This window comes from Pseudomonas sp. GXZC (assembly GCF_026967615.1).
Classification (GTDB): Bacteria; Pseudomonadota; Gammaproteobacteria; order Pseudomonadales; family Pseudomonadaceae; genus Aquipseudomonas; species Aquipseudomonas azotoformans_A.
This window is the reverse complement of record NZ_CP114115.1, coordinates 5,632,106-5,687,926: the sequence shown is the minus strand read 5'-3', so window position 1 is coordinate 5,687,926 and position 55,821 is coordinate 5,632,106. Positions and strand designations below refer to the sequence as shown.

Sequence of the window (55,821 nt, the reverse complement as noted above, 5' to 3'; positions counted from 1 at the left end):
ACCATCTCCACCGCATCCAGGTTGAGATTGCGCCCACCGAGCAGGGCCAGGACTTCCTGGGTAATGCCGACGCGGTCGATGAAGCTGACGTGGATACGCATGGGGCGCTAACAATTCTGGGGAGCGAGAGGCGGCAAGTATGCCTGACAGGCGATGCAGATCAAAAAATGTGGGAGCTGGCTTGCCTGCGATAGCGTACTTTCAGTCAATACATCGGGTGACTGAACCACCGCTATCGCAGGCAAGCCAGCTCCCACAGGGGGAGTTGCGGTGTTCCTACTCCAAGTGTTCGGGCTTGACCGGATCACCCGGCTTCACATCCAACTGATGCCGCACATCCTCGAACATCAAGTCGTACTGCTTGTGCATCGCGCCGTTCAACACGGCGATCTTCGGCATGCCGTACTTCTGCGCAATGTTCATCGCGTGCCGCGCAAAGTCGAACGCCTGGTCCTTGGGCAGGAAGAACTCTTCCTTGAGGTCCTTGCCCTGCACCGAGCCATGCAGCTTGAACAGCATGCCCTTGCCTTCCTTTGGATCCTGGCTGACTTCGTAGTCGATACACAGGTTGTAGCTGTAGTCCTGCGCATTCAGCGCGTGGCGTTCAACGTGCAAGTGACCCGGTTCAAAGGTGGCCATAGGCGTCTCTCCTCTACTTCACAGATAGGTGATGCCAGGTTTTGCCGTGCTGATGCGCGTACCGGCGCTGCCCTGGACGATGGCTTCGATGTCCGAGAGTGAACCGATGACGGCGGTTTTGCCAGTCTGGCGGGCGAACTCGCAGGCAGCTTGTACCTTGGGCCCCATGGAACCGGCAGCGAAGCCGAGTTTTTCCATTTCGTCGGGGTGGGCCTGGCCGATGGCCTTCTGGGTCGGTTTGCCGAAGTCGATAAAAGCCGCGTTGACGTCGGTGGCGATCACCAGCAAATCGGCGTCCAACTGCGACGCCAGCAGCGACGAACACAGGTCCTTGTCGATCACCGCTTCGATGCCTTTGAGCTTGCCGTCCTCGCCATACATGGTCGGGATGCCGCCGCCCCCCGCGCAGATCACGATGCTGCTTTTTTCCAGCAGCCACTTGATCGGGCGGATTTCAAAGATACGTTTAGGGCGCGGGCTGGCGACCACACGACGGTACTTGTCGCCGTCCGGCGCAATGGCCCAGCCTTTTTCGGCGGCGAGTTTCTCCGCTTCGGCCTTGGAGTACACCGGACCGATGGGCTTGGTCGGGTTCTTGAAAGCCGGGTCCTTGGCGTCCACTTCGACCTGGGTGAGCAGGGTGGCGAAGGGCACTTCGAAGTCCAGCAGGTTGCCCAGTTCCTGTTCGATGATGTAGCCGATCATGCCTTCGGTCTCGGCGCCGAGCACGTCCAGCGGGTACGGCGAGACCTGGGTGTAGGCCGCCGCCTGCAACGACAGCAGGCCGACTTGCGGGCCATTGCCGTGAGCGATCACCAGCTCGTTGCCGGGGTGGATCTTGGCGATCTGTTCGGTGGCGATTCGGATATTGGCGCGTTGGTTGTCCGCAGTCATGGGTTCACCACGGCGGAGCAGGGCGTTACCGCCCAGTGCAACGACGATACGCATAGCGTCTGTCCTTCTGAAAATTCAAATGAAGGAACACAGTCAATGTGGGAGCTGGCTTGCCTGCGATGGCATCACCCTGGTCTGCCTGACAGACCGAGGTGTCTGCATCGCGGGCAAGCCCGGCTCCCACATTGACTGTGTTGTGCCTTAGAGGTCAGCCAGGGTCGACACCAGGATCGCCTTGATGGTGTGCATGCGGTTTTCCGCCTGCTCGAAGGCGATGCAGGCCGGCGACTCGAACACGTCGTCTGTCACTTCAATGCCATTGGCCAGGTGCGGATACTGCTCGGCAATCTGCTTGCCGACCTTGGTATCGCTGTTGTGAAACGCCGGCAGGCAGTGCATGAACTTGGTGCGTGGGTTGCCGGTGGCTTTCATCAGATCGGCGTTCACTTGGTAGGGCAGCAGTTGTTCGATGCGCTCGGCCCAGGCTTCCACGGGCTCACCCATCGATACCCACACGTCGGTGTGGATGAAGTCCACGCCTTTGACCGCGGCTTTCGGGTCTTCGGTGAGGGTGATGCGCGCGCCGCTTTCTTCTGCGTATTGCTTGCAGCGGCCGACCAGGTCATCGTGGGGCCACAGGGCTTTAGGCGCGCAGATACGCACGTCCATGCCGAGCTTGGCGCCCACCAGCAGCAGCGAGTTGCCCATGTTGTTGCGGGCATCGCCAAGGTACGCGTAGCTGATCTCGTGGATCGGCTTATCGGCGTGTTCGCGCATGGTCAGCACGTCGGCGATCATCTGGGTCGGGTGATATTCATCAGTCAGGCCGTTGAACACCGGCACGCCGGCAAACTTGGCCAGCTCTTCGACGATCTCCTGCTTGAAGCCTCGGTATTCGATGGCGTCATACATGCGCCCGAGTACGCGGGCGGTGTCCTTCATGCTTTCCTTGTGGCCGATCTGCGAGGAGCCCGGGTCGATGTAGGTGACGTTGGCGCCCTGGTCATAGGCGGCTACTTCGAAGGCGCAGCGGGTGCGGGTGGAGGTTTTTTCGAAGATCAGCGCGATGTTGTTGCCTTTGAGGTGTTGCTGTTCGGTGCCGGTGTACTTGGCGCGCTTGAGGTCGCGGGACAGGTCCAGCAGGTAGCGCAGCTCGCGCGGAGTGTGGTGTTCCAGGCTGAGCAGGCTGCGGTTGTGAATGTTGAACGCCATGATGATTCTCCTTGGATTCGGTGATCTGCCTGGCCAGCGTCTGATGGACGCCGGCCAGGGGATGGTCGCTTAGTAGTCGATAGGGTCGCGGATGATCGGGCAGGTCATGCAGTGGCCGCCGCCACGGCCACGGCCCAGTTCACCGGCACTGATGGTGATGACTTCCACACCGGCCTTGCGCAGCAGGGTGTTGGTGTAGGTGTTGCGGTCGTAACCGATCACCACGCCTGGCTCCACGGCCACCACGTTGTTGCCGTCATCCCATTGTTCGCGTTCGGCGGCGAAGCTGTTGCCGCCGGTTTCCACCACGCGCAGGGCCTTGAGGCCGAGGGCCGCGGCAACGGTGTCGAGGAAGTTGGTTTTCTCGCGTTGGATATCGATGCCGTGAGGCTTGCTCTCGTCTGGGCGCAGGGTGAACGGCACGATCTGGTTGACCACTTCGGGGAAAATGGTGACCAGGTCGCGGTCGCAGAAGCTGAACACGGTGTCCAGGTGCATCGCGGCGCGGGATTTGGGCAGGCCGGCCACGATGACTTTTTCCACCGCCTTGTTCTTGAACAGGTTACGCGCCAGTTGGCCGATGGCCTGGTGCGACGAACGCTCGCCCATGCCAATCAGGACTACGCCGTTGCCGATGGGCATCACGTCGCCGCCTTCCAGGGTGGACGCGCCGTGTTCTTGATCCGGGTCGCCGTACCAGATCTGGAAGTCCGCGTTGGTGAACTCCGGGTGGAACTTGTAGATGGCGGTGGTCAGCAGGGTCTCCTGGCGTCGCGCCGGCCAGTACATCGGGTTCAGCGTCACGCCGCCGTAGATCCAGCAGGTGGTGTCACGGGTGAACTGGGTGTTGGGCAGCGGCGGCAGGATAAAGCTGGAATGCCCGAGGAAATCGCGGAACATCTCGATGGTCTTGCCACCGAAGCTGCTCGGCAGGTCATCGGCGGACACGCCACCAATCAGGAACTCACTGATTTTGCGTGGCTCCAGGCTGCGCAGCCAGGAGCTGACTTCATCCACCAGCCCCAGGCCGACGGTGTTGGCGGTGATCTTGCGTTCCAGGATCCAGTCCAGCGCGTCGGGGATGGCGACGATGTCGGTGAGCAGGTTGTGCATTTCCAGCACATCAATATCCCGCTCGCGCATCTTGGTCACAAAGTCGAAATGGTCGCGCTTGGCCTGGGCCACCCACAGCACATCATCGAACAGCAGTTCATCGCAGTTGTTGGGGGTCAGCCGCTGGTGGGCCAAGCCTGGGGAGCACACCATGACTTTGCGCAGTTTGCCGGCTTCGGAATGTACGCCGTACTTCACTTTTTCCGTGGTCATTTCAGATCCTCCAGTGAACAAAAGATTCAGGTGTTACAGGGTCAGGAAGCCGTCGTAGAGCCCATAGGCCGCCACCAGGGCGCCAATGACCACTGCGGCGAAAATCAGCTTCTCGACGTTGGTGAAAATCGGTTTGCCCAGTTCACGCTTGGCCTTGGCGAACAGGATCGCGCCGGGGGCGTACAGCAGGGCGGAGAGCAGCAGGTATTTGGTGCCGCCGGCATACAGCAGCCAGATCGCGTAGATCAGGGCGATGGCGCCGATGAACAGGTCTTTCTTGCGCTCTTTCAGGGCGTTCTCGTAGGTCTCGCCGCGCACCGCCAGCAACAGCGCGTAGGCCGCCGACCATAGGTAAGGCACCAGAATCATCGAGGTGGCGAGGTAGATCAGCGACAGGTAAGTGCTGGCGGAAAACAGCGTGATCACCAGGAACAACTGCACCATGGCGTTGGTCAGCCACAGAGCGTTGACCGGCACATGGTTGGCGTTCTCCTTGCGCAGGAACTCCGGCATGGTGTGGTCCTTGGCGGCGGCGAACATGATCTCCGCACACAGCAGCACCCACGACAGTAGCGCCCCGAGCAGCGAGATGATCAGGCCGACGCTGATCAGCACCGCGCCCCAGTGGCCTACCACATGCTCCAGCACGGCGGCCATCGACGGGTTTTGCAGCTTGGCCAGTTCCGGTTGGGTCATGATGCCCAGGGACAGCACGTTCACCAGCATCAGGAACAGCAGCACGGTGATAAAACCGATCACGGTGGCCTTGCCCACGTCGGAGCGTTTTTCCGCACGGGACGAGAAGATGCTCGCGCCTTCGATGCCGATGAACACCCAGACGGTGACCAGCATCATGTTGCGCACTTGGTTCATCACACTGCCCAGGTCCGGGTTTTTCACGCCCCAGATGTCAGCGGTGAAGATCTCCAGCTTGAACGCAAACAGCGCGATCAACACGAACAGCACCAGCGGTACGACCTTGGCGACGGTGGTCACCAGGTTGATGAACGCCGCTTCCTTGATGCCGCGCAGGACCAGGAAATGCACGGCCCACAGCAGCGCCGAGGCACCGATCACCGCAGCAGGGGTATTTCCCTCTCCAAATAGCGGGAAGAAGTAACCGAGGGTGCTGAACAGCAGCACGAAGTAACCGACGTTGCCCAGCCAGGCACTGATCCAGTAGCCCCAGGCAGACGAGAAACCCATGTAGTCGCCGAAGCCGGCCTTGGCGTAGGCATACACGCCGCCGTCGAGGTCGGGCTTGCGGTTGGCGAGGGTCTGGAACACGAAAGCGAGGGTCAACATGCCGATGGCGGTAATCACCCAACCAATCAACACCGCGCCGACGTCGGCGCTGGCGGCCATGTTCTGCGGCAGTGAGAAGATCCCGCCGCCAATCATCGAGCCCACGACAAGTGCAACCAGTGCGCCGAGTCGAAGTTTTCCGGGAGATTCAGACATTGCATAACTCCAATGCAGGAGAAGAGAGACCACAGAATAATTCCGTGCGCTATTCAAACAGCTGACTCAGATCACTTCATTGGCACATTCCATTGTGAATTAATGACTTAGGCTGGAAACTCGTGGGCGATATAAATCCTCGGAGAGGTGCTTTGCAGAGCGCTTCTCTCGCTTTATGGTTAATCTATTAGTCAGGTCCGTGGACGTTTGAAGCTAGACCGTATTTCCAGATGTGCAAACTTTTTGAACGAAGTTTCACCAAAGCGCTATAAGCGCAATGCGTGGGCAGTATTTAAATTCTAAATAAGCCTAATCTTGTATAACCGACATGCCATTACGTTATGAACGTGTCAGTTTTATCGCCTTCTCTAATAAACGCTACACTCGCTGAGTTAATTAGTTGAGTGCACGGTTGTCGGCTCAAACAGTTATTGACCAGGAGTATGTATGTCCCAACCGGCCCAGAAACTTCGACTCAGCGCCTTGATCGCCCTGGTGGTGGGCTCGATGATCGGCGGTGGGATTTTTTCCTTGCCGCAGAACATGGCTGCCCGCGCCGAGGTGGGGGCCGTGCTGATCGGTTGGGCAATCACCGCCGTCGGCATGTTGACCCTGGCATTCGTGTTCCAGACCTTGGCCAACCGCAAGCCCGAGCTGGATTCGGGGGTGTACGCCTACGCCAAGGCGGGTTTCGGCGACTACATGGGTTTTTCATCGGCTTGGGGCTACTGGATCAGCGCCTGGATGGGCAACGTGGGTTATTTCGTGTTGCTATTTAGTACCCTCGGCTACTTTTTTCCGGTGTTCGGCCAGGGCAACACACCGGTGGCCATCGGCTGTGCGTCGCTGCTGCTGTGGGCCGTGCATTTCCTGGTGATGCGCGGAATCAAGGAGGCGGCGTTCATCAACCAGATCACCACCGTGGCCAAGATCGTGCCGTTGCTGATGTTCATCGTGATCGCCGCCGTGGCGTTCAAGGCGGATATCTTCACCCGCGATATCTGGGGCCTGGGCAACCCGAAGATCGGCAGCGTGGTGGACCAGGTGCGCAACATGATGCTGGTCACCGTGTTTGTGTTTATTGGCATCGAAGGCGCCAGTGTCTACTCGGCGCGGGCTGAGAAACGCTCGGATGTGGGCCGCGCCACGGTGATCGGCTTCCTGGGTGTGCTGGCGTTGCTGGTGCTGGTGAACGTGCTGTCTTTGGGGATCATGAGCCAGCCGGAACTGGCGCAATTACAAAACCCGTCCCTGGCGGGTGTGCTGGAACATATCGTCGGCCCCTGGGGCGCGATGGCGATCAGCATCGGCCTCGCGGTGTCGTTGCTCGGCGCTTTGTTGTCGTGGGCGCTGCTCTGCGCGGAAATCCTCTACGCCACCGCCCATGACAAGACCATGCCGGCCTTCCTGAAAAAGGAAAACGTCAATCAGGTGCCGGTCAATGCGCTGTGGCTGACCAATGTGATGATCCAGCTGTTCCTGGTGATCACGCTGTTTTCCCACAGCACCTACACCACCCTGATTTATCTGGCCTCGTCGATGATCCTGGTGCCCTACCTGTGGTCGGCCGCCTATGCGGTGCTGCTGAGCGGGCGCGGCGAGACCTATGAAGGCGCCCACGGCCAGCGCATGAAGGACCTGCTGGTCGGCCTGATTGCCCTCGGCTACGCGGTGTGGCTGCTCTACGCCGGGGGCTTGAAATACCTGCTGCTGTCGGCGTTGTTGTATGCGCCGGGCGTGATCCTGTTCGCCCTCGCCAAGCGTGAACAGGGCCAGCCCTTGTTTACCCACATGGAAAAAGGCATTTTCAGCTGCGTGATCGCAGGCGCAGGGCTGGCGGCGTATGGGTTGTACAGCGGGGTGTTGTCGTTGTGAGACTGGCGTATCAGCCACCCTACGATTGGGCGGCAATGGTGGGGTTTCTGTCGGCGCGGGCGATCGGCGGGATGGAGACGGTCGAAGCGAACGTGTACCGGCGCAGTATCCGCCTCGGCGGGCAGCAGGGCTGGATCAGTGTGGCAAGGGGGGATGGCGATTGGCTCGACGTGGAGGTGGATTTTCCAGAAGCGGCGGCTTTGCCTGAGATCGAGCGTCGCCTGCGCGCTATGTTTGATCTGGACGCCCACCCCCAGTTGATCAACCTGCAACTGGCGACGGACCCCTTGATGGCGCAACTGGTTGCGGCGCGTCCGGGCCTGCGTGTGCCGGGCACCTGGGATGGCCTGGAACTGGCGATTCGCGCGGTGCTGGGCCAGCAAATCACTGTGGTGGCCGCGATTCGTCTGGCGGGCAAGTTGGTGACGCAATACGGCCAGCCACTGGAAACCCCGCACGCCGGTATCACCCATGTGTTTCCCACCGCCGAGGTGTTGGCGGCGGCTGACCTGGCGACGCTGGGCATGCCCAAGGCGCGTGGGCGGACCTTGTCGGGTGTGGCCCAGGCGTTGCTGGATGATCCTCACTTGTTCGAACCCCAGGCCAACCTCAAGGCCGGCGTGGCGCGCTTGGTGGCGTTGCCGGGCATTGGCGACTGGACCGCGCAGTACATCGCCATGCGTCAGATGCGCGAGGCGGATGCGTTTGCCTCGGGGGATATCGGGTTGATCAATGCGCTGGTGGCGTTGGAAGGTGGGCCGGTGAGCCCACGCCAGTTGCTGGCGCGGGCTGAGGCTTGGCGACCGCTCAGGGCGTATGCGGCGCAGCACTTGTGGACGTCGTTGCAACGGGTGGACTGATCACCACTGGGGTCGGTGTGATCCCAATTCCCCAGCCGGCAAATCCCACTGTAACGGCGTGCCGCTGATGGTCACCGGCGGTAATAATCGATGTGCCTGACCCCAGGCTGTCTGTTCCACCAATACGCCTTGATCCGTTGGCGCTTCGGCGCGTAACGCGGGTTGCTCCGGCACTTGTCCAGCCTCCACCAACAAGCTCGCCGTTCGCGCCAATGACAACCGCGCCGCGCCACCACGCCCGGACGTCAACCGTTCGCTCAATGCTTGAATCGCACTGGCCGCCATCAAATACCCGGTGGCGTGATCCAGCGCCTGCAACGGCAGCGGCACTGGTTTGTTCGACTGTTTCCAGGCCATGCCGGCGGCGGCGATTCCGCTGCTCATCTGCACCAGGCTGTCGAAACCCCGACGGTTGCGCCACGGGCCGCTCCAGCCGTAGGCGTTGAGGCTCACGTCGATCAGGCCGGGGGCGAGGGTTTGCAGTCCATCGGCGGTGTAACCCAACTGTTCCAGGGCATCGGCGCGGTAACCATGGAACAGGATGTCAGCTTCCTTGAGCAGGCCTTCGAAAACCTGGCGGCCTTCCGGGCTTTTCAGATCCAGACGGGCGCAGCGTTTGCCCAGGGTCATTTCCGGTACTACGCCGGGTTCGTTCCAGGTGGGCGAGTCGATGCGCAGCACATCAGCGCCCAGGCCTGCGAGAAAGCGGCTGGCGACGGGGCCGGCCAACACGCGAGTCAGGTCCAATACCTTGAGGCCCGCCAGTGGCCGTGCAACCGAGCCCAGCCAGGGCTTGTCGGTGGTGGTTGCAAAGGTCTGGCGCTGCACCAGTTCTTCGGCATTCACCGCCAACCCTTGGGGGTGGGCCTGCCAGGCTTGCCAGTCGCGCATCTGCGCGGCGCAACCGCCCTCATCGACAATCGCCTGTTCCAGTTCGGCGGCATTCCATTTGGCAACCTTGGCGGCCATTTCGGCCCGGTCGGTCACCTTGCCCAGCACACGCTCGGCCGCCGCGCGGTGATGAGGCGCGTTGGTGTGCAGGCGAATCCAGCCATCGGTGCTGGCATAGTCGCCGGCCACCGGGTCCCACAGCGGCGGTGTTTCCCAGCCTACCGGGCGGATAGAAGACGAAAACCAGAACGAGGCGAGGCGCCGGTCCACGCTGACGCTGGGAAGGCGCCCGGTCTGTTGCTGGATCAGTTGGGCCACGGCCTGGCCAGCGGCACCGATGCTGGCGCTGGCCAGCTCAGTCACGGCGAAAGTCGAGGGCAGGGCGCCGGCTTCGGTAAAGGTCAGTGGTGTTTGTGGTAGAGCGAGTGCGGCTTGGATGGGAGTCAGCAGGTCAGTCATCAAAGGCCCTCCGTAAGAGAAGGGCCACTATAGAAGATCATCAGGCCGGTGTGACAACCCCTGGTTCCAACGGCAGGTCGATGCTGGCAACAAAACCGCCGTCGGGATGGTTGGCTAGGATCAAGCTGCCGCCATGGCGCTCGGCGGCGCGACGCGCAATCGCCAGGCCGAGGCCATGGCCTTGTGCGGTCTGGCCGGGGGCGCGGTAGAAGGGTTCGCCCAGCTGGCTCAAGTGTTCGGCGTCAACTCCGGGACCGTGGTCGCGCACGCTGATCAGGATCCGGTCACCCTGACGCTGGGCGTGCAGTTCGATCGGCTGGCCCTGCGGATTGAAGCGCTGGGCATTGCGCAGCAGGTTATCCACCGCACGTTCGATCATGGTCGGCCAGCCCTTCAGGTGCAGGTCGGTGTCGGCGTTCAGTTGCACCACCTGGTCCGGCGCGCCGAGCTGGGCGTCTTTTTGCAAGGTTTTGAGCAAGACGGTGAGGTCGACTTCTTCGGCGCTGGCGTTGTCGGCATCAACGCGGGCCAGTACCAGAATTTCACTGATCAAGGCTTCCAGACGGTCGCACTCGCGGGTCAGGCGCGGCCAGAGTTTTTCCCGCTCTTCGGGGCTGGCGCGTTCGGCCAACGCCAGGGCGATACGCAAGCGTGCCAACGGTGAGCGCAGTTCGTGGGACACGTCGCGCAGCAACTGGCGCTGGCTGCCGATCAGGCTTTGCAGGCGGGCGCCCATGCGGTTGAAATCGGTGGCCAGCACGCCGAATTCATCGCGACGGTTGGCCAGGCGCGCCAGGCTGTTTTGCTGATAGGTGGCTTGGCCAAGGTCGTGTACCGCGCCGCGTAAACGGCTGAGGGGGCGGGTGATGGACAGCGTCACCAGCAGGCTGAACAGGGTCAGCACTACCAGCGCAATCGCCAGCGCGCTCAACGGCCACAAAAGGCTGCTGCGGTGCCAGGCGTCGAGTTCCGGGTGGGGAATGCGGTAGATCAGCAGGTAGGTGTCGCCGGTCTTGTCGCTGGTGTACTCGGCGGTCAGGCGACGCCACGGCAGGTGACCGTCCTGGCTGTCATTCTGGCGCGCTTCGAAGGCGGCGGCGCGGCGCGGGAAGGTGCCGCGCACCACCGGCTCGCCGCTTTCATTCAGCACTTGTACGTCGATGTGGTACTGGCGTTTGCGCTGTTGCAGCAAGTCCTGGGCTGCGTCCTCGCCCTGGGCTTCGTAGAGCTGGGTCCACTCTTCGGCCAGGTTACTGAGGCCGGGGTGACGGCTGAGAATCCAGGCATCTTGATTGAGCATGTGCCCAAGCAGGATCGACAACCCGGCAACCAAGGCGATGGCCAGCCAGAAACTGGCCAGGATGCGCCAGAACAATGAACGCACAGGAAACCCTCAAACAGGAAAAGCCCAGTGGCGGTGGCCACTGGGCTGGGAGCGTTAACGCGGGTGCATTATTGCGCTTTTTGCGGCTGTTGCGCTTTCCAGGCCTGGAATTCCTTCCATTCGGCGCGACGCTGTTCCTGCTGCTTGACGATCTCGTCGAATTTCTTCTGCTGGTCAGGCTTGAGCACTGCACGAATGTCCGCCTGGGTTTTCTGCTTGCCGGCGGCGATTTCATCCTGCATGGCTTTCTGGTCAGCGGCTGGCAATTTGTCCAAGTACTTCTTGGTCAGGTCTTTGCGAGCGTGCCATTGGTCGCCCATCAACTTGCCGATCTGCTGGCGCTGTTCCTTGCTCAGGTCCAGTTGGCTGAAAGGGCCGCCTTTGCCACGCGGACCGTGTTCACCGCCGTGGCCCGGGCCACCCATCATGTGGCCTTCCGGGCCGCCCATCGGGCCTGGGCCTTCAGGCATTGCCGCCATGGCAACGGTGGGCAGGGCAGCGGCGAACATCAAAGCGATAAGGGTCTTGCGCATGGTGATTCTCCTGTCTCTATTCCGGTGAGTCCGGATGTGAGTAGATTACGGAGATCAAGGTCAGCGGCGGTCAGGTGTGGGTAAAGCTTGGGTAAAGACGATTTGGGGGGGAGCTGACAAAACCAGGAGCCCAGGGCTCCCGATTTCAAAGGCTGTAATAGTAGCCCCGGCTACGCAACGCCACGATCCGTGGCCGGCCATCCGGGTGTGGGCCGATTTTTTTGCGCAGGTTGCTGACGTGCATGTCCAGGCTGCGATCGTAAAGGGTCAGCTTGCGGCCCAGGGCGATCTGCGCCAGTTCCTGTTTGTCCAGCGGTTCGCCGGGCTGACGCAGCAGCGCTTCCAGCAGGCGGCTTTCGGAAACGGTGAGGGCGAACTCCTGCTCGTCGATGCTGACCACGCCGCGCACCGGGCTGAAGCACAGGTCGCCCAATTCCAGCTGGGTCGACACGGCGGCCGGATGGCTGCGGCGCAATACGGCACGCAGGCGGGCGGTCAGCTCGCGTGGGTCGCAGGGCTTGGCCAGGTAATCGTCGGCGCCCAGTTCGAGGCCGAGGATGCGGTCCAGCGGTTCGCCGCGGGCCGAGAGCATCAGCACCGGCAGTTCCGGGTGGTCGTTGCGCAACTGCTTGAGCAGCTCAAGGCCACTGCCGTCGGGCAGCATCACGTCGAGCACCACCGCAGCCGGGGCGCTGTCGGCCAAGGCTTTGCGCGCACTCAAGCCGTCATGGCAGGCGCGCACCTGAAAGCCTTCCTGGCTCAACCAACTGGTCAGCAGCTCACAGAGCTCCTGGTCATCATCTATCAGTAACAGCTCGCTCATGACTCACTCAATTTAGCCATTGTCGACGGCGACGGTGCCCCCCGCTGGCGAAGATCCCGCACAGCAGGGCGATCAGTGCGACGGCCCCACCGGTGACGAACCACTGTTGTTGCTCGGTCAGCCAGCGTGTCAAGGCGCCGCCCTGTGTATCTTTGAGTTGCTGGGCCAGGCGTTGGTTCTCTTGGCGAAGGCGACTCAATTGGGCGCTTTCGCGGGTAGCATCTGCGTTTTGCAGTTGCTTGCTCAGTTCTTCACGCTGGCGTTCGCTTTCTTTCAAACGTTGCTGCAACTCGGAGATCTGGGCGCCGGCACTCAAGGACAGGGGCGTGGAACTGCCGGTGTTCGAGGTTTCTTCAGCGTGGGCCGTAGCCCCGATCATTACCACTGCCAACAGACACAACTGACGTAAGCGCATCGGAACTCCTGATTCCACACGAATATTCAGAACGTTGTCGGCAGGGTACCGAGAATAATGAGCAATTAGGCATACGCCGAACCGATTAGGTCCGGCGCGGCCGTTATCAAGGCAAGACTTGCTTGAACGGCTTGATCACGACGTCAGCGTAAACGCCGGCCGCCACGTAAGGATCAGCCTTGGCCCAGGCCTGGGCGTCGGCCAGGGAGGCGAACTCAGCGACGATCAGGCTACCGGTGAAACCGGCATCGCCTGGGTCGTTGCTGTCTACCGCAGGGTGCGGGCCGGCCAGCACGATACGGCCTTCGGCCTGCAGCTGCTTGAGGCGCTCGACATGGGCCGGACGTACGCTCAGGCGTTTTTCCAGCGAATTGGCCACGTCGGTGGCAATGATGGCGTAGAGCATGTCAGTCCTCGGTTTTAGGCGTGGTAGGGGCAACGTCATGCAGGTGGCGCGACAGGTAGATGCCCTGGCCCACCAGGAACAGCACGGTCATGGCCAGGCTGCCGAACACTTTGAAGTCGACCCAGTAATCCTGGAAGGTAAAGGCCACGAACAGGTTGGCGGCGCCGCAGAACAGGAAGAACACGATCCAGGCCACGTTCAAGCGTGTCCAAACCGGCTCCGGCAGTGTCAACGCATGGCCCATGATCCGCTTGATCAGCAGGCGGTCACCGATGAAGTGACTGCCGGTAAACACCAGCGCGAACAGCCAGTTCACCACCGGCGCTTTCCATTTGAGGAAGGTTTCGCTGTGGAAGGCCAGGGTCAGGCCGCCGAATACCAGGCAGGCAACCAGGGTCAGCCATTGGCTTTTTTCCAGCTTGCGCTGGGAGATGAAGATAGCGCCGTAGACGACGATAGAGCTGATGATCAGGACGGCGGTGGCGCTGTAGATACCCCCGAACGACACCGGGTGACCGGCGATATCGATGACCCTGGGGTCGAGTTTGGTAACGATGAAAAACAGCAACAGCGGGATGAAGTCGATGAATTGTTTCACAGTAAGAGCCAGAAGCTGGATGTGGCGGCATAATAACAAACATCCTTGGTAGCGAAAGCGCCAGCTGACTTGAGGTTACACATCCCCGTGAATGTTGATTTGCACTGCCACAGCACGGCCTCCGACGGCGCCCTGGCGCCCGCGGCACTGGTTGCGCGTGCGTTTGAAAAAGGCGTGCGAGTCCTGGCGTTGACCGACCACGACACCCTCGAAGGCCTCGACGAAGCCCGCGAAACCGCGCATTCATTGGGCATGCAACTGGTCAACGGCGTGGAATTGTCCTGCACCTGGGGCGGCGCCACCATTCATGTGCTCGGCTACGGCTTCGATCAGCAAGCCCCGCCGTTGGTCCAGGCCATCGCCGATTTGCACGATGGCCGCTGGCTGCGGTCCGAAGAAATAAGCCGCAAGCTCAGCCTTAAAGGCATGCCGAACGCCCTCGACGGCGCCCGCGCCATTCAGCAGGAACTGGGCGACAGCGGCAATGCACCGGCGCGGCCGCACTTTGCCGACTGGATGGTGCGTGAAGGTTTTGTCAAAGACCGCGCCGAAGCCTTCCGCAAATGGCTGGGCGCCGGCAAGCTGGGGGATGTGAAGCAACACTGGCCGACCCTGGAAGACACGGTCGGGACCCTGCGTGCCGCCGGCGCCTGGGTGAGCCTGGCGCATCCCTGGCATTACGATTTCACCCGCAGCAAGCGCCGCAAGCTGATCAGCGACTATATTGGAGCGGGCGGCCACGCGATCGAAGTGGTCAATGGGCATCAACCCGCCGAACAGGTCGGCAGCCTGGCGATCCTTGCCCGCGAATTTGGTCTGCTGGTCAGCGCCGGCAGTGATTTTCATGGCCCAGGTGGGTGGTCCGAAATCGGCGAGTATCGCCAGGTACCCGAAGACCTGCCGCTCTTGTCGGGGCGATTCAAGCATGACCCCATTACTGCCACCGTCTGAACAGGTAGAACACGTGAGTCAATTCTTCCAGATTCATCCGGAAAACCCCCAGGCGCGCCTGATCAAACAGGCCGTCGAGATCATTCGCGCCGGCGGCGTGGTGATCTACCCGACTGATTCGTCCTACGCCATCGGTTGCCAGATCGGCGACAAGGGCGCAGTCGAGCGTGTAAGACGCCTGCGCCAGCTGGACGACAAGCACAACTTCGCGCTGATCTGCAGCGACCTGTCCCAGCTTGGGTTGTTCGCCAAGGTCGACACCGGCACGTTCCGCCTGCTCAAGGCGCACACGCCGGGGCCCTACACCTTTATTCTCAACGCCACCCGCGAAGTGCCGCGACTGCTGTTGCACCCCAAGAAGCGCACCATCGGCCTGCGGGTGCCGGAACATCCCATCGCCCTGGCGCTGCTCGAAGAGTTGGGTGAGCCCTTGATGAGTGTGTCGCTGATCATGCCGGGTGAAGATGAGCCGCTGTACGACCCCTACGAAATGCGTCAATTGCTGGAAAAACAGGTCGACCTGATCATCGACGGCGGCTACGGCGGCAACAAGGCCTCCACCGTGATCAACCTGGCCGACGGTGAGCCCGAGGTGATCCGCGTGGGTTGCGGCGACCCGGCCCCGTTCATGGTCGAGGCCTGAATGTCAGCCGTGGAAACCGTGGATCCCCAGGCGGGCGCCCAGCAGGAACTGCCGTTTGCCATGGTGTATGGCCAGGCGGTCATGGAAATGCCGCTGGATCTGTACATTCCCCCGGACGCCCTGGAAGTCTTCCTTGAAGCGTTCGAGGGTCCGCTGGACTTGCTGCTGTACCTGATCCGTAAACAGAACATCAACATCCTCGACATTCCGGTGGCGGAAATCACCCGCCAGTACATGGGCTATGTCGAGTTGATGCAATCGGTACGTCTGGAATTGGCCGCCGAATACCTGGTGATGGCCGCCATGCTCGCCGAGATCAAGTCGCGCATGCTGCTGCCGCGTTCGGAAACGGTGGAAGCCGAAGAAGACGACCCGCGCGCCGAGCTGATCCGCCGCCTGCAAGAGTACGAACGCTTCAAGGCCGCCGCCGAAGGCATCGACGGCTTGAGCCGGGTGGGCCGCGACGTAGTAGTGCCCAAGCTCGACGCCCCCGAAGCCCGCGCACGCAAGCTGCTGCCGGACGTGAGCCTGGAAGAGTTGCTGATGTCCATGGCCGAGGTGCTGCGCCGGGGCGATATGTTTGAAAGCCACCAGGTCAGCCGCGAGGCGTTGTCGACTCGCGAGCGCATGAGCGATGTGCTGGAGCGCCTGAAGGGCGGTGGTTTTGTGCCTTTTGTAGAACTGTTTACTAAAGAAGAAGGGCGCCTGGGCGTAGTGGTGACCTTTATGGCGATCCTCGAATTGGTCAAGGAGTCCTTGGTCGAGCTGGTCCAGAATGAGCCTTTTGCGGCTATCCACGTGCGGGCGCGAGCCGAATAAAGAGCTGAATCGATGAATCTGACTGAACCCCGCGAACTGGCGCCGCTGCTGGAAGCCTTCCTACTGGCCTCAGGTAAGCCGCAATCCCTGGAACGCCTGTTCGAACTCTTTGAAGAAGCCGAGCGCCCTGAGCCTCCGGTGTTCAAGAAGGCGCTGGAGATCCTGCGCAAATCCTGCGATGGCCGCGCCTTTGAATTGCGCGAAGTGGCGTCGGGTTACCGCCTGCAGATCCGTGAGAAGTTTTCCCCGTGGGTCGGCCGTTTGTGGGAAGAGCGTCCGCAACGTTATTCGCGGGCGATGCTGGAGACCATGGCGCTGATCGCCTATCGCCAGCCGATTACGCGGGGCGAGATCGAAGACGTGCGGGGCGTGGCGGTCAACAGCCATATCGTCAAGACCTTGCTGGAGCGCGAGTGGATCCGCATCGTCGGCTACCGTGACGTGCCCGGCAAACCGGCGATGTTCGCCACCACCAAGGTGTTTCTCGACCATTTCAACCTGAAGAACCTCGACGATTTGCCGCCGCTGGCCGAACTGCGCGAGATGGAAGCCGAGCCGGTGCTCGATTTTGACGACGCGCCCGTCCCCGCGGGCCTGCAGGAATTGGCCGATGCCAGCGCCGAGCCGGAAGAGCCGAAGGACGAGACCAGTTTCCATACGTTGCTGCTGGAATTGGACGACATGGAGCAGGGCATCAAGACCGACTTTGATGACCTGCTGCGTGACGGTGCCGCCGAACCTGAAACTCAACCGAACGTTGAGGGTGAGCCTGAACTCGAAGCAGAACCAGAGCCAGAACCGGAGGAAGACATCCTTGGCGTGGCTGAAGCACGCGAAAAACTCCTCGCCGCCGTCGCCGCTCTCGAACAACCGCCCCTGAGCGACGAGGAAGACGAAGCCCGCGCCCTGGCAGAAGCCATCGAAGCCGAGCGTCGCCAGTTCGAAGACTGACGCAATCTGACTGTCCTTAAAAAGGATTGCCCATGAGTTCCACCAAAGACCCTTGCATCAGCCTCTGCAAATTCAACGCCGACATCTGCGTCGGCTGTGGCCGCAGCAAGCGCGAGATCCGCGCCTGGAAGAAGCTCGACAAGGCCGACAAACGCACGGTCCTGGCCGAAGCCGAACTCCGATTGCTGGCCCTGGGTGCCACCGGTCGGCGGAAAAGCAAATGATTAGGGTGTTATCGACTAGTCTCTGATGCGCAACGCGCACCATGCGCGTATGATTCGCGACCCTTTGCCGAGCTATTCGGCCAAAGCCCCGCTTTCAACACTCTTCAGGCCACGCCTGAATCGACCCACCGGGAGGTGCTTAAGATGAACGACAAAGACCAGAACGACAGCCAGGAAATCGGCCCAGCAGGCGAAAAACTGCAAAAGGTGCTGGCGCGTATCGGCGTGGGCTCGCGCCGCGATGTCGAAGCCTGGATCACCCAGAAGCGCATCAAGGTCAACGGCGTCGAGGCCACCCTCGGCCAGCGCGTCGACCTGCACGATGCAATCACCATTGATGGCAAGGTCATCAAGCGTGAAGAGGCCGCCGAATCGGTGCGCCGCGTGATCATGTACAACAAGCCGGACGGCGAGATCTGCACCCGTGACGACCCGGAAGGCCGTCCAACCGTGTTCGACAAGATGCCCAAGCCGAAAGAAGGCCGTTGGATCAACATCGGACGTCTGGACATCAACACCACCGGCTTGCTGATGTTCACCACTGACGGTGAACTGGCCAACCGCCTGATGCACCCGTCCTACGAGATGGACCGCGAATACGCCGTGCGTGTACGTGGCGAAGTCGATGACGAGATGATCGAGCGCCTCAAGGCGGGCGTGGTGCTGGAAGACGGCCCGGCCAAGTTCACCGACATCAAGCAGGCGCCAGGCGGCGAAGGTTTCAACCACTGGTACCACTGCGTGGTGATGGAAGGGCGTAACCGTGAAGTGCGTCGCCTGTGGGAATCTCAGGGCCTGGTGGTCAGCCGTCTGAAGCGCGTGCGTTTCGGTCCGGTGTTCCTGAACTCCGACCTGCCGATGGGCCGCTGGCGCGAAATGAGCCAGTACGAAGTCGACATCCTCAGTGCCGAAGTCGGCCTGACGCCGGTCGCGATGCCGCAGATGAACGCCAAGAGCAAAGACAAGCTTGAGCGTATGCAGCGCAAATCGTCGCGTCCTGTGGCACGTACCGAGCGTGTGGCCCGCACCCTGCGCCCGGCGCTGAATGCACCGGCAACCGGCGGTCGTATCTCGCGTGAGCCGCAGATCGAAGGTGAGCGTCGCCCAACCGCGCCATCGCGCCAGGAAGGTGAACGTGCGCCACGTGCACCGCGCCCGGCCTTACCGGTGGCCGCAGCAACCGGGGTGAAGCGGATCGCCCGGCCGATAACGCCAGCACCAAGCGTCCAGCCAAGCCGTCGGCGAACAAGCGCCCAGGCCCGAAACTGGTCGCGGACGAGCCGTCGGGCAAGCGCCGTGGCGCCCCGGCCGGTTCGGGTCAGCGTCCTGGTTTTGGTCGTAAGAAGCCGCAGTGATGTAAGGGCTGCACAAAAACGCCAACCCTCGGGTTGGCGTTTTTTTATGCACAGCATTTGTCAGAACGCAAAAGTCCCATCAAACACTGGCTTGTCATCCAACGCCAACACCCCGCTGGCAAAGATCAAATCCAAGTGATGACTGCCTTTCTGCCCGCCGCCCAAACCCAGGTGCAATCCGCAATGGCGCTCCTCGAACCCGGCATTGCGCGCATACAGATCCTTCACGCCTTCATTGGTGCCAATCCCCAGTTCCTCGACGCGTCGATTCGACGGATTGGCATTCAGGTACTTGTTGAAATCCTCCGCCAGCCCTGGCACGTCACTGGCCACGCTGCAGATGGTCGAGTTCTCGATCCACAACTCCAGCGGTGATGCCAGCACGCCATATTTACGCGCAAACGGGATGGTGCTGAGAAAGGTGCCGACAAACCTCACTTGGCCATTGATGGCTTCACTGTGGGTGGCGATCTCGCCAGGGGCCAGGTCGTGGTTGCCGATGCCGTTGATATTGGTCCACTTCTTGATGCTGCTCATCGGCGCTTCCAGGCGTGAGCCGTGCTTGTCGGTAAAGCTCAGCACCGTGGCCTGGGACATGCGCCGGATCAGCGTGGCATTGAGGTCGGCAATACGCTGGGGCTCGACACTGAAGGTGTCGTAGAAGTAGTCGCCGTAGTCCTTGAACAGCAGGGATTTTTTCCAGTGTTCGGCCATCACACCCTGCAGGGCGCGGATAAAGTCCGGGCCTTCGGCGCGAGGGTTGGGCAGGGTGGAAGAGTCGTAGAGAAACAGGTAGAGGTCGCAGGCTTCGATGGCCTCGGCCAGGGTGTCGCTGGCGGCGAGGTCCAGGCGCTGCACCTGGAAGTTGAAGCGGGCGGCGCTGCTGTGGGTGATCGCCTGGGCGATGGCGTCGTAGCGCTCGGTATGGCCCAGCAGCACGGTGGGGCGACTCAGGCCATTGAGGGCCGGGTGGTGCGCGAGGTAGTAGAGAAAGTGTTCGACGGCGCGGGCCTTGTCCATGACGTGTTTCCTTCTGTGCCTTGGGTAAGGAGGCAGATGCCGTGCACAGCACCTGCCGGATGCCTGCCGATATTTAGAATGGCCACATCGCGGTGCCGAACGGCACAACGGCATCGGCTTGCATCATTTCAACGGCGGCCTCATGGGTCGGCGCTTCAAACCAATCGTCGAGTTGCAGTTCGGTTTCCAGGTCGTTTTCCAGTGCTTGCATGGTGTATCTCCTAGAGGACGTTGTTTGAGAACGGCTTGCCAACGGGCTTCGCTGGCAAGTGGGAAGAACCTAGGAGAGAGTGTTTCAAAATGCAAAATTTTTATTGACACGGTTTCATTTGGATTTTTTTTTCTGTTTTTTGTGTTTGAATTTTTCTTTAGCAAATTCAGGGAACTACGCAGGCTAAATTGTAGGAAATTTCCGAGCGACAATTTTCCTTAAGATCACGGCTGTAACGTTAATTTTCCGTGCTGTAACGATTAATTTACGAGTAAATGGCGACATTATTGGCTGACCCGGCCCTGTAAGGATTACCTGACAGATCGTCGCACTCGTCTCTCGAGGGCGCCCCCAAGCTGGCGAGCGGTGTACAATCCGCCGCGTTTTACTGTGACCCCCTTGCGTAACCACGCAAAAGGCCAAGACCCCAGGGTTTACCCACCCTGATCACTCCGCCTGGCCACGAGCCGGACGGGTTCGATTTCGTCACAGATAAAAACAAACAGGTGACGCATGACCATTAGAAAGACGCTGTACTCCTGGTGCCTGCGCTGGGGTTTGAGCGGCGCTGCTTGAGTCGGTAATTCAAGGCAGCAACCTGCATTCAACATCATCAAACCTTGCGTGAGAGCCTTTTCATGAGTGTTCCCCCTTCCTCTTCAGGCGAGCTGAAACGCGGCCTGAAAAACCGGCATATCCAGTTGATCGCCCTGGGTGGCGCCATCGGCACCGGCCTGTTCCTCGGTTCGGCCGGGGTGCTCAAATCCGCTGGCCCGTCGATGATCCTGGGCTATGCCATCTGCGGCTTCATTGCCTTCATGATCATGCGCCAGCTCGGCGAAATGATCGTCGAAGAGCCGGTCGCCGGCTCCTTCAGCCACTTTGCCCACAAGTACTGGGGCGGTTTCGCCGGGTTCCTGTCGGGCTGGAACTGCTGGATCCTGTACATTCTGGTGGGCATGTCGGAGCTGACGGCCGTCGGCAAGTACGTGCACTACTGGTGGCCGGAGATCCCGACCTGGGTCTCGGCCGCAGCGTTCTTCGTGCTGATCAACCTGATCAACTTGGCCAACGTCAAAGTCTTCGGTGAAGCCGAGTTCTGGTTCGCCATCATCAAGGTGGTGGCCATCGTCGGCATGATCGCCTTGGGCAGTTATTTGCTGGTCAGCGGCAGCGGTGGGCCACAGGCCTCGGTGACCAACCTGTGGGAGCACGGCGGTTTCTTCCCCCATGGCGTCGGCGGGTTGGTGATGGCCATGGCAATCATCATGTTCTCCTTCGGCGGCCTGGAAATGCTCGGCTTTACCGCCGCTGAAGCGGACCAGCCACGCATTGTGATCCCGAAAGCGATCAACCAGGTGATCTATCGCATCCTGATTTTCTACATCGGTGCGCTGGTCGTACTGCTGTCGCTGACCCCATGGGACAGCCTGCTCACCACCCTCAACGCCTCCGGGGACGCCTACAGCGGCAGCCCGTTCGTGCAGGTGTTCTCGATGCTGGGCAGCAACACCGCTGCGCATATCCTCAACTTTGTGGTCCTGACCGCCGCGCTGTCGGTGTACAACAGCGGCACCTACTGCAATAGCCGCATGCTGTTGGGGATGGCCGAGCAGGGGGATGCGCCCAAGGCCTTGGCGAAGATCGACAAGCGCGGCGTACCGGTACGCTCCATCCTCGCGTCGGCGGCTATCACCCTGGTGGCGGTGTTGATGAACTACCTGATCCCGCAACACGCGCTGGAACTGCTGATGTCGCTGGTAGTGGCCACGCTGGTGATCAACTGGGCGATGATCAGCTTCTCCCACTTCAAGTTCCGCCAACACATGAACCGCACCGGCCAGGTGCCGCTGTTCAAGGCGTTGTGGTACCCGTACGGTAACTATGTGTGCCTGGCGTTCGTGGTGTTTATCCTGGTGATCATGCTGATGATTCCGGGGATCCAGGTGTCGGTGTACGCGATCCCGGTGTGGGTGGCGTTTATGGCGGTGTGTTACTGGGTCAAGAACAAGCGCAGTGCCCGCGCAGCCATGGGCACAACGGGGACGGTTCTGGAGTAGGACCTTTCCTCAAACAGAAAACCCGGCGCCGTGCCGGGTTTTTTGTGTGCAGGGGCAGGGTAGAATCGCCCCTCGTTTTTTCAGCGTGCCTGGAGGCCCCATGCAACACACCGACATCGACGGCGGCGCCTTGCAGCGCGATGAGCTGGAAGGCCTGATCGACCAGCATGGCGGCCCCTTGCGTCTGATCGGAGTGGATTTGAGCGGCGCTGATCTGTCGCGCATGGCCTTGGATCATTGGGTGTTCGAGCGCTGCATCCTGGTCCAGACCACCTTTCTCGGTTCGCGGCTGGAAGGCACGCAGTGGAAAAGCTGCCGCGCCAGCCTCGCCATTTTCGAAGCGGCGAACCTGTTGGAAGCGCACTTCCACAGCTGCGATCTGAACAACACCCGCTGGCAGCGCAGCAAGCTGTCCCAGGCGAGCTTTGAGCACTGTAAGTTGACCGGCGCCAATTTCACCCATTGCGCCTCGCTGGGCTTGAGCTTCAGCGAAACGCGGTTGAACAGCGCCTTCTTGTCCGGGCTGTCGTTTGCCCGTACCGTGCTGAATAACCTGGATTTCTCCGACAGCGATTTGTCGGATGCCGACTTTCGCAAGGCCGAGCTGATCGACTGTAGCCTGGCCCACGCCCGTATCAACGGTGCCAATTTTGCTGGCGCCGACTTGCGGGGGGCGGATTTAAGCGGGTTTCGCCTGAATGATGCCAAACTGTTCAAAGGCGCCGTGATTTCCAAAGCCCAGGCGTCGATGTTGTTGTCCGAGTTGGGCTTGTCCGTTGCTTAAGGTTTTTGATTGATGCTGGTGATTTCCAACAATGTGCAGCTGCCCGACGCCGAGATCGAGCTGACCGCCATTCGCGCCCAGGGCGCTGGTGGACAGAACGTCAACAAGGTGTCGAGTGCCGTGCACCTGCGATTTGATATCCCGGCGTCGTCGCTGCCGGAGTTCTACAAGGAGCGCTTGTTGGCGCTACGCGACAGTCGCATCACCAGTGAAGGCGTGCTGGTACTCAAGGCCCAGCAATACCGGACCCAGGAGCAGAACCGCGCGGATGCGTTGGAGCGTCTGGTGGAATTGATCCTCAGCGCCACCAAGGTGGAGAAAAAACGCCGCCCGACCAAGCCGACCCTGGGCTCGAAAAAGCGCCGGCTTGAATCCAAGACCAAGCGCGGCAGCATCAAGGCCGGGCGCGGCAAGGTCGACTTCTAGTCGCCACGTGCCTCACGGGCCTTGGGTGCCTGACGGTACAGGTACAGGCTCAGCAGCAAACCACCCAGGGCTGCAAGGGCGGCGAAGAGGAAGATCGACGCAAAGCCGAAGCCGGCTGCCACGGCCCCGGCGAGCGGTCCGGTGATGCCCAGCGACAGGTCGATAAACAGCGAGTAGGCGCCCACCGCCGAACCTCGGCTGGATGCCGGCACCAGGTTGACGGCCTCCACCCCGAGCGCCGGGAACACCAGGGAAAAGCCAAAGCCGCTCAACGCCGCGCCGGCCAAGGCCAGGTTGGCGTCCGGTGCCAGCCATAACAGCAGCAAGCCGAGGATTTCCACCGACAGGCAGGCAATCGCCACGCGAAAGCCGCCGATCCGGTTGATCAGGTTGCCGAACAACAACCGTGCGCCGATAAAGCTGGCGCCGAACAGGCTCAGGGCCCACACCGCGTTATCCCAGTGCTGGGTGGTGTAATACAAGGTGATGAAGGTGGCGATGGTGCCAAAGCCGATGGAGCCCAGCGCCAAGGCACAGCCATGGGGCAATACGCGGCCCAGCACATTCATGAAGGGCAGGCGCACGCCGGCAACAATCGGGGCGGCGACTTTGTTCCAGGCCAGCAGCAGGCCGACGATGGCCAGCAAGATAATGCTAACGCCCATGCTCCACAGCCCGAAATTTCTTACCAGCAACACGCCCAGTGGCGCGCCGACGGCCAGCGCGCCGTAGCTGGCGATGCCGTTCCAGGAAATCACCTTGGCGGTGTTCTGCGCACCGACCCGTCCGATGCCCCAGCCGATGGCGCCCGAACCTACCAGGCTTTCCGCGCTGCCAAGGACCAGGCGGCCGATCAACAGGCTACCCAGGCTCAAGGCCGGCATGCTGGAAAACCACGCCGCGAGCAGCATGAACACACCGCTCAGGCCGCAGCCCGCCAGGCCGATCAGCACGGCGCGCTTGCTGCCCAGGTTGTCGATGATTTTGCCCGCATACGGGCGGCTGAGCAGGGTAGCCAGGTATTGCACGCTGATCACCAGGCCGGCAACCACCGCGCCGTAACCCAGCTCACTGTGGACATAGCCCGGCAACACGGCCAAGGGAATGCCGATATTCAGGTAGCCAATGAAGGTGAACAACACGATGGAAACAACTTGCAGCGTGACCGCCATGGGGCGCTGGGTATCGGGCATGGGAAAGGTCCACTGTCGCGGCAGGTAAAGATAGGCTGCTAATGATACCGGTGGTTTGGCTTGCGCAGGGCGGTAAAACGCAAAAACCTCCGCTCAGAAAGACGTCAGGCTTGGGCAGGGGCCAGCAATTGGGTGGTGACCAGGGCGGCCAGGGCGTTTTCCTGGGTGCCGAAACGCTTGAGCAGCATCGCTTGTTTGTCGGCGCTGAGGCGGTTCCAGATCTCGACCATCTGCAAGGCCGCGTCGAGTACAGCGGTATCCGGGTTGTCGGGGAGGGTATCGGTCATGGCGGGCGTCTCGATGGGTTCAGGCAGTGTGGAAAGCGCTCAAAGCTGCGCTTTCCACACGGTCTGGTACGGCGTCAGTCCTGGCTTTCGCTGTCGACTGGTTTTGCTTCTTTGGCCTCAGGCTGTTTATCACTGGCCTGCTGCGGTGTTGGCTGCTCTGTAGGGTGCAGGCTTGGGAAGGGGAGATTAGGTATCTCGTGCATCGTCGTCGCTCCTCGCAAGGTCTGTTTTTTCAATCGCAGGTGATTCCGCGCTCTCAAAAAGCCTTGGCAGGATACAGCACTGCAAATGACAAAAAGATTTTAATGTCGGCAGATGGATGAACTTTCATCGTTTAAACGGTCGTTCGGCTAGAACGGCACCTTGCCCAGGATCATGTCGCGGTACATCACAAAATCCCCCAACAGGCTATAGAACGGGTGCTGAAAGGTCGCCGGACGGTTCTTTTCGAAGAAGAAATGGCCGATCCAGGCAAAGCTGTAACCGGCAATGGGCAAGGCGATCAGTAAGCCCAGCGACCCTCTGCCGATGGCGTACGCCAAAATGCCGATGACCAGCGTGGTGCCGATAAAGTGCAGGCGCCGGCAGGTGCTGTTGGCGTGTTCGCTCAGGTAATAAGGGTAAAACTCAGCAAAGCTATTGAATCGCTTGACGTTTTCCACGGTAACCGGCCCTTTGATTGTTATGCCGCCCAACAGATGTTCGGCGGGGAGCTTATTTGAGTCTAGAGTGATCAGTGGTAACAGCCAGTGACAATAGATGCCACTTTAGTATCCTTGGCTTCCTGGCTGCCGTTTGAGCCTGCTTTATTAAGAAGACGCCATGAGCGAACGAACAACTTCTGCAAGCTGGGCGATGGGGATAGTCAAGGCATTGGAAATGGACGGCCTGGATTGCCGCGCCTTGTTCAAGCAGCTCGGCCTCGACTACGCCGCCCTGAGCGATCCCGATGCGCGGTTTCCGCAGGACTCCATGACCCGCCTGTGGCAGCGCGCGGTGGAGCTGTCGGGTAACCCGGCAATCGGCCTGAACATGGGCAAAGTGGTGCGTCCGGCGTCCTTTCATGTGGCCGGTTATGCATTGATGTCCAGTAACACCCTGGCCGAAGGTTTTATGCGGCTGGTGCGCTACCAGCGGATCATCGCTGAAAGTGCCGACCTGAGTTTCCGACTGATCCCCGAAGGTTATGCGCTGATTCTGACGGTACACGGTGACCACCTGCCGCCTACCCGGCAAAGCGCCGAAGCCTCGCTGGCCAGTGCCTTGGCCCTGTGCGGCTGGCTGACCGGCCGCACGCTGCAGCCGCGCAAGGTGGTGCTGCAAGGTGAGCAACCGACGGACCTGGCCCCGTACAAACAAGCCTTCCATGCGCCGCTGGAGTTCAATGCACCCTACGACGCGCTGATTTTCGAGCGGGCCGACATGGATGCGCCGCTGCCCACGGCCAACGAGGCCATGGCCTTGCTGCATGACCGCTTTGCCGGTGAATACCTGGCGCGCTTCTCGGAAAGCCGCGTGACCCACAAGGCGCGGCAGGTGTTGTGCCGCCTGTTGCCCCAGGGCGAGCCCAAGCGTGAAGTGGTGGCCCAGACCTTGCACTTGTCCCAGCGCACTTTGCAGCGGCGTTTGCAGGAGGAGGGCACGAGCTTCCAGACCCTGCTCGATGACACCCGCCGTGAACTGGCCGAGCAATACCTGGCGCAACCCAGCATGACCCTGCTGGAAATTGCCTACCTGTTGGGCTTTGCCGACCCGAGCAACTTCTTCCGCGCGTTTCGTCGCTGGTTCGATGTCACGCCCGGCGAATACCGGGCGCGGTTGTTGGTCGCGTCGAGCGTCAGTGACGCCAAAACGCCGGAATACACAGAACAAAGACCGTAATGATCTCCAGCCGGCCGAGTAGCATGCCCAGTGACAGGATCCACTTGGCCGCATCCGGCAGGCTGGCGAAATTGCCCGCCGGTCCAATGGTTTCGCCCAGGCCCGGGCCCACGCCCGAAACGGTACTCGCGGCGCCGGTCAAGGCGGTCATCCAGTCCAGGCCAAGCAGCGACAAGGCCAGGGCGATGGCGCAGATGGTGATGGCGAAGAAGAACGAAAAGGTCAGGATCGACCGTACGATCTCTTCGTCGAGACGGTGGCCGTTGTACTTCTGCTTGATCACCGCGCGCGGGTGAATCAGCTGGTTCAAGTTGGCCTTGAGCAGGATATACGCAACCTGGAAGCGGAAGATCTTGATCCCGCCGGCCGTCGAGCCCGAACAGCCGCCGATAAAGCCGAGGTAGAAGAACAGCATCAGTGAGAAATTGCCCCACAGGCTGTAGTCCCCCAGTGCAAACCCTGTGGTCGTCACCACCGACGTGACGTTCAGCGCCACATGACGCAGCGCGTCCAGCCAGTGCAGGTTGGTGGTCCACCAGTACCAGGTGCCCAATACCAGCCAGGTCACCAGCAACAAACCGAGCAGGCCTTGGACCTGCTGGTCCTTGATCAACGCCCGGCGGTTACCGCGCAAGGTGGCCACATACAGGGTAAACGGCAAGCTGCCGAGGATCATCACCACCACGGCTACCCAGTGCACCGCCGGTTGTTTCCAGTGCGCCAGGGATTCATCGGAGGTGGAGAACCCGCCGGTGGAAATCGCTGACATCGCATGGTTGATCGCATCGAACAAGCCCATGCCGGCCCACCAGAACGCCAGGCTGCCGAGGATGGTGATGCCCACGTAGGCCGCCACGATCAGCCGCGCCACCATGTGCGAGCGGGGCATGACCTTTTCCGAACGGTCCGAGGATTCGGTCTGGAACAGGCGCATGCCACCAATGCGCAGCAGCGGCAGGATCGCTACCGCCATGCCGATAAAGCCGATACCGCCGAGCCAGTGCAGCAGCGAACGCCACATCAATATACCCGGCGACATCGCGTCCAGGCCGCTCAACACCGTGGAGCCGGTGGCGGTAATGCCGGACATGCTTTCGAAAAACGAATCGGTGTAGCTGATGTGCTGGGTCAGCAGGAATGGCAGCGCGGCAAAGATACACACCACCACCCAACTGCTGACGGTCAGCAGGTACATGTCGCGCGGGCGCAGGTGCACATGCTCGGGACGACCGGGGATCACCAGCGCCAGGCCGGCGATGAAGGTGATCATGCTGGCCCACAGGAAGGAGGGCAGGTCGCTGGTGCGTTCGAAGATCACCAGGGTGGCCATGGGCACGACCATCGCGATCGCGAGGGTGATCAGGAAGATGCCGATGATGAAACCGATGATGCGCAGGGTCGGCAACGCCATGAAATTCGCTCGAGATAGGGCAGAGGCGCCATTCTACCTGGGGTGCAGGGCATGTAAACCGCCCATGAAAAAGGCGACCCGAAGGTCGCCTCATTCAACTGCGCATTGATCAGAACTCGTGATCAGCGTTATCCGGGTTCAGGTCGCTGATACCCAGCTTGCCCGCCGCCGCTTCGATCGAACCGGTCTGCTTGACCAGGGCGGCGATGGCGTCGCGGACGATCTGGTTGCCCGCATCGTTGCCGGCAGCGATCAGTTGGTCGTAGTGCTCACCCTTGTCGGCATGGTCAACCATGACCTGGATCTTCGCTTCGGTGGCCGCCAGGTCCGCTTTAAGCGCGGTGTCGGCTGCCGGGTCGGCCTTGGCCACCAGGGACGACAGGCTGGCGCCGGTCATTTTGGTGCCGTCGACGCGGGTGTACTCGCCCAGGTAGACGTTGCGGATGCCCTTGGCGTCGTAGAAGTGCGAGTTGTGGGTGTTGTCGCTGAAGCAGTCCTGCTCGTCTTCCGGCGAGTTGGCTTCCAGGGAAACCTTCATGCGCTCACCGGCCAGTTCGCCCAGGGACAGGCTGCCCATGCCGAACAGCATTTTGCGCAGGCCGTCGGTGGCAGGTTCTGCCTCCAGGGTGGCGCGGTAGTTGTCTTCAACGTTGGGTTTCCAGTTGCCGACCATTTCTTCCAGGTCGCTGACCAGCAGTTGGGTCACGGCGCTCAGGTAGGCGCGGCGACGCTCGTTGTGGCCGCCAGTGGCGCCGTCGCCGGTCAGGTAGTCCGACGCAGGACGGTTGCCGGCGCCTGGGCCGGTGCCGTTCAGGTCCTGGCCCCAGAGCAGGAATTCGATGGCGTGGTAGCCGGTGGCGACGTTGGCCTCGGAACCGCCCAGCTCGTTGAGGCTGGCGAGTTTTTCCGGGGTGATGTCTTTCACGTCGACCTTGTCTTCGCCGACCTGGATTTCGTTGTTGGCGATGATGTTGGCAGTGGCGCCTGGGTTACCCAGGGCGTGTTCGTAGGACTTGTCGACATAGTCGATCAGGCCTTCGTCCAGCGGCCATGCGTTCACCTGGCCTTCCCAGTCGTCAATGATGGTGTTGCCGAAGCGGAACACTTCACTTTGCAGGTAAGGAACGCGGGCGGCAATCCAGGCGGTGCGCGCGGCTTTCAGGGTTTCGTCGTTCGGCTTGGCGAGGAACGCGTCGATAGCGGTCTGCAGGGTTTTCGCGGTGGACTCGGCATCGCTGTAGACCGCGAACACCATGTCTGCGTAATGCGCGACCACGGCCTTGGCAGCGGCTTCGTCGACCTGGCCGGCAGGGGTGGCAGCCGCTGGAGCGGTAGTGCTGGCAGCCGGGGTCGGCGCCTGGGGCGCGGCGGCCTTGTCTTTACCTTCGCCGCAACCGGCGAGAGAGATGGCAATGGCCAGCAGACTGGCGGTGGCCAGGGGCATACGAATCATGGCGAACATCCTGCTTCGGTTGTTGATGGGGCGCGCGGGGGAGCGCAAAAACTGCGACATAATGCGAAAGATTTGCATTTTGTGTAAAGGGTTATACGCGGGAAATATTCAGTATCGTTTTGCTGCATCAGAGAATCGCGGCGTTATTGCGCTCCGACTGCTTTAAAAAAGCCGCCAACTCCCGCGCCGGCAAGGGTTTGCTGTAGTGATAACCCTGACCTTCATGGCAGCCTTCGGAGATGATGTAGGCCTCCTGCTCGGCGGTTTCCACGCCTTCGGCGATCACCTGCATACCGAGGCTTTTGCCCAGTTGAATGATCGCCCGCACGATGGTGGCGTCGTCGTCATCGTCCAGCAGGTCCTGCACGAAGCTCTTGTCGATCTTGATCTTGTCCAGCGGCAGGCTTTTCAAGTAGCTGAGGGATGAGTAGCCGGTGCCGAAGTCATCAATCGCAATCAATGCCCCGGAACGGCGCAGGCTCAGCAGGTGCTGGGCGGCGGTGCTGATGTCTTCCATCAGGCCGGTCTCGGTGACTTCCAGTTCCAGGCTGCGCGGCGGCAGGCGGTAGATCTGCATCAGGTTGTTGACCACCCGCGGCAACTCGGTGTGGTGCAATTGCACGGTGGACAGGTTGACCGCCATGCGCAACTCGGTGAAGCCCAGGTCGTGCCATTCACGCAATTGCCGGCAGGCCTGGTCGAGTACCCATTCGCCAATCGGGATGATGGTGCCGTTCTGCTCGGCCAGCGGGATAAACAGGTCCGGCGGCACCAGGCCGTGTTCCGGATGCTGCCAGCGGATCAGCGCTTCTACGCCGACCACATGGTGATCGCGGTAGCTGATCTGCGGCTGGTACACCAAGTGGAATTGGTCGCGGCTCAGGGCTTCGCGCAGGTCTTTTTCCAGCTCGCGGCGACGGCGCATTTCGCTGTCGACGCTGGCGATATAGAACTGATAGCGGTTGCGCGACCGGGTCTTGGCCAGGGTCATGGTTTGCTCGGCTTTTTGCAGCAGCTTCTCGGTGCTGTCGCCGTCTTCCGGGAACAGGGTGATGCCGATGGTGGCGCGTAGGCGGATGCCTTCGTGGTCGAGGGCAAACTCCGCTTCCAGGTCATCGAGGATGCTTTGCGCCAGTTCGGCGGCCTCGTAGGGCTGGTCGATATCGGCCTGTACCAGGGCGAACTGGTCGCCGCCCAGCCGGGCCAGGGCACCGAGGCGGCCGCTGTGGGCACGCAAACGGTCGGCCAGGGCCAGCAGCAATTTGTCGCCGGCCTGGTAGGTGAACTGTTCGTTGACGCTCTTGAAGTCATCCAGCCCCACGCACAACACGGCCACGCGGCGTTGGCGGCGACCGGCGTCGATGAGGATCTTGTCCAGTTGCTCCTGCAGTTTCTGGCGGTTCGGCAGGCCTGTGAGGAAGTCGTACTGAGCCATGCGCAGCAGGCTGCTTTCCGCCTCATGGCGCAGGTGGGTGTTGCGTTCGATGGATTCGAGCAACTGGTTGGCGGTGTTGATCCACAGCCCCAATTCGTTGCGCTCGTGGCCCTTGAGTTGCGGGATCTTGTGTTCGCTGGGACGGTCCGGGTTGATTGAGGTCAGGTGCTCGATGATCCGCGACAGCGGCTTGGTCAACAGCCAGTGGTAGACCAGGTACAGCACCAGGCCCATCGCCAGGGCGCGCAAGACCCCGGAAATAAAGATGATCACTGAACTGACAATAAACCCCTTGCCGTAGGTGGCCGTGTCGAGGGTGATGCTCAGATCGCCGTAATACTCGCTGTAGGGGCCTTTGCCGACCAATGCGGTGGTGAATGTGCGTTCCTGGCCGAGTATCAGGTCGGTCAACCAGCGGCTGGGCGATTGCTGCAATGCGCGGCTTTTCTCGGCGAGCATGGTTTCGTTGGGATGGCCGATGGACGCCATGCGCACCGCGTCATCCTGGAACAGGCCCTCAATCACTTGCATGCCCATCTCGCGGTCCAGGCTGTAGACGGCCTGGGTCGAGGGGTCGCGGAACATGTCGAGGATGCGCTGGGCATCGCCTGCCACGGCCTGGCGCGTCTTGTAGGCATCGAAAACGATCTGCGCCACGCTCAGCGCTACGCCCACGATCAATGCCGACAGCAGCACAACCCGTAGCAACTTCACCGACAAGCTGTTCTTGAGTTCCAGCTTCAAAGGGGCATTCCTTGTCTCATGCGGGTGGCCTTCAATATGCCATGAGTATTGGCAATCCCGTGAGGGCAGTCAAAGGAACATTAGGGCCGCAGGCGTCTTGAGGCTGGATGCACAGAAAAAAACAGAAAAAAACGGCGGATTTGCTCCGCCGTCTGGGTACTCGACTGGCCTGTGGTCAGGCTAAGCCTTTGCATCACTGATAGGCGGAAACCTCGATCTTCGACGGCGCCGGCGGCATCATGTCCTCACCGGGCTTGCTGGGTGCACTGGCACCGCCGCCTTCGCTTCCGCCACCTGCGCCACCGGCGAGGCCTTTCATAAGGCCGCTGATGAGTTGCATCGCCATCTGCCCGCCTGCTTTTCCGATTTCTTCCATCATTGATTCTCCAGCAGAGTGTGAAAGGGTTATTCCTCTCACTGCGTGGGTGGCAGATTCCCTTCTGCGGGTTCCACGATTCCGGTCTGGCCAGCGTTGTGGAACGCCCACAAAAAAGCCCGGCAATGCCGGGCTTTTTCTACTGCAAGCGTTGCTTAGGCAGTGAAGGTCTTGCCTTCGAACTGCTCAGCAACGAACTTCCAGTTGACCAGGTTCCAGAACGCTTCCACATACTTTGGACGCACGTTGCGGTAGTCGATGTAGTAGGCGTGTTCCCAGACGTCGCAGGTCAGCAGCGGGGTGTCGCCGTTGGTCAGCGGGTTGCCGGCGCCGATGGTGCTGGCCAGGGCCAGGGAACCGTCAGCCTTTTTCACCAGCCAGCCCCAACCGGAACCGAAGGTGCCGACGGAGGTCTTGGTGAACTCTTCCTTGAACTTGTCGAACGAACCGAACGCAGCGTTGATGGCTTCAGCCAATGCGCCGGTCGGTTGGCCACCGGCGTTTGGCGCCAGGCAGTTCCAGTAGAAGGTGTGGTTCCAGACCTGAGCGGCGTTGTTGAAGATGCCGCCCGAAGAGGATTTGACGATCTCTTCCAGGGTCTTGCCTTCGAACTCGGTGCCTGGCACCAGGTTGTTCAGGTTCACGACGTAGGTGTTGTGGTGCTTGTCGTGGTGGAATTCCAAGGTTTCCTTGGAGATGTGCGGCTGCAGGGCATCGTGTGCGTAAGGCAGCGGCGGCAATTCGAAAGCCATGATGATTCTCCTAATCAGGTCAGTTGCGGTGAGCGCAAGGCCGATCACGGGCGGCCAAACAAGCGCCGGGGAGTTTGTACTCTTTGCGGCGCAGGGACCGGATCATAGCACCGGGGGTGCGGCAAAACCACGCAACAACTGTGTGGGATAGAGGTTCCAGAGCGTTTTGGAATATTCCCTAAGCCGCGATCAATTGATAGGCCACGCTGAACATCATCACCGCCACCAACAGGTCCAGCAGGCGCCAGGTTGCGGGGCGCGCCAGCCAGGGTGCCAGCCACGCCGCGCCGAGCGCCAGGGTGGCGAACCATAGGAACGACGCACTGGCCGCCCCGGCCACGTAGGCGCCGGGTTCGGTTTGCTGTGCGCCGAGTGAGCCGATCAGCAATACAGTGTCCAGGTACACGTGCGGGTTGAGCAGGGTCACGGCCAGCGCGCTCAGCAACACCGCGCGCAGCGAGCGCACCTTGAGAGTGTCGCCTTGGTCCAGGCTCTGTTTCGAACAGGCCCGGCGCAGTGCGCACGCGCCGTACCAGATCAGGAACGCCGCGCCGCCCCAGCGTGCCACCGCCAGCAGCACCGGGCTTTGCGCCAGCACCGTCGCCAGGCCGAACACCCCGGCGGCTACCAGCAGGGCATCACATACCACACACAATGCCGCCACGGGCAAGTGATGTTCACGACGCAGGCTCTGCGCCAGTACAAAGGCGTTCTGGGTGCCGATGGCCATGATCAGGCCCAGCGCCACCAGCAGACCATTCAAATAGCTTTGCCACATAGGATTTACTCCGCGTCTGCAGCCAGTTGCCGCAACACCTGCAGGGCGCGCTCGGCATCGGCACGCCCGACGAACAGGTGGTCGTGGTAATAACCGGCAATCACGTTGCAACTGATGCCGGCCTTGCCCAGCGCACTGGCGAAGGCGGCGGTGAGGCCCACGGCTTCCAGGGCCGAATGCACATTCAAGGTGATCCACGCGGCGACGTAATCAAAAGCCAGGCCAGCCTGTTCCGCTTGTTGGCGTTCGACGATCAGGGTCAAGCCTTCCTGCTCGCGAAAGCTGCCGATTACCTCGCAGCCAGCAGGGATGCGGTTGTCGGGCACGGTGCAGAACACATAGTCGCCGTCATTGAGTTGAGGGCTCATGCTGCGCAGCAGGGTTGCCAGGGCGGTTTCGCCAGCCATGGGAGGTTCCTTAATAAAGAGAAGAGCGATGCTGGCTATTCTCAGGGTGCAGGCTGTATAAGAAAAACCAATATTCCTGATCGCTCATTAGAGAAACTGATGTTCGACTATAAATTACTTTCTGCCCTGGCGGCGGTGGTGGAACAGGCGGGCTTCGAGCGTGCCGCTCAGGTGCTGGGGCTGTCGCAGTCGGCCATCTCCCAGCGCATCAAGTTGCTGGAGGCACGTATTGGCCAGCCGGTACTGGTGCGGGCTACGCCGCCGACGCCCACTGATATCGGCCGTCGCCTGCTCAACCATGTGCAACAGGTGCGCTTACTGGAGCGCGACCTGCAAAGCCAGGTGCCCGCGCTGGATGAAGAGGGCATGCCCGAACGCCTGCGCATCGCGTTGAACGCCGACAGCCTTGCCACGTGGTGGGCCGAAGCCGTCAGCGGGTTTTGCGCCGAGCAGCATTTGCTGCTGGATCTGGTGGTGGAAGACCAGACCGTCGGCCTCAAACGCATGCGCGCGGGTGAGGTAGCGGCCTGTATCTGCGCCAGCGAGCGTCCGGTGGCGGGCGCGCGCAGCCTGTTGCTGGGCGCCATGCGTTATCGGGCGTTGGCCAGCCCGGCGTTTATCGCCCGGCACTTTCCCCAGGGCGTACGCGCCGATCAACTGGCGCGCACCCCGGCACTGGTGTTCGGGCCGGATGATTTCCTGCAGCACCGCTACTTGGCTTCTCTCGGCGTGGACGGTGGTTTCGAGCACCATTTGTGCCCATCGTCTGAAGGTTTTATCCGCCTCACCGAGGCGGGCCTGGGCTGGGGGCTGGTGCCGGAATTGCAGGTTCGCGACCAGCTGGAAAAGGGCATATTGGTCGAGTTATTGCCAGATAAGCCCATCGATGTGCCGTTGTACTGGCATCATTGGCGCAGTGGCGGGCAACTGTTGGGCTTGCTGACCGACCATCTGGCCCAGGCCTGTGGTCAATGGTTGGTGCCGTTGGAGTGATGGCGTGCGTCAAGGCAACAGCGATGAAAAACGTAAGAACATGGGGTAATACATGAAGATTCTGGTCACCGGCGCAAGCGGCTTCATTGGCGGGCGCTTTGCGCGTTTCGCCCTGGAGCAGGGCCTGGACGTGCGGGTCAACGGGCGACGTGCCGAAGGTGTGGAGCACCTGGTCAGGCGTGGCGCCGAGTTTATCCAGGGTGATCTGAATGACGCCGACCTGGTGCGACACCTGTGCCGCGATGTCGAAGCCGTGGTGCACTGCGCCGGCGCCGTCGGCTTGTGGGGCAAGTATCAGGACTTTTACCAAGGCAACGTGCAGGTCACCGAAAACGTCGTCGAAGCCTGCCTCAAGCAGCACGTCGGGCGTTTGGTGCACCTGTCATCGCCCTCCATCTACTTTGACGGCCGCGATCACCTGGGCCTGACCGAAGAGCAAGTGCCCAAGCGCTTCAAGCACCCTTATGCGGCCACCAAATACCTGGCCGAGCAGAAGGTGTTCGGAGCCCAGGAGTTCGGCCTTGAAGTGATTGCCTTGCGTCCGCGATTCGTCACGGGTGCCGGTGACATGAGCATCTTTCCGCGGCTGCTGAACATGCAGCGCAAGAACCGCCTGGCCATCGTCGGCGACGGCCTGAACAAGGTCGACTTCACCAGCGTGCACAACCTCAACGAAGCCTTGCTCAGCAGTTTGCTCGCGCCAGGCTCTGCGCTGGGCCGGGCCTACAACATCAGCAACGGCACGCCGGTGCCGGTGTGGGATGTGGTGAACTACGTGATGCGTCAAATGCAATTGCCCCAGGTGACGCGTTACCGTTCCTACGGTTTGTCCTACAGCGTGGCGGCGCTCAACGAAGCGTTTTGCGCGATGTGGCCCGGGCGACCGGAGCCGTCACTGTCGCGCCTGGGCATGCAAGTGATGAACAAAGATTTCACCCTCGACATCAGCCGCGCCAGGCATTATCTGGACTACGAGCCCAAAGTCAGCCTGTGGACCGCCCTCGACGAGTTCTGCAGTTGGTGGAAAGCCCAGGATCCGGGGTTCAAGTAAGCACACAAGCGGCAACACTTCGGGAACCGAATCTGGCGTTCCGGGTCGATCAGTGCGCCGGGAGCGCGGTTTATACTCCCGTCGCTCGCCACTTCACCGATTCAGGGTTGATACATGCGCAACGATGCTAAAGACGACTTCGACAACGTTCCCAGCCTGCGGGCAGATGTCGGGGATGACGATGATTTCGAACCAACCCCGGCCACCTCGGTGCGCTCGCGCAATACCAAGGTCGTCAAGGTCAAGAGCGCCAGCACCGGGCCTTTGTGGGCCTTGATCGGCGCGCTGCTGATCGCCTTTGCGGGCCTGGCCTGGTGGAGCTTCCAGCAGATCTCCCTGATGGGCCAGCAGTTGGTGGCCACCCAAGAAAGCTTCGCGCGCATCAGCGAGGAAGCGGCGGGGCGCCTGCAGGACATTTCCGGCAAGGTGGTGGCCAGCGAGGCCAGCGTCAACAACGGCAGCGAAGCGCTGAAACTGCAGATCAAGCAGCTTGAAAGCCAGTTGCTGGAGCAGGGCAAGCAGCAGGTCGGCGTGGCTGGGCAAGCCACCGAGTTGGATAAACGCCTGGCGCAAATGACCGCCAGCACCACCGACCTGTCCAACGCCAACAGCAAGCTGCAGGGCCAAGTGCAGGCGTTGACCGACGCCGTGGCGACGCTCAAGGCGGCGCAAGTTGACGCCAGCAAGCGCGATAACGAAATCAAGGAGCTCACTGCGGACGTGGCGGCCTTGAAGAAACAAGGCAATCCAAGCGCTGCCATCGCCCGTATCGAGCAGGACCTTGTGGTGCTCAAGAGCGCCCAGGACAACCAGCCGGCCAACAGCGATGCACCGACCAATAAAGAGTTCGACGTGTTCCGTATCCAGACCACGCGCAATATCACTACGCTGCAAAGCCAGGTGCAAAACCTGCAACGCCAGATCGCAACGCCGACGCAATAACCTTCAATCAGCCGAGCCACTCTGGCGGGGGGAGTGGCTCTTGTGGCGAGCATGCCTCGGGAAGCCCTATCTACTCGGCCGTCACGGGGGCCATCGGCGTGCCGACCATTGCTACGCGGGTTGAGACCTCCCAGTCCGCAAAGCTGGCATAGGAGACCACCCCATTATCGTGCAAGCGGTAGCGGGTACCTTGCTCGATGCCGGGCATAAGGTCTGCTTGCTGATAATCGGCAGCGATGGCGATCCATTTTATCGGCTGTTTATAGGTTAACAGCGCCTGCATTGGCCAAGCGCCGGCGAAACTCATGACAAGAGACACCACGATAGCGCCCGCCCAGTGTCTGATCATGCGTCCTGCGAACTCCTTCCGGCCAGACCGCATGAAGGCCTTAGCTGACCCATCAGGAAAGGCCATGGCTAACAGCCTGAAAATGTCGTCAATGATCGGAAACGTGGAAATATGGACGAGAACGCCTAACAGTATCGCCACTAAGGCATTGCCGAGAATAATGACAGAAGCAGCTATTAACCAAAGGCTGGGATAAATCAGTGCACTGACCACGCTGACCGTAATATCAAAGTCCTGTGCTGGAAGCTCCATGACGCTGGATACAAACCAGCGTGCCGGTATAAACGCAATAAAGAATATCGCGGTATGGGCTACAGTCAGGTACACCTTGCCGAAGGATGAAGCCCAGCGATGCTTGATGAAGTTGACCAAAAAGGTGAGGTAGCCGATGCCGAATAATCCACCGGCGCAGAGAATAAGTGTCTCGGTCAGCCACATCTTCTGGAATATTAGTTGAGCAACCAGCCCGGCAATGCCAAGTCCTAAACCAATATTATAAAATTTGTTGCCGGAAGAAAGCTTTGCCGTTGTGGTGTGTTGTTGCATGTCAGTCCTTTGTTTGCAGCTGCTGGGTGATGGGTTTCGACACTTGAAACGGGTGTGCCGGTGGTGACACGTTGCTCCGGGTGGGCATCATAAATACAATCGTGCGCTCATGGTTCGATGAGCGACCTGTAAAGCGGCGATTACGTCATTCGTTTTGCGCAAAAAAAGGAATTGATGCGAATGTCATTTGAAACAAAGCTGTCCGAATGCCGGATCTGGCTTCAAGCGCTGAAGCGCACTGTTGCAAAATTCACACTCTGTTTAGTTTTTGTTTATATTTTAGTAGGCCTGTCTGTCTGGTTTGAGTTGCCCGCGCCCATTACTTTCCTCAGCTTACTTTGCACGTTGCTTGTTCCTTTTGCTTTGATCATGATGCTGCTGACCGAAAATATTCTATATAAAAAACTTTCCAATACGGTCTGGGGCAAGGCTGTCATTGGCGTCGGAGTAACGTTCTACGGCGCATTGGCCTATATATGGGCCGCCGGCGAGGTGAACCAAGTGTTTGCCGAGGCGTCCGGAAATTTTCCCTGGGCGGTTACTGCTCTTGCTGTTGTATATTTTTTTAAGAATGTGGTGTTGGCGTTTGCGTTGGTATTACTGACGGGCATGATCTTCTACGTAACACTATGGCTCTTACTGGTGTTACTAAACGAAGAACAATTGGCCAAGGGTTTTTTCCGGAAACTGGGTAGCGGCATTTTACTGTTGCTAGGCGTCAGTATGCTCATGGGGACTGCGAGTGCTGTAACGTTGCAAGCACGGGAACTGGCCATACACGTGGCGTTGTATGCTGATTTCAGCAATAAGTACCATTGTGATGGCGCGGTTTTCAACGGTGTACGTCAAGTGGTGTTCTTACCGTCCGGCAGCGTCTTGCTAGCTGAAAAAGTCTCAAAAGAGCAGCAGCAAGTTGAATGGCGGTTTTCAAGGGTCAGGTGTGATGCGTGATGCGAAGCGTAAATGTCACCACTTGGTGACATTTCCCATCCCCTTCGTTACTTGCCGTCACCGCGCCCTTGTTTAGACTCCGGTCATCCCACAAAAAACAATAAGGGCCACCCATGACCACGCAACCACTGCCTGCCAGCAGTTGGCTGAAGGCGCCTGCCCACCACGCCTGGCTTGCGGCCGAGGGACAGCGCCTGCTGGCCTTCGCCAAGGCGTCGCGACTGCCCGACGGCTTTGGCAACCTCGACGACAAAGGCCAATTGCCGGCCGACGCCCACGCCGAAACCATGAACACTGCCCGCATGACTCACAGCTTCGCCATGGCCCACGCCTTGGGCTTGCCGGGGTATGCCGAGCTGGTTGCGCATGGCGTTGCAGCCCTCAGTGGCCCGCTGCGTGACAGTGAGCACGGTGGCTGGTTTGCCACGCCCCACGCCCTCGATGGCAACCGTGGCAAGGCCGCTTATCTGCACGCGTTTGTTGCCCTGGCCGCCAGCTCGGCGGTGGTAGCCGGTGCACCCGGTGCACAAAGCCTTCTGACTGACGCCGTCCATATCATCGACCAGTTTTTCTGGAGCGAGGAGGAGGGCGTGATGCTCGAATCGTTCGCCCAGGACTGGAGCGGTGTCGAAGCCTATCGCGGCGCCAACAGCAACATGCACGCCACTGAAGCCTTCCTCGCGCTGGCCGATGTCACCGGTGATACGCGCTGGCTGGACCGCGCCTTGCGCATCGTCGAGCGGGTTATCCACACCCACGCGGCCGGCAACCAGTTCATGGTGATCGAACATTTCGACACACACTGGCAACCCTTGCTCGGTTACAACGAAGACAACCCCGCCGACGGCTTCCGCCCCTACGGCATCACTCCCGGCCACGGATTTGAATGGGCGCGGCTGGTGCTGCACCTGGAAGCCGCGCGCCTGCATGCCGGGCTTGCCACCCCCGAGTGGCTGGTGACCGACGCCAAGGGCCTGTTCGCCAGCGCCTGCGAATACGCCTGGTCCGTGGATGGTGCCCCCGGCATCGTCTACACCCTCGACTGGAACCAGCGCCCGGTGGTGCGCGAACGCCTGCACTGGACCCACGCCGAAGCCAGCGCCGCAGCCCAGGCGTTGCTCAAACGCACCGGCGAGTTGCATTACGAAACCTGGTACCGGCGTTTCTGGGAGTTTTGCGAAACCCACTTCATCGACCGTATTCACGGTAGCTGGCACCACGAACTCAGCCCGCACAACCAACCCAGCAGCGTCATCTGGGGTGGCAAGCCCGACCTGTACCATGCCTGGCAAGCGGTATTGCTGCCTGCGCTGCCGTTGGCGCCAAGCATGGCCAGTGCCATCGGGGCTGGGCGCTATGTCACCAGTTGGTGACATTTGTCCATCCCTTTGTTACCTGCGCCTGAAAAATCCATGTTTAAACTCCGTGCAGCGCAAGCCTAAGACTTGCATGCATAACAACAAGAAAAGGTACTCAGATGAACGCGATTAATCGCCTCGCCGTTGCTATTTCCATTGCCTCGTTGTTTCCCCTCAGTGCATCTGCCGCCGACTCGAAAGGGACGGTTGAAGTTGTGCATTGGTGGACCTCGGGCGGTGAAAAGGCGGCTGTAGATGTCCTGAAGGCCCAAGTTGAGAAAGACGGTTTCGTCTGGAAAGACGGCGCCGTAGCAGGTGGCGGTGGCGCCACCGCCATGACCGTGCTGAAAAGCCGCGCGGTTGCTGGCAACCCGCCAGGCGTTGCCCAGATCAAAGGCCCCGACATCCAGGAATGGGCGTCCACTGGCCTGCTCGACACCGACGTGCTCAAAGACGTCGCCAAAGAAGAGAAGTGGGACTCCCTGCTCGACAAGAAAGTCTCCGACACCGTGAAGTATGAAGGTGACTACGTCGCCGTACCGGTCAACATCCACCGCGTTAACTGGCTGTGGATCAACCCGGAAGTCTTCAAGAAAGCCGGTATCACCAAGAACCCGACCACCCTCGAAGAATTCTACGCCGCCGGCGACAAGCTGAAAGCCGCAGGCTTCATTCCGCTCGCCCACGGTGGCCAGCCTTGGCAGGACAGCACCGTGTTTGAAGCGGTCGTTTTGTCGGTGATGGGTGCCGATGGCTATAAGAAAGCCCTGGTTGACCTGGATAACGGCGCGCTGACCGGTCCGGAAATGGTCAAGGCCCTGACCGAACTGAAAAAAGTCGCGACCTACATGGACGTCGACGGTAAAGGCCAGGACTGGAACCTCGAAGCGGGCAAGGTCATCAACGGCAAGGCCGGCATGCAGATCATGGGGGACTGGGCCAAGTCCGAATGGACCGCGGCCAAGAAAGTCGCTGGCAAGGACTACGAGTGCGTAGCCTTCCCAGGCACCGACAAAGCCTTCACCTACAACATCGACTCCCTGGCGGTGTTCAAGCAGAAAGACAAAGGCACGGCTGCTGGCCAGCAGGACATTGCCAAAGTCGTGCTGGGTGAGAACTTCCAGAAAGTGTTCAGCATCAACAAGGGTTCGATCCCTGTTCGCAACGACATGCTGAACAAAATGGATTCCTACGGCTTCGACTCCTGCGCCCAGACCGCTGCCAAGGACTTCCTGGCAGACGCCAAGACCGGCGGCCTGCAGCCAAGCATGGCGCACAACATGGCCACTACCCTGGCGGTGCAAGGTGCGTTCTTTGATGTCGTGACCAACTACATCAACGACCCGAAAGCCGATCCGGCCGACACCGCCAAGAAATTGGGCGCTGCGATCAAGTCTGCCAAGTAACGGTTGACCTTGTGGGGGACTCCCTAGCCCCCCACAAGGCTTGTTCCTGTAGTCCTTTTTCCCTGTACTGGATTTCCCCATGAGTTCTGTTGCTGTGTTCAGCAAAGCCTCGCCGTTCGATGCACTGCAGCGCTGGCTCCCCAAACTGGTGCTGGCGCCGAGCATGTTCATCGTGCTGGTGGGCTTCTACGGCTACATCCTGTGGACGTTTGTGCTGTCGTTCACCAATTCCACATTCCTGCCGACCTACAAATGGGCGGGCCTTGCGCAATACGCGCGGTTGTTCGACAACGACCGCTGGTGGGTAGCGAGCAAGAACCTGGCGGTGTTTGGCGGGATGTTCATCGGTATCACCCTGGTCATCGGCGTGACCCTGGCGATCTTCCTCGACCAGAAAATCCGTCGTGAAGGCTTCATTCGCACCATTTACCTGTACCCGATGGCGCTCTCGATGATCGTCACCGGTACCGCCTGGAAATGGCTGCTCAACCCAGGCATGGGCCTGGACAAACTCCTGCGTGACTGGGGCTGGGAAGGCTTCCGTCTCGACTGGCTGATCGACCCGGACCGCGTGGTCTACTGCCTGGTGATCGCCGCCGTCTGGCAAGCCTCGGGTTTCATCATGGCGATGTTCCTGGCTGGCCTGCGCGGTGTCGATCAATCGATCGTGCGCGCTGCACAGATCGATGGCGCGAGCCTGCCGCGCATCTACTGGAGCGTGGTGCTGCCAAGCCTGCGTCCGGTGTTCTTCAGTGCCGTGATGATCCTGGCGCACATTGCGATCAAGAGCTTCGACCTGGTAGCGGCGATGACCGCCGGCGGCCCAGGCTACTCGTCCGACCTGCCTGCGATGTTCATGTACTCGTTCACCTTCAGCCGTGGCCAGATGGGCATGGGTTCGGCCAGTGCCATCCTGATGCTCGGTGCGATCCTCGCGATCATCGTGCCTTACCTCTACTCCGAGCTGAGGACCAAACGTAATGACTAGTCTCGCCTCCAAATCACCCATCAGCCTGAGTCGCATCGCGATCTACGCGGTGCTGATCCTCGCCGTGCTGCTGTATCTGGTGCCGCTGGTGGTGATGCTGCTCACCAGCTTCAAGACCCCGGAAGACATCAGCTCCGGCAACCTGCTGAGCTGGCCGACCGTGGTCACCGGCATCGGCTGGGTCAAGGCCTGGGCCACGGTAGACGGTTACTTCTGGAACTCGATCAAGATCACCGTTCCGGCCGTACTGATCTCCACCGCCATCGGTGCGTTGAACGGTTATGTGCTGTCGTTCTGGCGCTTCAAAGGCTCGCAGCTGTTCTTCGGCCTGCTGTTGTTCGGCTGCTTCCTGCCGTTCCAGACCGTGCTGCTGCCGGCGTCGTTCACCCTGGGCAAGATGGGCCTGGCCAGCACCACCACCGGCCTGGTGTTCGTGCACGTGGTCTACGGCCTGGCGTTCACCACGCTGTTCTTCCGTAACTACTACGTGAGCATTCCGGATGCGCTGATCAAGGCCGCGCGGTTGGACGGTGCAGGTTTCTTCACCATCTTCCGTCAGATCATTCTGCCGATGTCGACCCCGATCATCATGGTCTGCCTGATCTGGCAGTTCACCCAGATCTGGAACGACTTCCTGTTCGGCGTGGTGTTCTCCAGTGGTGACTCCCAGCCCATCACCGTGGCGCTGAACAACCTGGTCAACACCAGCACCGGGGCCAAGGAATATAACGTGGATATGGCGGCGGCGATGATCGCCGGGCTGCCGACCCTGCTGGTCTATGTGATCGCAGGCAAGTATTTCGTGCGCGGCCTCACGGCCGGCGCGGTCAAGGGGTAATCATGGCTACGCTTGAACTTCGCAATGTAAACAAGACCTATGGCGCCGGCCTGCCCGACACCTTGAAGAACATCGAACTGTCGATCAAGGAAGGCGAATTCCTGATTCTGGTCGGCCCTTCGGGGTGCGGCAAATCCACGCTGATGAACTGCATCGCCGGGCTTGAGACCATCACCGGTGGCGCCATCATGATCGGCGACCAGGACGTCAGCGGCATGAGCCCCAAGGACCGTGACATCGCCATGGTGTTCCAGTCCTACGCGCTGTACCCGACCATGAGCGTGCGCGAGAACATCGAGTTCGGCCTCAAGATCCGCAAGATGCCCCAGGCCGATATCGACGCCGAAGTGGCGCGTGTGGCCAAGTTGCTGCAGATCGAACACCTGCTCAACCGCAAGCCTGGCCAACTCTCCGGCGGCCAGCAACAGCGCGTGGCCATGGGCCGTGCCCTGGCGCGTCGGCCGAAGATCTACCTGTTCGACGAACCGCTGTCCAACCTCGACGCCAAGCTGCGCGTCGAGATGCGTACCGAAATGAAGCTGATGCACCAGCGCCTCAAGACCACCACGGTCTACGTGACCCACGACCAGATCGAAGCGATGACCCTGGGCGACAAGGTTGCGGTGATGAAGGACGGCATCATCCAGCAATTCGGTACGCCGAAAGAAATCTACAACAACCCGGCCAACCAGTTCGTGGCGAGCTTTATCGGTTCGCCGCCGATGAACTTCGTGCCCCTGCGCCTGCAACGCAAGGACGGTCGCCTGGTGGCCCTGCTCGACAGCGGCCAGGCCCGTTGCGAACTGGCGCTGAACACCACCGATGCAGGTCTTGAAGACCGCGACGTGATCCTGGGCTTGCGTCCGGAGCAAATCATGTTGGCGTCGGGCGAGGACGACAGTGCGTCGAGCATCCGTGCCGAAGTGCAGGTCACCGAGCCGACCGGCCCGGACACCCTGGTGTTCGTGCAACTCAATGACACCAAGGTCTGCTGCCGCCTGGCACCCGACGTGGCACCGCAGGTGGGCGAGACCCTGACCCTGCAATTCGATCCTTCCAAGGTATTGCTGTTCGACGCCAACACCGGCGAGCGACTGGGCACTGCTTCTTCATTGCCCGCACAGGGGCATGCCGACAATGTGGCCCAATTCAAAGGCCGCTGAAGCAGATAAGTTGTTGTTTTAGATAAAAAAAGTAAACCGCGTTAGATAAAAACAGTTTAATAACAATAAAGACGAGGATGTAGGGATGAAAAAGCAACACAACAACACTCGGCTGATCTGCCAAATGTCAGCTGCAGCAGCCCTGGTTCTGTCCGCCAATGCGATGGCGGCCGATGCATTCAGTGCTGATTCGAAATGGATGACCGGCGACTGGGGTGGTGAGCGTACCAAGCTGATCGAGCAAGGTATCGACATCAAGGCTGACTACGTTGGGGAGATGGGCTACAACGCCAAAGGTGGGTACAACAACGACAAGACCGGTCGTTACTCCGATCAATTCGGTCTGGGCGTAGCACTGGACCTGCAAAAGTTGTGGGGTTGGGATAACACCCAAGCCAAGATCCAGTTGACCAACCGTAATGGCCAGAATATCTCCAATGACCGTATTGGCGACCCGCGTGCCGGCACCTTGAGTTCGTCTCAAGAAGTCTACGGCCGTGGCCACATGGTGCGTCTGACCCAGTTCTGGATCCAGCACCAGATGTTCGACAACAAGCTGGACGTGAAACTCGGTTACTTCGGCGAAGGCGAAGACTTCAACACCTTCCCGTGCGACTTCCAGAACCTGTCGTTCTGCGGCTCCCAGGTCGGCAACTATGTAAACACCTGGTACAACTGGCCCGTCAGCCAGGCCGCGATCCGCGTGAAGTACAACATCACACCTGAGCTGTATGCGCAAATCGGTGCGTACAACCAGAACCCGTCGCAGCTGGAGCACGGCAACGGCTTCAAACTCAGCGGCAGCGGCACCAAAGGCACCGTAATTCCGGTGGAATTGGTCTGGTCGCCGAAGGTCAACAACCTGCCGGGCGAATACCGTGTGGGTTACTACAAAAGTGCCGCCGATGCTTCGGACGTTCGTGAAGATATCAACGGCAACGATGCAGCGACCACTGGCGCGGCTTACCGTACCCGCAGCAGCAAGAAAGGCTACTGGTTCGTTGCCCAGCAGCAACTCACCACGCATAACGGCGATGCTTCCCGCGGCCTGAACATCGCGGCCAACGCCACCTTCCACGACAAGGAAACCAACCTGGTCGACAACTATCAGTCGATCATGCTGGTGTACAAAGGGCCATTCGACGCGCGTCCAAAAGATGACGTCGGTATCGGCGTCGCTCGCCTGCACGTCAACGATGACGTGAAGAAGAACTCTGAGCTGCTCAACGCCGCCAATGGTGTAAGTGACTACGATAACCCGCTGTACACGCCGATCCGTGAGACTGAATACAACGTTGAACTCAACTACGGTTTCCACGTCACCAACTGGCTGACCGTGCGTCCAAACCTGCAATACGTCGTGCAGCCTGGCGGCGTGGATAAAGTCGACAACGCGTTGGTAGCCGGCCTGAAAATTCAGTCTACGTTCTAACGTTGTTGCGATAAGCTCCTTCTCTCTGTGCGCATTTTGCGGGTAGCCATGGCTACCCGCTTTTTTTGGGCAGCACCGTGAAGACATTCAGGACTGTGGCACATGCATGAGCAACCGCTGCAACGCTTTTTCAAATCCCTGCGCGAGCGTCCGGTGTTCGCCTGGGAACGCTTCCAGATGCGTGACGTGTTGGTGATCGACCATCCGCTGTGCCAGGCGGTGTTCAGCCGCCAGGGCGCGCAATTGCTGCACTTTCAGCCTACCGGTCAAAAGCCTTGGCTGTGGTGTGCAGCCAAGTGGCCGCAAGTGGGCGCCATCCGGGGCGGCATACCGGTGTGCTGGCCGTGGTATGGCCGTCACCCGAGCGAAAATGCCTGGCCCTCCCATGGCTGGGCGCGGCTGATCGACTGGAAACTGCTCGACAGCAGCACCAGCGACGACGGCGTACGCCTGCACTGGCAATTGCAGTTGTGTGACTGGCAAGTGGACCTGCATGCGCACCTGGGCGAAACCCTGGAATTGCGCTTGAGTACCGAGCATCAGGACGAGCTGCCGTGCCAATTGAGCCACGCTTTGCATGCTTACTGGCGTATTGGTCACGTTGATGAGGTAGCGCTGTCTGGGCTTGAGGGCGCGCAAGGTTACGACCAGCTCAATCGCCAGGTTTGCCAGCAGGAAGGCGAGCTACGCGTGGAAGGTGGTTGCCAGCGGGTGTTCCAGCATGACGGCGAATTGCAGCTCAAGGACCATGCCTGGCAGCGTGAATTGTGCATTGATACGGGCGACAGCGCCGACACCGTGGTGTGGCATCCGGGCAGCCGGCCGCTGTTGGGCGTGAGCTTCAACGAGGCATCGGGGTTTGTGTGCGTGGAGTCGGCGATGGCCGGGGCCAGCCTGGCGCCGGGAGAGAGGGCGCATCTTAGCCTGCAGGCGCGGGCTGGGGTTTAGCGGTGCTGGTCTCTGTGGCGAGGGAGCTTGCTCCCGCTGGGCTGCGAAGCAGCCCCAATAAGGTCACCGCATTCTTTCAGTAAGGACTCGGTTGCCTGATTTAGGGCCGCTTCGCGCCCCAGCGGGAGCAAGCTCCCTCGCCACAGGGGGAGCGTTATTAGTTGAACTCATCCCCCACCGGATACCGACTGTCATTCAAGCTCTCTTTGATCTTGCGCAAATGCGGCTGGAAATCCACGCCACGGCGCAAGGTCATGCCGGTTGCCAGTACATCCAGCACCGTCAATTGGATGATCCGCGAGGTCATCGGCATGTAGATGTCAGTGTCTTCCGGCAACGGAATGTTCAGGCTCACCGTACTGGCCTTGGCCAGCGGTGAGTTCTCGGCGGTCACGCCCAGCACGGATGCACCGTTTTCCCGCGCGATGCGCGCCACTTCCACCAGCTCACGGGTGCGCCCGGTGTAGGAAATGATCACGAACAACTCGCCCGTGTGCGCCACCGAGGCGATCATGCGCTGCATCAGCACATCGGCATGCGCCGTCACTGCCAGGTTGAAGCGGAAGAACTTGTGCAGCGCATCCATCGCCACCGGGGCCGAGGCGCCCAGGCCGAAGAAGTGGATCTGCCGCGCCTGGATCAACAGGTCCACGGCTTTGCTGATCAAGTTCGGGTCCAGCGCCTGGCAGGCACTGTCCAGGGACGCAATGGCACTGCCAAAGATCTTCTGCGTGTAAGCCTCCGGGTTATCATCGGCCTCCACTGCACGGCTGACATACGCGGCACCACTGGCCAGGCTTTGCGCCAACTGCAATTTCAGCTCAGGGTAACCGCTCACGCCGAACGAACGGCAGAAACGGTTGACCGTCGGTTCACTGACCGAGGCAGCCTGGGCGAGGGCGGCGATAGAGAAGCGGGTCGCCTGCTGCGGGTTGAGCAGGATGACCTCGGCGACTTTTTTCTCAGCCTTGTTCAATTCTTCGAGGCGGTTCCGGATCTGTTCCAGAAGATTTCGCACGCGGTCCATTCAGTCTTTCCTTCGGGCGACGATGCAAATAAAAAGGTGGCAGCCAATCGACGAGTGGCCTTTTGCGGTGGCCTATCCTACTGAGGGTAGCTGAACACCACCACTCGGAATGCGTATTTCGGGAAAATGTTGTGGTTATTACTACATTTTTCCTTGAGTGATGCCTTGAAAAAAGGTATTTGTAGCTTAACTTGATAAAAGAACAAACATCATGCCTTCGATAACCGTAGAACCCTGCACCTTTGCCCTGTTTGGCGCCTTGGGTGATCTGGCGCTGCGCAAGTTATTTCCTGCCCTCTATCAACTCGATGGCGCCGGACTGCTGCACGACGATACGCGCATCCTGGCCCTGGCCCGTGAAGCCGGTTCCGAGCAACAGCACCTGGCCCATATCGAACACGCCCTGCGCGAATTCGTCGGCAAGGAGCTGGACGAAGCCATTGCCCAGCGTTTCCTGGCACGCCTCACTTATGTGCACGTCGATTTCCTGAAGGCCGATGACTACGTGGCCCTGGCGGACATCGCCGGCACCGAGCAACGCCTGATTGCCTACTTCGCCACCCCGGCGGCGGTGTATGGCGCGATCTGCGAGAACCTGTCCAAGGTCGGCCTGGCGGAAAACACCCGCGTGGTGCTGGAAAAACCCATCGGTTCGGACCTGGAGTCCTCGCGCAAGGTCAACGACGCCGTGGCGCAGTTTTTCCCGGAAAACCGCACCTACCGCATCGACCACTACCTGGGCAAAGAGACGGTCCAGAACCTGATCGCCCTGCGTTTCGCCAACAGCCTGTTCGAAACCCAGTGGAACCAGAACTACATCTCCCACGTGGAAATCACCGTGGCCGAGCAGGTCGGTATCGAAGGCCGTTGGGGCTATTTCGACAAGGCCGGCCAGCTGCGGGACATGATCCAGAACCACCTGCTGCAGCTGCTGTGCCTGATCGCCATGGACCCGCCGGCCGACTTGTCCGCCGACAGCATCCGCGACGAGAAGGTCAAGGTGCTCAAGGCCCTGGCGCCGATCAGCCCGGACGGCCTGACCACCCAGGTGGTGCGCGGCCAGTACATCGCTGGCTACAGCGCCGGCAAACCGGTGCCGGGTTACCTGGAAGAAGAGAACTCCAACACCCAGAGCGACACCGAGACCTTCGTCGCCCTGCGTGCCGATATCCGCAACTGGCGTTGGGCCGGGGTGCCGTTCTACCTGCGTACCGGCAAGCGCATGCCGCAAAAGCTGTCGCAGATTGTTATCCACTTCAAGGAACCGTCCCACTATATCTTCGCCCCGGAGCAGCGCCTGCAGATCAGCAACAAACTGATCATCCGCCTGCAACCGGACGAAGGTATTTCCTTGCGCGTGATGACCAAGGAGCAGGGCCTGGACAAGGGCATGCAACTGCGCAGCGGCCCGCTGCAACTGAATTTTTCCGACACCTACCGCAGCGCCCGTATCCCGGATGCCTACGAGCGGTTGTTGCTGGAAGTGATGCGCGGCAACCAGAACCTGTTTGTTCGCAAAGATGAAATCGAAGCCGCGTGGAAGTGGTGTGACCAGTTGATCGCCGGGTGGAAGAAATCCGGTGATGCGCCCAAGCCGTACGCGGCGGGGTCCTGGGGGCCGATGAGCTCCATTGCACTGATCACGCGGGATGGGAGGTCGTGGTATGGCGATATCTGATTTGAAACTGCCCCAGGGCGTAACTCCCCACGAGTACCGCACGTCGGTGCTGTTGGCGGAAGGCCTGGCGACTGACGTGGCCGAGCAACTGCGCACGGCCATCAGCGCCCGTGGCGAGGCGACCCTGGTGGTCTCCGGTGGCCGCAGCCCGGTGGCGTTTTTCCAGCACCTGGCCAAGCAGGGCCTGCATTGGTCCAAGGTCACCATCACCCTGGCAGACGAGCGCTGGGTGCCGGTGGAGCACGCCGACAGCAATGCCGGTTTGCTCAAGCAGCATCTGCTGCAAGGTCCGGCGGCCAAGGCCAAGTTCTTGAGCCTGTACAGCGCTGCGGCCAACCTTGAAGACGCTGCCGAGCAGGCCGATCGCCTGCTGGGCGAATTGCCAGCCATTGATGTGCTGGTGCTGGGCATGGGCGATGACGGCCACACCGCGTCGCTGTTCCCCAACAGCCCGAACCTCGCCGAAGCGCTGAAGGCCGACGGTACCCGCCGTTGCTGGCCGATGCTGGCGCCGACCGTGCCGCACCAACGCCTGACCATGAGTCGCGCATTGCTGGCCACGGCGAACTACACCGTGCTGTCGATCTCCGGCAGTTCGAAATTGACCACCTTGAGCGCTGCGCTGGCCAGTGACGACGTCGCTGCCATGCCGATTCGCGCGTTTCTGCAACCTACATTAGAGATTTACTGGTGCCCATGAGCCAAGGATCAGCCGCTATGAAAAGCCCTCAACCGACCGTGTCCATGGCGGATAAAGTTGCCTTGATCGACAGCCTCTGCGCCAAGGCGCGGATCCTGCCGGTGATCACCATCGCCCGCGAACAGGACATCCTTCCGCTGGCCGATGCCCTGGCAGCCGGTGGTTTGACCGCATTGGAAGTGACCCTGCGTTCCGAGTTCGGCCTCAAGGCCATTCAGGTCCTGCGCGAGCAACGCCCTGAACTGTGCACCGGTGCCGGCACCGTGCTCGACCGTCACATGCTTGAAGCCGCCGAAGTGGCTGGCTCGCAGTTCATCGTCACCCCAGGCATCACCCGCGACCTGCTGGAAGCCTCGGTACACAGCCCGATCCCGCTGCTGCCGGGCATCAGCAATGCCTCGGGCATCATGGAGGGTTATGGCCTGGGCTATCGCCGCTTCAAACTGTTCCCGGCCGAAGTCAGCGGCGGCGTGGCTGCGATCAAGGCCCTGGGTGGCCCGTTCGGCGAAGTGAAATTCTGCCCGACCGGCGGCGTCGGCCCGGCCAACATCAAAAACTACATGGCGTTGAAAAACGTGATGTGTGTGGGCGGTAGCTGGATGCTCGACCCTGAGTGGGTCAAGAACGGCGACTGGGCTCGCATCCAGGAAGTCACCGCCGAGGCGCTGGCGCTGCTGGATTGATCTGATTTACCGAATCGTTGTTGCTGTGCTTAACGGCATTTTTGCGGTGCACTTGGTCGGTGTACCGCTTTTTTTTGCCTGTTGAAAACGCGCCTAGCCGACGCTCAACTCGGTGATGGCTTTGACCAGCACGGCTATCTCCGCTGCCTGCGTCACCAACCCTGGCGTCACCCGGATACAGGTGCCAAACGACGCACCCACACGCGTCGTGGTAAACAGGTTGTAGTCCTTGAGCAAACGCTCCGTCATCACCTGCTGATCCTTCCCAATGAACTTGAACGCCGTAATCCCGCAATACAAGCGTGGATCGTCCGGCGTCAGCACCTCGATCCCCGGCAATGCCTGTACCTGGCTGACCCACAAGTCCCGCAAGTAATTCACTCGCGCGCCCTTGGCCGCCGCGCTGCCCAGTTGCCGATGTTCTTCAAGCACCAGCGGCAAGGTCATCAGCGCCGGGAAATTCGGCGTGCTGTAGGGCGTACGTGCGCGAACGTCGGTGGCGGGGTAGTGGAATTCGCCCATGTCCGGGTCGATGTCGGCCAGGCGCTCGGGAGCGATGTACAGGAAGCCCAAGGTCAGTGGGGCGCCAATCCATTTGTGCAGGTTGAAGCCGGCAAATTGGATACCCAGTTCGGCCAGGTTGAATTCGATCTGGCCCAGGGCATGGGCGCCATCGAGGACCACATCGATACCCTGCTCGCGCGCCGCCTGGGCAATCGCGGCCACGGGCATGACCAGCCCGGTGCGGTGGGTCACGTGGGTCAGTGCCATCAGCTTTAAGCGTGGGTACTGCACGAATGCATCGCGGTACGTCTGTACCAGGCTGTCGAAACTCGCCGGGTGCGTGTGGGACAGTTCGATGACTTCCACGCCGCGATAGCCCGCCAGCCAGCGCATAGCGCCTTTCACGGTGTCGTACTCGAGATCGCTGATCAGCACCTGATCGCCTGGTTGCAGGCGGTTGTAGTTGCGGATCAGCGATTGCAGGGCTTCGGTGGCATTGCGGGTGAAGGCGATGGTGGCGGGGTCGGCATCGATCAGCCCGGCCAGTTGGCGGCGGATCGCCTCGTTTTCACCGCGCTCGAAGTGCTGGCGTACATGCAGCGAGTTGCTGCGGTTGATAAACGCCACGTGTTCCAGGTACTGCGCCTGTACCGCTTGGCTCATGCGGCCGAAGTAACCGTTTTCCAGGTTGATCGGGCCGGGCTCCAGCGCATAGCGCTGGGCGATGGTGTGCCAGTGGTTTTCGTTGTCTGCATTCCTTGGCATGGCATGACTCTTTAATGGCGGGGGGCAGGTTTGCCGTGTTTGGCGCGCAGCGGTTCGAGCAATTCAGACAAGCCGTTGCTGTCGATTTCCTGCATCAGGGCCAGCAGCCCCCCGAGCTCGCCGTGGGGGAAACCTTCGCGGGCAAACCAGTTCAGGTACGGGCCGGGCAGGTCAGCGATGATCCGTCCCTTGTATTTGCCGAAGGGCATTTCGCGGGTGATCAGCAGTTCGAGTTTTTCGGGATTCATGAAGGCTCAGGTGTGTGTATCGAGACTTTGGAAAATACAGGCATTCTGCATGAAGGCCAAATGACAGATCATGCAAATAACGTACATACAGATGGTTCAATTTATCGTAACTAATTGAAATTAAAGGATAAGTTGTTTTGTTAAAACCTGGCACGGGCGCTGCAACCATTAAGACAACCTTCTAACCCGTACAAGGAATTGAAAAATGACTGACATCAATAAAGAATCGATCTCCGTACTGAACGACCTGATCGAGACCAGCATCGACGGCCAAAAGGGTTTCAAGGAGTGCGCTGAAGACATCAAGCACCCAGAACTCAAAGCCCTGTTTGCCAAGCGTTCTGCCGACTGCGCCACCGCCGCCGCTGAACTGAAAACCGCCGTACGTGCCTTGGGCGGTGATCCGGAAGATTCCGGCAGCGTGGCCGGTGCACTGCATCGCGGCTGGGTCGACGTCAAGTCGATGCTCACCGGGAAGGATGAAGAAGCGGTGCTGAACGAAGCCGAGCGCGGTGAAGACCACGCCCTGAAGGCTTATAAAGAAGCGATCGAGAAGATCAACAAGCACAACCTGCTGGGCATTCGTGACCTGGTTGAGCGTCAGTACCACGGTGTACAGCGCAACCACGACCAAGTGAAAGCCCTGCGTAACCAGGCTCGCGCTCAGTCTTGAGTCGTCGCTGAATAGAAAAAGCCCCGCCGATGCGGGGCTTTTTTATGCGTCAGGATCAGCCAATGCTGATCGGCGGCAACTCGGTCAAGGTCACGACTTGCTGCTTACGCGGCGCCAGGATCTCTGCTTCGCCGTCCACCACCAGCTCATCACGCTGGTTGAACACGCGGGTGGCGATACGAACGCGGAATTTCGGCAGCTTTTCGAGGATTTCCAGGCGCACGGTCAGGGTGTCGCCAATCTTCACCGGCTTCTGGAAGCTCATTTGCTGGCCGATGTAGATGGTGCCCGGCCCAGGCAATTCGCAGGCCACGGCCGCGCTGATCAGGGCGCCGCTGAACATGCCATGGGCGATACGCTCCTTGAACATGGTCGCCTTGGCGTACTCGGCGTCCAGGTGCACCGGGTTGTGGTCACCGGACATCGCGGCGAACAGCTGGATATCGCGCTCTTCCACCAACTTGCTGTAGCTGGCGGTCTGGCCGACTTCGAGGGCTTCGTACGGGGTGTTGGTTACCTGGGTCATCTAAAGGTGCATCCTGTGGCTAATCGGTAATTTAATTGACTGATTTTAAACGATAAATTATTCGCAGCGGGCCGGCCTGCGCAGTGTCAGCGCCTGGTCGAGCCACGCCAGCACATCCGCTGTGACAGCGTCGCGGTTGGTTTCGTTGAACACTTCATGGCGCGCCTGCGGGTAGACAGTCAGCTGCAGGTGCTGGCAGCCGGCGTCGCGCCAGGCGTCGGCCAGACTGTTGAGACGCTTGCCCTCACTCACCGGATCACATTCGCCGCCCATCACCAGAATCGGCAGGCCCGGATCGATCTGCGCGAGATTGGACGCTTTGCTAATCTGCTGCAAGCCGCCGAGCAGGTCGATCCAGAGCTGATTGGTGCAGCGGAACCCGCAGAGGGGGTCGTTGATGTACTTGTCCACCTCATCCGGGTCGCGGCTGAGCCAGTCGAACGCGGTGCGATTGGGCCTGAAGGCTTTGTTGAACGAGCCAAACGACAGGAATTCGATCAGCGCACTGCGCCCGCGCAAGCCCTGGCGCAGGCGCTCTATGCGTGCAATCACCCGAGCGGCGCGATAGAGCGCCACGGGTTGGAAGTTCGAGCCGCTGAGAATCGCCCCATGCAGGCTGGCGCTGTGGTGCAGCAGGTAGGCCTGGGCGATATAGCTGCCCATGCTGTGGCCCAGCAGAATGATCGGCAACCCCGGCTGCTGCTGGCCGATATGCTGGTTGAGGCTGGCCAGGTCGCCCACCACTTTGTTCCAGCCATCCGTCTCGGCGTACAGGCCCAAGGTGCCTTCGTCGGCGGTACGGCCATGACCACGCTGGTCCAGCGCATACAGGCCGTAGCCGGCACCGCACAGGGCCTCGGCCAGGCGTGCATAACGCCCACTGTGTTCAGCCATGCCGTGGGACAGCATCACCACGGCCTTGGCGGGGCCCTCGGGCATCCATTGATTGACGTACAGGCGGCTGCGGTCATTCGCGGTCAGCCAGAAGGTGCTGTGGTTCATGGCGCTTCCTTTGCTCAGGGTCGTTGCAGTGTATAGCTCATCTATTGAGGGGGCGGGTATCAGCCTACGCATCAGCGGCAAGATTCATACAATCAATGACACGATTTAGCGTATTTGCCTGTTTGGCCATAGCTGCTAACGTCCCCAAAGCTCCGCTTTTTATAGCGTTAGGAAAGCGGCCGGACACACTCAGGTAAGAGGACAAGAATAATGCAACCTGATTTCTGGAATGACAAACGCGCGGCGGGCGTTCCCAATGACATCGACCTGTCGGCCTACAAGTCGGTGATCGAGGTCTTCGAGCGTTCCTGCAAGGCTTTTGCCGACCGTCCGGCATTCAGCAACATGGGCATCACCCTGACTTACGCCGAGCTTGAGCGCCAGAGTGCGGCGTTCGCCGGTTACCTGCAACAACACACCGACCTCAAGCCGGGCGACCGCATTGCGGTGCAGATGCCCAACGTGCTGCATTACCCGATTGCCGTGTTCGGCGCCTTGCGCGCCGGGCTGATCGTGGTCAACACCAACCCGCTGTACACCCCGCGCGAGATGCGCCACCAGTTCAAGGACGCCGGCGTGCGTGCGCTGGTCTACCTCAACCTGTTCGGCTCGCGCGTGCAGGAGGTGTGCAGCGACACCGAGATCGACTACCTGATCGAAGCCAAGATGGGCGACTTCATGCCCGCCGCCAAGGGTTGGCTGGTCAACACCCTGGTCGACAAGGTCAAGAAGATGGTCCCGGCCTACAGCCTGCCGCGCGCGGTGTCGTTCAAGCGCGCCTTGCACATGGGCGCGGGCCTGGGCGTGACGCGCCACCCGGTAACCCTGGACGATATCGCCGTGCTGCAATACACCGGCGGCACCACCGGCCTGGCCAAGGGCGCGATGCTGACCCACGGCAACCTGGTGGCAAACATGCAACAGGTACGCGCCTGCATGTCCCAGACCGGTGAGGACGGCCACCCGCTGATCAAGGAAGGGCAGGAGGTGATGATCGCGCCGCTGCCGCTGTACCACATCTATGCGTTTACGGCGAACTGCATGTGCATGATGGTCTCGGGCAATCACAACGTGCTGATCACCAACCCACGGGACATCGGCGGCTTTATCAAG

The 55,821-nt window shown here is 60.4% G+C and carries 58 protein-coding genes and 1 pseudogene (2 of these 59 only partly in view); 28 read left to right on the top strand and 31 right to left on the bottom strand.

Annotated elements, in window-relative coordinates; all coding sequences use genetic code 11:
• From OZ428_RS26895 to arcD (OZ428_RS26870), 6 genes are all read right to left on the bottom strand, one after another.
• A protein-coding gene (locus tag OZ428_RS26895) for a sigma-54-dependent transcriptional regulator (protein ID WP_016975437.1) crosses the window boundary here: on the bottom strand, positions 1-101 show its 5' end (the start). It extends 1,408 nt beyond the left edge of the window; the window shows 101 of its 1,509 coding nt (coding positions 1-101); it begins with the start codon at positions 99-101; its stop codon lies beyond the left edge, outside the window.
• A 175-nt stretch (positions 102-276) separates the two neighbouring features.
• Entirely contained in the window at positions 277-639 is a 363-nt protein-coding gene (locus tag OZ428_RS26890) for a DUF5064 family protein (RefSeq protein ID WP_016975436.1), read from the bottom strand.
• A gap of 18 nt (positions 640-657) precedes the next feature.
• Positions 658-1,587, bottom strand: a complete 930-nt coding sequence (gene arcC, locus OZ428_RS26885; protein WP_177004775.1) for a carbamate kinase — start codon at positions 1,585-1,587, stop codon at positions 658-660.
• 147 nt (positions 1,588-1,734) lie between these two features.
• Positions 1,735-2,745, bottom strand: a complete 1,011-nt coding sequence (locus tag OZ428_RS26880; RefSeq protein ID WP_269131863.1) for an ornithine carbamoyltransferase — start codon at positions 2,743-2,745, stop codon at positions 1,735-1,737.
• Positions 2,746-2,814: 69 nt separating this feature from the next.
• A complete protein-coding gene (gene arcA / locus OZ428_RS26875) occupies positions 2,815-4,071 on the bottom strand; it encodes an arginine deiminase (protein ID WP_033896355.1) in 1,257 nt (418 codons plus the stop codon).
• A gap of 33 nt (positions 4,072-4,104) precedes the next feature.
• The gene (arcD, locus tag OZ428_RS26870) at positions 4,105-5,532 is read right to left on the bottom strand and encodes an arginine-ornithine antiporter (RefSeq protein WP_038851585.1); all 1,428 of its coding nucleotides are present in this window, start codon (positions 5,530-5,532) and stop codon (positions 4,105-4,107) included.
• Between the two features lie 447 nt (positions 5,533-5,979).
• Here arcD (OZ428_RS26870) and arcD (OZ428_RS26865) point away from each other — a divergent pair, with 447 nt between their 5' ends.
• Together arcD (OZ428_RS26865) and OZ428_RS26860 are read left to right on the top strand one after the other, a co-directional pair.
• Positions 5,980-7,407 (top strand): arginine-ornithine antiporter, encoded by a 1,428-nt coding sequence (gene arcD, locus OZ428_RS26865; RefSeq protein ID WP_095017422.1) that lies wholly within the window; start codon positions 5,980-5,982, stop codon positions 7,405-7,407.
• Complete coding sequence (locus OZ428_RS26860; protein ID WP_269131862.1) at positions 7,404-8,267, top strand: DNA-3-methyladenine glycosylase family protein; 864 nt, start codon at positions 7,404-7,406, stop codon at positions 8,265-8,267. Before arcD (OZ428_RS26865) ends, OZ428_RS26860 begins: the two co-directional genes overlap by 4 nt.
• Here the strand turns inward: OZ428_RS26860 and OZ428_RS26855 are convergent, their stop codons facing one another.
• The 7 genes from OZ428_RS26855 to OZ428_RS26825 all read right to left on the bottom strand — a co-directional run bounded on the left by OZ428_RS26855 (position 8,268) and on the right by OZ428_RS26825 (position 13,776).
• Positions 8,268-9,617, bottom strand: coding sequence for a CoA transferase (locus OZ428_RS26855; RefSeq protein WP_269131861.1), 1,350 nt, complete (start codon positions 9,615-9,617; stop codon positions 8,268-8,270).
• Positions 9,618-9,657: 40 nt separating this feature from the next.
• Positions 9,658-11,001 (bottom strand): sensor histidine kinase, encoded by a 1,344-nt coding sequence (locus OZ428_RS26850; protein ID WP_269131860.1) that lies wholly within the window; start codon positions 10,999-11,001, stop codon positions 9,658-9,660.
• Between the two features lie 68 nt (positions 11,002-11,069).
• Positions 11,070-11,534 carry an LTXXQ domain-containing protein gene (locus OZ428_RS26845; protein WP_016975427.1) on the bottom strand — a complete coding sequence of 155 codons (465 nt, stop codon included), beginning with the start codon at positions 11,532-11,534 and terminating at the stop codon, positions 11,070-11,072.
• Between the two features lie 145 nt (positions 11,535-11,679).
• A complete protein-coding gene (locus tag OZ428_RS26840; protein WP_003193803.1) occupies positions 11,680-12,357 on the bottom strand; it encodes a response regulator transcription factor in 678 nt (225 codons plus the stop codon).
• Between the two features lie 7 nt (positions 12,358-12,364).
• Complete coding sequence (locus OZ428_RS26835) at positions 12,365-12,772, bottom strand: translation initiation factor 2 (protein ID WP_269131859.1); 408 nt, start codon at positions 12,770-12,772, stop codon at positions 12,365-12,367.
• 106 nt (positions 12,773-12,878) lie between these two features.
• Complete coding sequence (locus tag OZ428_RS26830) at positions 12,879-13,178, bottom strand: YciI family protein (RefSeq protein WP_015885584.1); 300 nt, start codon at positions 13,176-13,178, stop codon at positions 12,879-12,881.
• A 1-nt stretch (position 13,179) separates the two neighbouring features.
• A complete protein-coding gene (locus OZ428_RS26825) occupies positions 13,180-13,776 on the bottom strand; it encodes a septation protein A (RefSeq protein WP_269131858.1) in 597 nt (198 codons plus the stop codon).
• A gap of 87 nt (positions 13,777-13,863) precedes the next feature.
• Here OZ428_RS26825 and OZ428_RS26820 point away from each other — a divergent pair, with 87 nt between their 5' ends.
• The 6 genes and pseudogenes from OZ428_RS26820 to rluB all read left to right on the top strand — a co-directional run bounded on the left by OZ428_RS26820 (position 13,864) and on the right by rluB (position 18,719).
• Positions 13,864-14,727 carry a PHP domain-containing protein gene (locus OZ428_RS26820; protein WP_269131857.1) on the top strand — a complete coding sequence of 288 codons (864 nt, stop codon included), beginning with the start codon at positions 13,864-13,866 and terminating at the stop codon, positions 14,725-14,727.
• A gap of 13 nt (positions 14,728-14,740) precedes the next feature.
• Positions 14,741-15,370, top strand: coding sequence for an L-threonylcarbamoyladenylate synthase (locus OZ428_RS26815; protein WP_033896346.1), 630 nt, complete (start codon positions 14,741-14,743; stop codon positions 15,368-15,370).
• A gap of 120 nt (positions 15,371-15,490) precedes the next feature.
• Positions 15,491-16,189, top strand: coding sequence for a segregation and condensation protein A (locus OZ428_RS26810; protein WP_177053511.1), 699 nt, complete (start codon positions 15,491-15,493; stop codon positions 16,187-16,189).
• 12 nt (positions 16,190-16,201) lie between these two features.
• The gene (scpB, locus tag OZ428_RS26805) at positions 16,202-17,140 is read left to right on the top strand and encodes an SMC-Scp complex subunit ScpB (protein ID WP_269131856.1); all 939 of its coding nucleotides are present in this window, start codon (positions 16,202-16,204) and stop codon (positions 17,138-17,140) included.
• Between the two features lie 32 nt (positions 17,141-17,172).
• Positions 17,173-17,364: a DUF1289 domain-containing protein gene (locus OZ428_RS26800; protein ID WP_033896343.1), complete on the top strand. Its 192-nt coding sequence runs from the start codon at positions 17,173-17,175 to the stop codon at positions 17,362-17,364.
• A 144-nt stretch (positions 17,365-17,508) separates the two neighbouring features.
• Positions 17,509-18,719 (top strand): annotated as a pseudogene (gene rluB, locus OZ428_RS26795) (23S rRNA pseudouridine(2605) synthase RluB).
• A 60-nt stretch (positions 18,720-18,779) separates the two neighbouring features.
• Here the strand turns inward: rluB and OZ428_RS26790 are convergent.
• On the bottom strand, positions 18,780-19,739 hold the full coding sequence (locus tag OZ428_RS26790) for a leucyl aminopeptidase (protein ID WP_269131855.1): 960 nt from the start codon (positions 19,737-19,739) through the stop codon (positions 18,780-18,782).
• 73 nt (positions 19,740-19,812) lie between these two features.
• A complete protein-coding gene (locus OZ428_RS26785; protein ID WP_003175756.1) occupies positions 19,813-19,950 on the bottom strand; it encodes a hypothetical protein in 138 nt (45 codons plus the stop codon).
• A gap of 638 nt (positions 19,951-20,588) precedes the next feature.
• On the opposite strand from OZ428_RS26785, the gene OZ428_RS26780 reads away from it, so the two are divergent.
• The 3 genes from OZ428_RS26780 (at position 20,589) to arfB (ending at position 23,220) form a co-directional block, all read left to right on the top strand.
• The gene (locus OZ428_RS26780; protein WP_269131854.1) at positions 20,589-22,010 is read left to right on the top strand and encodes an amino acid permease; all 1,422 of its coding nucleotides are present in this window, start codon (positions 20,589-20,591) and stop codon (positions 22,008-22,010) included.
• Between the two features lie 100 nt (positions 22,011-22,110).
• Positions 22,111-22,794, top strand: coding sequence for a pentapeptide repeat-containing protein (locus OZ428_RS26775; RefSeq protein ID WP_269131853.1), 684 nt, complete (start codon positions 22,111-22,113; stop codon positions 22,792-22,794).
• A gap of 12 nt (positions 22,795-22,806) precedes the next feature.
• Entirely contained in the window at positions 22,807-23,220 is a 414-nt protein-coding gene (gene arfB, locus OZ428_RS26770) for an alternative ribosome rescue aminoacyl-tRNA hydrolase ArfB (protein ID WP_017737978.1), read from the top strand.
• On the opposite strand, the gene OZ428_RS26765 is transcribed toward arfB, so the two are convergent.
• The 3 genes from OZ428_RS26765 to OZ428_RS26755 form a co-directional block, all read right to left on the bottom strand.
• Positions 23,217-24,413, bottom strand: coding sequence for an MFS transporter (locus OZ428_RS26765; RefSeq protein ID WP_269131852.1), 1,197 nt, complete (start codon positions 24,411-24,413; stop codon positions 23,217-23,219). The genes arfB and OZ428_RS26765 overlap by 4 nt on opposite strands.
• A 104-nt stretch (positions 24,414-24,517) precedes the next feature.
• Positions 24,518-24,700: a hypothetical protein gene (locus OZ428_RS26760; RefSeq protein ID WP_269131851.1), complete on the bottom strand. Its 183-nt coding sequence runs from the start codon at positions 24,698-24,700 to the stop codon at positions 24,518-24,520.
• Between the two features lie 350 nt (positions 24,701-25,050).
• Positions 25,051-25,362 (bottom strand): DUF962 domain-containing protein, encoded by a 312-nt coding sequence (locus tag OZ428_RS26755; RefSeq protein WP_015885568.1) that lies wholly within the window; start codon positions 25,360-25,362, stop codon positions 25,051-25,053.
• Between the two features lie 160 nt (positions 25,363-25,522).
• Between OZ428_RS26755 and OZ428_RS26750 the strand changes: the two genes are divergently transcribed.
• Positions 25,523-26,581 (top strand): AraC family transcriptional regulator, encoded by a 1,059-nt coding sequence (locus OZ428_RS26750; RefSeq protein ID WP_269131850.1) that lies wholly within the window; start codon positions 25,523-25,525, stop codon positions 26,579-26,581.
• Here OZ428_RS26750 and OZ428_RS26745 read toward each other — a convergent pair.
• The 7 genes from OZ428_RS26745 to OZ428_RS26715 form a co-directional block, all read right to left on the bottom strand.
• A complete protein-coding gene (locus OZ428_RS26745) occupies positions 26,538-27,992 on the bottom strand; it encodes a TrkH family potassium uptake protein (RefSeq protein WP_033896335.1) in 1,455 nt (484 codons plus the stop codon). The genes OZ428_RS26750 and OZ428_RS26745 overlap by 44 nt on opposite strands.
• Positions 27,993-28,101: 109 nt before the next feature.
• Positions 28,102-29,445 carry an imelysin family protein gene (locus OZ428_RS26740; protein WP_269131849.1) on the bottom strand — a complete coding sequence of 448 codons (1,344 nt, stop codon included), beginning with the start codon at positions 29,443-29,445 and terminating at the stop codon, positions 28,102-28,104.
• Positions 29,446-29,572: 127 nt separating this feature from the next.
• Entirely contained in the window at positions 29,573-31,624 is a 2,052-nt protein-coding gene (locus tag OZ428_RS26735) for a putative bifunctional diguanylate cyclase/phosphodiesterase (RefSeq protein WP_269131848.1), read from the bottom strand.
• A gap of 193 nt (positions 31,625-31,817) precedes the next feature.
• Positions 31,818-32,003, bottom strand: a complete 186-nt coding sequence (locus OZ428_RS26730) for a hypothetical protein (protein WP_055725970.1) — start codon at positions 32,001-32,003, stop codon at positions 31,818-31,820.
• 152 nt (positions 32,004-32,155) lie between these two features.
• Positions 32,156-32,752 carry a superoxide dismutase gene (locus OZ428_RS26725; protein WP_016975406.1) on the bottom strand — a complete coding sequence of 199 codons (597 nt, stop codon included), beginning with the start codon at positions 32,750-32,752 and terminating at the stop codon, positions 32,156-32,158.
• A 178-nt stretch (positions 32,753-32,930) separates the two neighbouring features.
• Positions 32,931-33,530, bottom strand: a complete 600-nt coding sequence (locus OZ428_RS26720; protein WP_033896331.1) for a LysE/ArgO family amino acid transporter — start codon at positions 33,528-33,530, stop codon at positions 32,931-32,933.
• A 5-nt stretch (positions 33,531-33,535) separates the two neighbouring features.
• Positions 33,536-33,937 carry an ACT domain-containing protein gene (locus OZ428_RS26715; protein ID WP_038851608.1) on the bottom strand — a complete coding sequence of 134 codons (402 nt, stop codon included), beginning with the start codon at positions 33,935-33,937 and terminating at the stop codon, positions 33,536-33,538.
• 99 nt (positions 33,938-34,036) lie between these two features.
• Here OZ428_RS26715 and OZ428_RS26710 point away from each other — a divergent pair, with 99 nt between their 5' ends.
• From OZ428_RS26710 to OZ428_RS26700, 3 genes are all read left to right on the top strand, one after another.
• Positions 34,037-34,930 (top strand): LysR family transcriptional regulator ArgP, encoded by an 894-nt coding sequence (locus tag OZ428_RS26710; protein WP_016975403.1) that lies wholly within the window; start codon positions 34,037-34,039, stop codon positions 34,928-34,930.
• A gap of 52 nt (positions 34,931-34,982) precedes the next feature.
• Positions 34,983-35,981: an NAD-dependent epimerase/dehydratase family protein gene (locus tag OZ428_RS26705; protein ID WP_177111154.1), complete on the top strand. Its 999-nt coding sequence runs from the start codon at positions 34,983-34,985 to the stop codon at positions 35,979-35,981.
• Positions 35,982-36,095: 114 nt separating this feature from the next.
• Positions 36,096-36,923, top strand: a complete 828-nt coding sequence (locus tag OZ428_RS26700) for an ATPase (protein WP_269131847.1) — start codon at positions 36,096-36,098, stop codon at positions 36,921-36,923.
• Positions 36,924-36,993: 70 nt separating this feature from the next.
• Here OZ428_RS26700 and OZ428_RS26695 read toward each other — a convergent pair whose 3' ends face one another.
• A complete protein-coding gene (locus OZ428_RS26695; protein ID WP_269131846.1) occupies positions 36,994-37,818 on the bottom strand; it encodes a hypothetical protein in 825 nt (274 codons plus the stop codon).
• Between the two features lie 180 nt (positions 37,819-37,998).
• Between OZ428_RS26695 and OZ428_RS26690 the strand changes: the two genes are divergently transcribed.
• From OZ428_RS26690 to OZ428_RS26655, 8 genes are all read left to right on the top strand, one after another.
• Positions 37,999-38,769 carry a hypothetical protein gene (locus OZ428_RS26690; protein ID WP_269131844.1) on the top strand — a complete coding sequence of 257 codons (771 nt, stop codon included), beginning with the start codon at positions 37,999-38,001 and terminating at the stop codon, positions 38,767-38,769.
• A 113-nt stretch (positions 38,770-38,882) separates the two neighbouring features.
• Positions 38,883-40,142, top strand: coding sequence for a D-mannose isomerase (locus OZ428_RS26685; protein WP_269131843.1), 1,260 nt, complete (start codon positions 38,883-38,885; stop codon positions 40,140-40,142).
• 104 nt (positions 40,143-40,246) lie between these two features.
• A complete protein-coding gene (locus OZ428_RS26680) occupies positions 40,247-41,533 on the top strand; it encodes an ABC transporter substrate-binding protein (protein ID WP_269131842.1) in 1,287 nt (428 codons plus the stop codon).
• A gap of 79 nt (positions 41,534-41,612) precedes the next feature.
• Positions 41,613-42,521 carry a carbohydrate ABC transporter permease gene (locus tag OZ428_RS26675; protein WP_033896325.1) on the top strand — a complete coding sequence of 303 codons (909 nt, stop codon included), beginning with the start codon at positions 41,613-41,615 and terminating at the stop codon, positions 42,519-42,521.
• A complete protein-coding gene (locus tag OZ428_RS26670; RefSeq protein ID WP_016975397.1) occupies positions 42,514-43,359 on the top strand; it encodes a carbohydrate ABC transporter permease in 846 nt (281 codons plus the stop codon). The genes OZ428_RS26675 and OZ428_RS26670 overlap by 8 nt, the downstream gene beginning before the upstream one ends.
• 2 nt (positions 43,360-43,361) lie before the next feature.
• Positions 43,362-44,522: an ABC transporter ATP-binding protein gene (locus tag OZ428_RS26665; protein WP_269131841.1), complete on the top strand. Its 1,161-nt coding sequence runs from the start codon at positions 43,362-43,364 to the stop codon at positions 44,520-44,522.
• 85 nt (positions 44,523-44,607) lie between these two features.
• Complete coding sequence (locus OZ428_RS26660; RefSeq protein ID WP_016975394.1) at positions 44,608-45,954, top strand: carbohydrate porin; 1,347 nt, start codon at positions 44,608-44,610, stop codon at positions 45,952-45,954.
• Positions 45,955-46,056: 102 nt separating this feature from the next.
• Entirely contained in the window at positions 46,057-46,902 is an 846-nt protein-coding gene (locus tag OZ428_RS26655; protein WP_061449337.1) for a D-hexose-6-phosphate mutarotase, read from the top strand.
• A gap of 157 nt (positions 46,903-47,059) precedes the next feature.
• On the opposite strand, the gene OZ428_RS26650 is transcribed toward OZ428_RS26655, so the two are convergent.
• Positions 47,060-47,920, bottom strand: a complete 861-nt coding sequence (locus OZ428_RS26650; protein WP_174555598.1) for a MurR/RpiR family transcriptional regulator — start codon at positions 47,918-47,920, stop codon at positions 47,060-47,062.
• A gap of 220 nt (positions 47,921-48,140) precedes the next feature.
• On the opposite strand from OZ428_RS26650, the gene zwf reads away from it, so the two are divergent.
• From zwf to OZ428_RS26635, 3 genes are read left to right on the top strand one after another with little or no spacing between them, the layout of a single operon-like run.
• Complete coding sequence (zwf, locus tag OZ428_RS26645) at positions 48,141-49,607, top strand: glucose-6-phosphate dehydrogenase (RefSeq protein WP_033896321.1); 1,467 nt, start codon at positions 48,141-48,143, stop codon at positions 49,605-49,607.
• Positions 49,594-50,307 (top strand): 6-phosphogluconolactonase, encoded by a 714-nt coding sequence (gene pgl / locus OZ428_RS26640; RefSeq protein ID WP_269131840.1) that lies wholly within the window; start codon positions 49,594-49,596, stop codon positions 50,305-50,307. Before zwf ends, pgl begins: the two co-directional genes overlap by 14 nt.
• Before the next feature lie 17 nt (positions 50,308-50,324).
• On the top strand, positions 50,325-50,990 hold the full coding sequence (locus tag OZ428_RS26635; protein ID WP_025858441.1) for a bifunctional 4-hydroxy-2-oxoglutarate aldolase/2-dehydro-3-deoxy-phosphogluconate aldolase: 666 nt from the start codon (positions 50,325-50,327) through the stop codon (positions 50,988-50,990).
• A gap of 93 nt (positions 50,991-51,083) precedes the next feature.
• Here the strand turns inward: OZ428_RS26635 and OZ428_RS26630 are convergent, their stop codons facing one another.
• The gene (locus OZ428_RS26630) at positions 51,084-52,259 is read right to left on the bottom strand and encodes an aminotransferase class V-fold PLP-dependent enzyme (RefSeq protein ID WP_269131839.1); all 1,176 of its coding nucleotides are present in this window, start codon (positions 52,257-52,259) and stop codon (positions 51,084-51,086) included.
• Between the two features lie 11 nt (positions 52,260-52,270).
• Complete coding sequence (locus tag OZ428_RS26625) at positions 52,271-52,507, bottom strand: DUF3820 family protein (RefSeq protein ID WP_010208204.1); 237 nt, start codon at positions 52,505-52,507, stop codon at positions 52,271-52,273.
• A gap of 205 nt (positions 52,508-52,712) precedes the next feature.
• Between OZ428_RS26625 and OZ428_RS26620 the strand changes: the two genes are divergently transcribed.
• On the top strand, positions 52,713-53,180 hold the full coding sequence (locus tag OZ428_RS26620) for a ferritin-like domain-containing protein (RefSeq protein ID WP_010208206.1): 468 nt from the start codon (positions 52,713-52,715) through the stop codon (positions 53,178-53,180).
• A gap of 55 nt (positions 53,181-53,235) precedes the next feature.
• Here the strand turns inward: OZ428_RS26620 and OZ428_RS26615 are convergent, their stop codons facing one another.
• The gene (locus OZ428_RS26615; protein ID WP_010208208.1) at positions 53,236-53,706 is read right to left on the bottom strand and encodes a MaoC family dehydratase; all 471 of its coding nucleotides are present in this window, start codon (positions 53,704-53,706) and stop codon (positions 53,236-53,238) included.
• A gap of 57 nt (positions 53,707-53,763) precedes the next feature.
• Positions 53,764-54,708: an alpha/beta hydrolase gene (locus OZ428_RS26610; RefSeq protein WP_269131838.1), complete on the bottom strand. Its 945-nt coding sequence runs from the start codon at positions 54,706-54,708 to the stop codon at positions 53,764-53,766.
• 210 nt (positions 54,709-54,918) lie between these two features.
• On the opposite strand from OZ428_RS26610, the gene fadD2 reads away from it, so the two are divergent.
• Positions 54,919-55,821, top strand: partial view of a long-chain-fatty-acid--CoA ligase FadD2 gene (fadD2, locus tag OZ428_RS26605; RefSeq protein WP_038850559.1) — the 5' portion only. Its footprint extends 786 nt past the window's final position; 903 of the gene's 1,689 nt are visible here — the first part of the coding sequence; the start codon lies at positions 54,919-54,921; its stop codon lies beyond the right edge, outside the window.

Bases quoted from the DNA above. Each gene is read 5' to 3' on its own strand.
- OZ428_RS26890 (WP_016975436.1), bottom strand. From the start codon at position 639: ATGGCCACCTTTGAACCGGGTCACTTGCACGTTGAACGCCACGCGCTG.
- arcC (WP_177004775.1), bottom strand. From the start codon at position 1,587: ATGCGTATCGTCGTTGCACTGGGCGGTAACGCCCTGCTCCGCCGTGGT.
- OZ428_RS26880 (WP_269131863.1), bottom strand. From the start codon at position 2,745: ATGGCGTTCAACATTCACAACCGCAGCCTGCTCAGCCTGGAACACCAC.
- arcA (WP_033896355.1), bottom strand. From the start codon at position 4,071: ATGACCACGGAAAAAGTGAAGTACGGCGTACATTCCGAAGCCGGCAAA.
- arcD (WP_038851585.1), bottom strand. From the start codon at position 5,532: ATGTCTGAATCTCCCGGAAAACTTCGACTCGGCGCACTGGTTGCACTT.
- arcD (WP_095017422.1), top strand. From the start codon at position 5,980: ATGTCCCAACCGGCCCAGAAACTTCGACTCAGCGCCTTGATCGCCCTG.
- OZ428_RS26855 (WP_269131861.1), bottom strand. From the start codon at position 9,617: ATGACTGACCTGCTGACTCCCATCCAAGCCGCACTCGCTCTACCACAA.
- OZ428_RS26845 (WP_016975427.1), bottom strand. From the start codon at position 11,534: ATGCGCAAGACCCTTATCGCTTTGATGTTCGCCGCTGCCCTGCCCACC.
- OZ428_RS26840 (WP_003193803.1), bottom strand. From the start codon at position 12,357: ATGAGCGAGCTGTTACTGATAGATGATGACCAGGAGCTCTGTGAGCTG.
- OZ428_RS26835 (WP_269131859.1), bottom strand. From the start codon at position 12,772: ATGCGCTTACGTCAGTTGTGTCTGTTGGCAGTGGTAATGATCGGGGCT.
- OZ428_RS26830 (WP_015885584.1), bottom strand. From the start codon at position 13,178: ATGCTCTACGCCATCATTGCCACCGACGTGGCCAATTCGCTGGAAAAA.
- scpB (WP_269131856.1), top strand. From the start codon at position 16,202: ATGAATCTGACTGAACCCCGCGAACTGGCGCCGCTGCTGGAAGCCTTC.
- OZ428_RS26800 (WP_033896343.1), top strand. From the start codon at position 17,173: ATGAGTTCCACCAAAGACCCTTGCATCAGCCTCTGCAAATTCAACGCC.
- OZ428_RS26790 (WP_269131855.1), bottom strand. From the start codon at position 19,739: ATGGACAAGGCCCGCGCCGTCGAACACTTTCTCTACTACCTCGCGCAC.
- OZ428_RS26785 (WP_003175756.1), bottom strand. From the start codon at position 19,950: ATGCAAGCACTGGAAAACGACCTGGAAACCGAACTGCAACTCGACGAT.
- OZ428_RS26780 (WP_269131854.1), top strand. From the start codon at position 20,589: ATGAGTGTTCCCCCTTCCTCTTCAGGCGAGCTGAAACGCGGCCTGAAA.
- OZ428_RS26775 (WP_269131853.1), top strand. From the start codon at position 22,111: ATGCAACACACCGACATCGACGGCGGCGCCTTGCAGCGCGATGAGCTG.
- arfB (WP_017737978.1), top strand. From the start codon at position 22,807: ATGCTGGTGATTTCCAACAATGTGCAGCTGCCCGACGCCGAGATCGAG.
- OZ428_RS26765 (WP_269131852.1), bottom strand. From the start codon at position 24,413: ATGCCCGATACCCAGCGCCCCATGGCGGTCACGCTGCAAGTTGTTTCC.
- OZ428_RS26760 (WP_269131851.1), bottom strand. From the start codon at position 24,700: ATGACCGATACCCTCCCCGACAACCCGGATACCGCTGTACTCGACGCG.
- OZ428_RS26750 (WP_269131850.1), top strand. From the start codon at position 25,523: ATGAGCGAACGAACAACTTCTGCAAGCTGGGCGATGGGGATAGTCAAG.
- OZ428_RS26745 (WP_033896335.1), bottom strand. From the start codon at position 27,992: ATGGCGTTGCCGACCCTGCGCATCATCGGTTTCATCATCGGCATCTTC.
- OZ428_RS26740 (WP_269131849.1), bottom strand. From the start codon at position 29,445: ATGATTCGTATGCCCCTGGCCACCGCCAGTCTGCTGGCCATTGCCATC.
- OZ428_RS26730 (WP_055725970.1), bottom strand. From the start codon at position 32,003: ATGATGGAAGAAATCGGAAAAGCAGGCGGGCAGATGGCGATGCAACTC.
- OZ428_RS26725 (WP_016975406.1), bottom strand. From the start codon at position 32,752: ATGGCTTTCGAATTGCCGCCGCTGCCTTACGCACACGATGCCCTGCAG.
- OZ428_RS26720 (WP_033896331.1), bottom strand. From the start codon at position 33,530: ATGTGGCAAAGCTATTTGAATGGTCTGCTGGTGGCGCTGGGCCTGATC.
- OZ428_RS26715 (WP_038851608.1), bottom strand. From the start codon at position 33,937: ATGGCTGGCGAAACCGCCCTGGCAACCCTGCTGCGCAGCATGAGCCCT.
- OZ428_RS26710 (WP_016975403.1), top strand. From the start codon at position 34,037: ATGTTCGACTATAAATTACTTTCTGCCCTGGCGGCGGTGGTGGAACAG.
- OZ428_RS26705 (WP_177111154.1), top strand. From the start codon at position 34,983: ATGAAGATTCTGGTCACCGGCGCAAGCGGCTTCATTGGCGGGCGCTTT.
- OZ428_RS26700 (WP_269131847.1), top strand. From the start codon at position 36,096: ATGCGCAACGATGCTAAAGACGACTTCGACAACGTTCCCAGCCTGCGG.
- OZ428_RS26695 (WP_269131846.1), bottom strand. From the start codon at position 37,818: ATGCAACAACACACCACAACGGCAAAGCTTTCTTCCGGCAACAAATTT.
- OZ428_RS26690 (WP_269131844.1), top strand. From the start codon at position 37,999: ATGTCATTTGAAACAAAGCTGTCCGAATGCCGGATCTGGCTTCAAGCG.
- OZ428_RS26685 (WP_269131843.1), top strand. From the start codon at position 38,883: ATGACCACGCAACCACTGCCTGCCAGCAGTTGGCTGAAGGCGCCTGCC.
- OZ428_RS26680 (WP_269131842.1), top strand. From the start codon at position 40,247: ATGAACGCGATTAATCGCCTCGCCGTTGCTATTTCCATTGCCTCGTTG.
- OZ428_RS26675 (WP_033896325.1), top strand. From the start codon at position 41,613: ATGAGTTCTGTTGCTGTGTTCAGCAAAGCCTCGCCGTTCGATGCACTG.
- OZ428_RS26670 (WP_016975397.1), top strand. From the start codon at position 42,514: ATGACTAGTCTCGCCTCCAAATCACCCATCAGCCTGAGTCGCATCGCG.
- OZ428_RS26665 (WP_269131841.1), top strand. From the start codon at position 43,362: ATGGCTACGCTTGAACTTCGCAATGTAAACAAGACCTATGGCGCCGGC.
- OZ428_RS26660 (WP_016975394.1), top strand. From the start codon at position 44,608: ATGAAAAAGCAACACAACAACACTCGGCTGATCTGCCAAATGTCAGCT.
- OZ428_RS26655 (WP_061449337.1), top strand. From the start codon at position 46,057: ATGCATGAGCAACCGCTGCAACGCTTTTTCAAATCCCTGCGCGAGCGT.
- zwf (WP_033896321.1), top strand. From the start codon at position 48,141: ATGCCTTCGATAACCGTAGAACCCTGCACCTTTGCCCTGTTTGGCGCC.
- pgl (WP_269131840.1), top strand. From the start codon at position 49,594: ATGGCGATATCTGATTTGAAACTGCCCCAGGGCGTAACTCCCCACGAG.
- OZ428_RS26635 (WP_025858441.1), top strand. From the start codon at position 50,325: ATGAAAAGCCCTCAACCGACCGTGTCCATGGCGGATAAAGTTGCCTTG.
- OZ428_RS26630 (WP_269131839.1), bottom strand. From the start codon at position 52,259: ATGCCAAGGAATGCAGACAACGAAAACCACTGGCACACCATCGCCCAG.
- OZ428_RS26625 (WP_010208204.1), bottom strand. From the start codon at position 52,507: ATGAATCCCGAAAAACTCGAACTGCTGATCACCCGCGAAATGCCCTTC.
- OZ428_RS26620 (WP_010208206.1), top strand. From the start codon at position 52,713: ATGACTGACATCAATAAAGAATCGATCTCCGTACTGAACGACCTGATC.
- OZ428_RS26615 (WP_010208208.1), bottom strand. From the start codon at position 53,706: ATGACCCAGGTAACCAACACCCCGTACGAAGCCCTCGAAGTCGGCCAG.
- OZ428_RS26610 (WP_269131838.1), bottom strand. From the start codon at position 54,708: ATGAACCACAGCACCTTCTGGCTGACCGCGAATGACCGCAGCCGCCTG.